This window comes from Paraliobacillus ryukyuensis (genome assembly GCF_003315295.1).
GTDB lineage: Bacteria > Bacillota > Bacilli > Bacillales > Amphibacillaceae > Paraliobacillus > Paraliobacillus ryukyuensis.
In genome coordinates this window covers 1-57,671 of sequence record NZ_QNRI01000011.1, presented here as the reverse complement: position 1 = coordinate 57,671, position 57,671 = coordinate 1, and the positions used below count along the sequence as shown (strand labels likewise).

Here is a 57,671-nt window from a genome sequence, read left to right as displayed (position 1 = left end):
TAGCTACGCAAAAGGGAATGAAACAATCAAAGTATTTGGTCGCCAAATCTCACAAGTAGATATTATGCGTTCCTACATCGTTATTACGACCGCGGCGATGCTATGTATTGCTTCTACCATTGTTTTAACAGTGACTGAAGATTTTTCTGCACTCGCTATTCTGTTTGAAGTGGCGTCTGCTTTTGGTACGACAGGTTTATCGCTAGGTATTACACCTGAGCTTAGTGTCGTAGGCAAATTTATTATTATGTTTTTAATGTTTGTTGGACGAATTGGTATCTTTTCATTCTTATTCATTATTCGTGGGAAAGAGAAAAAAGATGTATTTCGTTATCCAACAGAGAAAATTATCATTGGTTAAAACAGCAATCTATTATGCGATCTATAGGCTTTTTAGTACCTATAGGTCGCATTTTTATTTTTCTCTTTTAAACTACTATCGTTATATTAAGAATTAATGACATTCCTAAATTTTCTAATCGATGTACTTGCGTTATCCTTACCCTCTTGTAGTATAGTTAATATAATGATTTATTTTTGTAGCATCAATGAAATAGCTGGTTGGAAGGAGAACAAGGATTGCATGATAAATTTGACGAATTACCATCCCAAGATTGAGAAAGTACTTAACAATATTAATCGCGTCATCATAGGAAAAGAAGAAGTAACGACATTAAGTTTGGTGGCATTACTTTCACAAGGACATGTGTTATTAGAAGACGTTCCTGGCGTTGGGAAGACCATGCTTGTAAAAACACTAGCTAAATCACTAGATTGTTCGTTTAAACGTATCCAATTCACCCCAGATTTATTACCTTCAGATGTTACTGGTGTTTCCATTTATAATCCAAAAGAAATGAATTTTGAATTTCGAAATGGCCCTATTATGGGCGATATCGTGTTGGCAGATGAAGTCAATCGTACATCTCCTAAAACACAGTCCTCTTTACTAGAAGCGATGGAGGAACACAGTGTAACGGTAGATGGACAAACAATTCACTTAAAGCAGCCATTCTTTGTGATGGCAACACAGAACCCCATTGAATATGAGGGAACATACCCATTACCTGAAGCTCAATTAGACCGTTTTTTAATAAAATTGAAGATGGGATATCCTACGGAAGCACAAGAATTAGAAATGCTACACAACATTTCAGGACGACATCCGATTGAAATGACAGAAGCCGTTATGAATAAAGAAGAATTACTAGATTTACAACAACAAGTAGCAGAAGTTTTTGTTGATAAATTGGTCCAACAATATATAGTTGGGTTAATTACAGCTACACGAAATCATCCCTCAGTATACTTAGGTGTCAGCCCAAGGGGGTCGATTGCATTAATGCGCGCAGCAAAAGCTTATGCATTTATATGTGCACGGGATTATGTGTTACCAGATGATGTGAAATATCTTGCGCCGCATGTGTTAGGACATCGAATTATTCTATCAGCAGAAGCAAAGTTTGAGGGAGTAGAATCAGCAAAAGTTATCGAACAACTGCTTGAAGAAATCGCTGTACCGAATCGGAAGGGACAATTTAAATGAGTCCAGCGCGTTTCTTCTTGAAATTAATACAGCTGCTTGTTCTTTTTGGTGTTTTATTTTCTTATGCCATGTTTCAAGGTGGCTTTGTTAGTTGGTTTTTATTCTATTCCTTTGTTCCGATGTTTATCTACTTTTTACTTTTTCTTTTCTATCCATTATCCACATGGAAATTAAAACGTGTTATATCCAAGCGGGTGCAATATACAGGGGGAGAAATACAGGTAACCTTGAAACTAACCCAACGATTTCGTATTCCTATTCCATTCCTTATTATTGAAGATTGTTTTTCCGAATCTCTCACGGAAAACTATTACGATAAAAATATCTATCAATTGCTCGATGAACGAAATACAACACGTGCAAAGCGCCAGCAGAAAAACATTCGCTTTCCTTTGTTTGCAAAACAGTTAACCTACACGTATGAAATGCGTCACCTCCCTCGAGGTAAACATGCTTTTCAAGCGGTTCGGTTAAAAACAAGTGATTTTTTTGGATTTATTAAGAAAGAATATATTATTCCCTTAGAAGATCAATTAGTTGTCTACCCAAGAAGTCGAAAACTAGCGGTTAAACAAAAGCAACGCTACACCTTAGAGGAGGGAGCATCTCCAATTTACTCTGTTCATTCGTCGAATACACATGTGGTAACTGGTGTACGTGAATATATGCCGGGAGATAAATTTTCGTGGGTAGATTGGAAAACCACAGCACGAAAGCAAGAAGTGATGACAAAAGAATTCGAACAAGAAAAAAATGCGGATGAATTACTTATTATGGATTCGACTTACAGTCCAAATTCTAATTTGCTAGCATTTGAAGCATGTGTGGAACTAATTCAATCGTTTATCAATCATTATAGCAATACTTCCGTTAATGTTGGACTGCTTGGTGTCGGGGAGAAAAGCGTGTATTTTCCACCGGCGCAGCATGGAAAAAAAGATGCCATCCAGCATTATTTAACACAGGTGCAACCGAATGCTATGGTGGATTTTTCAAGACAACTTAGCAAACAGGTGAAACAACTACCAACAAACTTAGTCGCTCATGTTTTTGTGTATCAACTAACAAAAGAACGTATGCAAGCCTTTGAACAACTTCGAAAGCAAGTGAAACATGTTGTTGTTTATTTTGTTAAGGCGAGTAGTAAATGGACAGACAATGATCAATGGTTGATGCAGCAATGTAGTAATGTTGGGATAACCATAAATCCAATTACAAAAGAAGCATTACAACAAGAAACAATAGAGGTGGTCATCTAATGCCGAAACACCAACAAATAACACAATCGAAAGTATTTTCTGTATTGCTTTATGTAGGTGGATTTCTTTTGCTTTTAGAATGGCTATATCCTTTGGGAGATATCTCAGATACAGGCAATGTTATTGCTTTTGTTTTATTTGCAGGCTTTTGTTTTTTATTATCATTAATTAAACTTACGCGATGGATTGCCATCCCATTAAAAACAATAGCGGCAGTCGTCATTTTAGACGGTTTGTTTTTACAAGCAACAATCACAACTTCAGCGTGGTTTCAAGAATTTTATCTGCAACTACAGTATAATATTCAGTTAATCCAACAACCCGTCTTCACTGCATTTACGCCTTTTTTTCGGACAATGCTATTCTTAGTATTGCTATGGTTAATTAGCTATTTACTGTATTATTGGTTGGTTGTCATCAACCGTGTTTTTTTATTTGTACTGTTCACATTTATATATATTACTATATTAGACACCTTCACGACCTATCAAGCGAATGGAGCAATTATTCGTGCGTTGGTTATTTCGTTATTCGTTTTAGCGGTATCTAGTTATCTTAATCAAATGAAGCGAGAATCAATACGTCCAGTATTCGGGAAATGGTTTGTATCCAGTTTACTCCCCGTATTAGTGTTATTGCCCATTTTAACAGCGGTAGGTTTTGCTGCTCCTAAATTTGAGCCCAAGTGGCCAGATCCTGTTCCTTTTTTAACGAGTACGGCAAATTATGCTGGATTTGGTGAAGGAGGCAGTGATGTTACGAAAAAAGTAGGTTACGGCGAAGATGATTCACAACTTGGTGGTTCATTTATTCAAGATAACACTACTGTTTTTATTGCAGAATCACCACGGCAGCATTATTGGAGGATTGAGTCTAAAGATGAGTATACAGGAAAGGGCTGGGAGCGTTCGACGGAATTAGATTATCACTCACAAGCGAATGGAGAGATTGATTTAAATCTATTTACATCTGAGGTGGAAACCAATGAATTAGAAGCCACGATCTCTTATACCAGTGGAGCTAATTTCACTAGAGCGGTTTATCCATACGGAACGCGAACAATAACTAGTTCAGATCCCGTTGATTATTTGTTAGATCAAGAGACAGGTATTATTGAAACGGAACACGCAGATTTACAACAGATGAATGGTAATTACCAAATTCAATATGATTATCCTTCCTTTTCTATTACTCAATTAAAAGAAAACAATCACAATGACCCTACAGAGATAACCGATCGTTATTTACAACTACCAAATAGTTTACCAGATCGAGTGATTGAACTTGCTGAAAATATTACTGCAGAAGATAATAATCGTTACGATAAAACAAAATCGATTGAGCGCTATTTTGGTGCAAGTGGATTTGAATATAAAACAGAAGATGTTGCTGTCCCTGCTCGTGGTCAAGACTATGTTGATCAATTCTTATTTGAGACTCAAGTTGGCTATTGTGATAACTTTTCTACCTCAATGGTTGTTATGTTGCGAGCATTAGATATACCAACACGTTGGGTAAAAGGATTTACAGGTGGTCAATTAGATGATAGTGTCGTTCAACCAGGAGACATCAAAACGTATGAAGTAACCAATGGAAATGCGCACTCTTGGGTAGAAGTATATTTTCCAGAAGTAGGTTGGGTACCGTTTGAACCAACAGTTGGGTTCTCTAATAGTGTGAATTTCTATCAAGAAACAAGCGGGGAACAAACAGATACCTCTACGGAAGAAGACACAATGAATGGAGAAGAGCAACAACAAGAAGAACAGCAACCCGAAGAGCAGGAAAAACAAGAAGAGGCTGAGCAGAATGCATCAAGTGCACAAGAAAATAGTGAATTCATCATGCCACTATGGTTGATTCTTGGAATGTTCGTTGTTCTTGTTGGCGCTGCGGTCACATTGTATGTAACACGATATAAATGGATGACAAAATGGATGCTCCATCGTTATGATAACTTTGCTAGTATGCAAGACTTTGAACATGGGTATCACTATCTACTTGGTAAGTTACAGCACGATGGTATGAAAAAGGCTTCTTCACAGACCTTACGAGAATATGCAACCACAGTTGATAAACAGTTAGGAACAAATCAGATGACACAACTAACGGAAATATATGAGCAAATTTTATATCGCAAAGAAACAGCGCCAGTACAAGTTACCGAAGCACATCGATTGTGGAAAGATATGTTAAACAAGAGATTATCTTGACCAATAGAAATGGCGTTGATAGAATAAGAGAAATATGAAAGCTACCTCTATATAATCTCGATAATAGGGTTCGAGAGTTTCTAGCGAGTAACCGTAAATAGCTCGACTATGGAGGCAGATAAACGTACGTTTTTTATCTGTCTTCTTGTTACAAGAGGGCAGTTTTTTATAAAAATGGTAAGGTTAAGGAAAGAAGGAGCTGACAGGTTTGCAAGTAAACAATGAATTAGTACTTGTATTAGATTTTGGTAGTCAATATAACCAGTTAATCACACGACGGATTAGAGAATTTGGTGTCTATAGTGAGTTGCATTCCCATCGATTAACAGTTGAAGAGATTAAAGCAATGAATCCCAAAGGAATTATTTTATCTGGCGGTCCATATAGTGTGTATGATGAAGATAGTTTTCGTTGCGACGAAGGTATCTTTGACTTAGGTATTCCTGTGTTGGGCATTTGCTACGGCATGCAATTAATGACCCATCATTTTGATGGAAAAGTCGAACGAGCGAATGAACGTGAATATGGTAAGGCGGATATTCATGTCACCGACAATGCAAAGCTATTTACAGGCACGCCAAATGAACAAACCGTTTGGATGAGTCACAGCGATAAGATTATCGAAGCTCCGTCTGATTTCGTAGTGGAAGCAACAAGTACATCTACACCAGTTGCAGCTATGAGTAATGAACAAAAACAAATGTATGGTGTCCAATTCCATCCAGAAGTACGTAACACGATTTACGGAAATGATTTATTGAAGCAATTTGTTTTTGGTGTTTGTGATTGTACTGGAGATTGGACAATGGCTAATTTCGTAGAACAAGAAGTAGAAAAAATCCAAAACATAGTGGGCGATCGTAAAGTGTTATGTGCCTTAAGTGGCGGTGTGGATTCTTCTGTTGTAGCCGCATTAATCCATAAAGCAATTGGCGATCAATTAACGTGTATTTTTGTTGATCACGGCTTACTTCGTAAAAATGAAGGCGACATGGTGATGGAAACCTTTCGTGATGGCTTCCATATGAATATTATCAAAGTGGACGCGCAAGATCGCTTTTTAAGTAAGCTAAAAGGGGTCACAGATCCAGAGCAAAAACGTAAAATTATCGGAAACGAATTTATTTATGTGTTCGATGATGAAGCAGATAAATTAAAAGATATGGACTTCCTTGCACAAGGTACACTGTATACCGATATTGTCGAAAGTGGTACGGAAACAGCGCAAACAATTAAATCGCACCATAATGTTGGTGGCTTACCAGAAGACATGCAGTTTGAATTACTTGAGCCATTAAACACATTATTTAAAGATGAAGTACGCGCGCTTGGATTAGAGTTAGGCGTACCAGAAGCAATTGTTTGGCGTCAACCATTCCCAGGACCAGGTTTAGGTATTCGTGTACTAGGCGAAGTAACACCTGAAAAAGTGGAAATTGTTCGTGAATCAGATTGGATCTTGCGTGAAGAGATTGCTTTAGCGGGTTTAGATCGTGATATTTGGCAATACTTCACTGTCTTACCGGACATCAAAAGTGTCGGTGTCATGGGTGATGCCAGAACGTATGACCACACGATCGGTATCCGTGCTGTAACCTCTATTGATGGCATGACATCGGATTGGGCGAGAATCCCGTGGGAAGTATTAGAGAAAATATCGAATCGAATTGTGAACGAAGTCGACCATGTTAACCGTATTGTGTATGATGTGACGAGCAAGCCACCAGCTACGATTGAGTGGGAATAAATAACAAAAATAATTTGAAGTGAACAAGCCTATTTTACAATGTCCATTGTGATTGTGAACTGTAAAATAGGCTTGTTCTTATTTGGTTCCCCACCATTTCATCCCCCCAAAAAGAGAATATCTTTGGTGGGATATTTATAGTTTTGATGTTATTCAAATTGCATTTATATTAGATTTTGTAATGCAAACGAAATGTTGATTTGGTATTATATTACTATAATAAATATTTCATTTAAGAATTTATAAAAAAGGAGGAACCTGTAATGAAATATTTTAAAATTCTATTCCAGCCAAATGAAAAGAATCCTCCTTTTTATAAACAGGTTTTTTTGAAGGATTGTATTGTTAGTAAAAAGGGTTATTCATTCGCAATCCCATATTCTCCTCAAGATTTTAATGCTTTTTTGATGGATGACCAAATCTATAATATCTTTGTTTATAGTACAGTGAAGCAACTTATGTTGAGTAATCATAAATACCTGAACCTTATACTAATGCAAGATAGGTTCAATTTATCACTGGTAGACTGTAAATTTAAAAATTATGAAATTGAAGATTTGTTAGAAGGTGAAGAGTTTAATTTAGAATCAATAGAAGCTTTACTTCAAAATCAAGATTATGAGATTATGCAGTTATTTTTTAGATCCAAAGGTAACCATATGGTTACTTTAAAATCAAATGGTGTTTTAGGAATTGATAGTGGATTGTCTGAGGAAGAATATATAGATGTAAAGAAACTAATAGAGTTTATTAGCTTTGGGCCGAGGATGCTGGTATGAAAAATAAAGTGGTACAATTATTTAAAACTTTTGCAATTACACTTTTTGTTGCGTTCGTAGCTACTAATAAAGAAAATTTCGTATATAATTTCATAGAGAAATTAGGCTATGAAAGTGATTTGTTAAAAAAAACAGTATTGAGTGCTTTGATAGCACTTTTCATTGGGTTAATGTTGGAAATATCTTCATATTTAGTAGGTAAGATAAGAACTAATTTTAAAAGAATGGATGTAACAGTTAATACTAAACTTAATGGAAATAAAAGAACTACAATGAAATTTTCACCGACTAATTATGAATACTTCTCAAAAAATGTTGAAATTGAAATAATTTTAAAGCCACAGGGATGGATACCAACATTATTAATTAAAAAGCTTGGAATTTCATTTGATATTTATTTTAATCCCGAATTATTAGATATTTCTTTTCGTGATAAATGGGATAATAATTTAGATGGTATATATAAGTTGTATGAGCGCAGAATATCAATTAATCTGTTAGAAAAAGTGAATATTAAAGGAAATTCATTTAAAGAGAGACCGTATAAATTAACTGAACAGTTTAATGTTAAGCCTATTAGAGTTAAAAATGATGAGACTAGTTTGGATTTAGTTATAATGTCAAGTAAATTTGTTAAAATTGTAAGGTTAATTTCTAAATGTCTGATAAAGGTTAATTTTGAGCCTTTAATAGTAAGTTGTAAGGGGGAGGAGTAAGTTAATGAAATCCAAAGTAACTTGTAAATTATTTAAGTTAACGAAGATAAATAGTTTAATTGATGTCAAAAAAAATATTTTAAATAGAAAATATACTGACCCTCTTAAAATCGCATCACGTGACAGCAAAAAGGCAGAGCATTTATCGGAAGAAGAAAAAAACTTTTACTTTACTTGGGGAGAAGTATCTCAACAAAATGACATATCATTCTATGATATTAATGAACAAGAAGATAGTGTTGAATACTTTTTTGTTCCTGCGGATATTGAATTTACAAAAAGGAAAAAAAAGGATTCAAATGGAAATTTTCTTTCTAAAGCGAATAGAGTAAACTATGCGCAAATAATGGTATACTTTTTTAACATAAAAGACTCTGTACATTTAATCATTTGTTCATCTAATGAATTTCATGTAGATAGAGTGAAAAAATTAGTTGGAACCCAGTACATATCCAAAATTGATGATGATTATCAAATGCCACCAGATTTGTTTAATTGGCTATTTTTTAAATACACTCAAAATGCAGGATTACTAGATGATGGGATTACTTTAATGAATATAAGTGGTTTTATCGGTAATATAGGTGATGAGCATAATATTTTTAGTGGAACTTCTGACCAGACTTCAGAACTAATAATAACTAAAGCTTTTATAAGTAACGGAGAGACGTTAAAGACAATTACTGCAAGATTAAGAAATGCTGATATTGATATTGTTTTTACACTTGATGACATGTCTAACACTCAAATCTTTGTCAATCAATCATCAAAATTGAAAATGTTTGAGGCTGAAAATAATGAGCCGTTTTTTATTGTTTATTTATATAGCTATTTAATACCTAAATTAAAATCTCTATACAATAATTCAGCTAAACATTTTCTAAGTGAAGAAAAAAAGCAATTTAGAATACAAATAGGTTTGGAAGTAATAGAATCTATAATAAAGAAGAATTTACTGGATTTAAATGATGTTGCAGCATTATTTGAAACTTCTTCAACGTTCGACAAAAAAATTGAACACAAATAATTTTGAAAGCCCTCACTAAGGAGGGCTTTTTTAATTTAACTAGAGGAAAAATTAATGTTTCATCATCTACGAGATAAGCTAGTTTGTAAAATTAAGTGCAACAGTTCTTCTTGAAATGCTTCGTGTGTAATTTACCAATTTATATATTTTCTGGGTCTGTTATTGATTAGATTTAGTGCATGTTCTAGTCAAGCAAAAATGCAAAAGTATCTTTAACATGATCCGACATTGTATGCAAATAGTAATATGAAGTTTGGTTCAATTATTTCCTTTGTATCTAAATCGTGCCAAACACATCACCTAATCGTGACACACAAAGCACACCAGGCTCTTTAATATCTCTACACCTGGAGTGTACTTATGAAAAATATATATCATTTCTTTTTTTCATTTCTATCACAATTTTTCATTTTTATATAGTTATAAACCAAAGATAAAATAGTTATCAAAACCAATAAAGAAATCACTAACTTTGATTTCAAAGGAGAAACGTAATCTGAATTAGAAATTATGGTAATAAGTATAATTACAATGGGTACTTGAATTAAGTTCCATAAAAATTTCTTTTTAGAGTTCCATCTCCAATAGTTCATTTTCCCCCTCCTCGTATAATATGTTTAAGAGCCCATCTTAGAGGGATTTCCAATTGAATACCCCTCGGGGGGCCTTAAAGGTCATATTCGAAACGCAGAATGTGTATTGTTAATGAGAAAGTCATTGCTTTCTCTCCTCACAGCCATATCGGACTGCTTATTTAGCCTGCTATTCGTCGTTCATCACGAAAAAAGGTTTAACCACTGTTGTACAACCATTATTTCTGCTATATTTTGATTCCCATTATATAATAATCTATTAATGCCGATTGAACCATAACAGTGTCTAGGTAGCAAATGTCAAAAAACAATCTGGATACAGTGTAGCTATAAATGCTCTTTTTTTGAATCAAGTGCTAATAACGAGGCAGACATCAATGACTCCAGGTCAGAAAAGTTTTGATTATTAGATACCACCATAGGAGGTGATGGCTATGTTTCAAACAAGCATTTGTTCTTTCATGATTCGGCCAATGCGATGGCGTGAAACGATCCAGCCTTTCTTTTTTTGTTCTATTTTAATCTTTCGTTACCCGTAATTACTTCGACTTTGCTTGAAAATATCAATAATCAGATCGGTTAATTCTTCTTCTTGGTCATCACGGATTTTTGCTTCATAATAGTACGTACTTCTAGCGATTTGAGACATGAGCACATTGTACCTGCGATTACTCGGTACATAAAAACCGTTGCTGATACCGCGTATTTGTGACGGTTATTCCGGATCACATCTACTTTCGTCCCATGATCAGCGCGGCCTGCTTTTTAGAGTATCTAGCATGTTAAATGTGGAGATACTTTTATACCTTTAGGTGCAAATATCGTTTTCCATGGCTAGTTTTTGATTTTCTTTCCGAAGTTTGATTAACTCTTCTTGTTCCGGTCTGCGATTGTCTTTTTCCTGAAACGACCCATTATCATGATACTGTCGAACCCACTTATCAAAGGAAGAAGGTGTCAATTCGTATTCTCTTCTAATCTTCGCACGAGGTTTGCCAAAGACGTATGCAACTGTCCCATTTGTTCTTTGAACGCTTTGGAAAAACTTCTTCTCGTTCTTCTGGTCATTTTTAACGCCACTTGGTTTGTAATTGAACCAAATCTAACAACTGACCTTAACTAATTTGTCCAACTAAGTGTAACCGCTCCATATCATATATTTCTATTTTATAATAAAAAAACTAAACTGTGTAAGTAAGAGTGGTACGCTCTCTTAACTTACACAGTTTAGTTTACACTCCCTATTTAGAGGAAATAACATTCGTATTTTGAGTAATTAAATTTTGTTTTGCCCCAGCCTACTCCTTAGCATCGCTATAAACACTCCCCATTTGTTTCAATAACTTCCTTATACCAATAAAATGATTTCTTTTTGTATCGTTCACTTGTTCCATTACCTTCATTATCACGGTCAACATATATGAAACCATATCGTTTTTTCATTTCGCCGGTTCCAGCACTTACCAAGTCAATACAGCCCCAAGAGGTATACCCTATTAAATCAACCCCATCATCTACTGCTTCAATCATTTGTTTTAAATGCTCACGCATGTATTCAATCCGGTAATCATCTTCAACTGTACCATCTGCTGTTAATTCATCAACAGCACCAAGCCCATTTTCAACAATAAAGAGTGGTTTTTGATAACGATCATATAGTTGATTCATTGTTACCCTCAACCCAATTGGGTCAATTTGCCATCCCCAATCAGATGCCTGTAAATATGGATTTTTTAGTGATTTAAAAGCGTTGCCTGATGTAGATTTCTTGTTAACCTCTGGATCTGCACTTGTTAATCGCGAGGAATAGTAGGAAAATGAAATAAAGTCAACAGGGTAAGCCTTTAATAATGCTTCATCACTAGGTTCCATCTCAATCTTTACATTCAATTCCCGAAACAGCCGATTCGTATAAGATGGATATTCCCCCCTTGATTGAACATCAATAAAGAAATATTGCTTCTGATTTTCCTTTACTGATTTTAACATATCATCTGGATGACAGGTATATGGATAAATTTCTGCTGCCGCTAACATGCACCCTATCATAAAATTCTCTCCATTAATCTCCTTGGCAGCCTTTGTCGCTAAACTGCTTGCAACTAATTGATGATGCGCAGCTTGATACTTAACTTGATTCGCATTTTCATCATCTTTTATAATTAGTCCTCCTCCAAAAAACGGAATGTGCAAGAGCATATTAATTTCATTGAAGGTTAACCAATATTTAACCTTATCTTTGTAGCGATCAAGAACGACCTTTGCATAACGCTCATAAAAACCTACTAATTTACGATTGCGCCATCCGCCATATTCTTCAATAAGGTACAATGGTGTATCAAAGTGATTTAACGTCACTAATGGCTCGATGCCATACTTCCTACATTCATCAAATAGCTGATCGTAAAATTCCAGACCTTTTTCATTTGGTTCTGCTTCATCCCCTTTTGGGAAAATACGTGGCCAAGAAATTGACGTACGAAATACTTTAAACCCCATCTCTGCAAAGTGTTTAATATCCTCTTGGTAGGTATGATAAAAATCAATAGCTTCATGACTAGGATAATGACTATATTCCTTCGATAACGCCACTTCCGGATTAAATAAAGCTTCTCTTCGTTCTTCACCAGCTGGTAAAATGTCAACTAAAGATAACCCTTTTCCATCTTCCTTGTATGCCCCTTCTGCTTGGTTAGCGGCTATTGCACCGCCCCATAAGAAGTCTTTCTTTAATACCATAATTATTTCCCCCTTATTATTTTTTCATCAGCAGACATTTATCAAAAATAAGAAACTAATTTATATTTTGATGAGTTTTGATTAGGAAAAACTGGTATGCATTAGGAACCTACATACCAGTTATAAACTTTTTAACAAACTAACTTTCAATTTGATTATTCTAGTGATTCCTGTGCAGATTCTTCCTCCTTTACTGCTTGCTTGTCTATTATACGGAAGAATGGGTAGTAAATAATACCTGATAAAATAATCATTAAGATTTGTAGCACTAAAATTGAAAACCCACCTTGGATGATTGCATTAAAAAATGCTGGCGTTCCAAGCGGTAAGTGTGCCCCCGCCAATTTTGTAACTAAACCTGATGCCATTAAAAAATAAGGTATAATCGATACTACTAATGGCGCTAAAACGAATGGAATCGCTAGATATGGATTTAATACAATCGGCAATCCAAAGATTAATGGTTCATTGATACCAAAGATTGATCCCGGTAAGGATAATCTACCTAACGTTTTATATCGTTTACTTTTAGCCATGAACGTCATAATAATTGCAAGACCTAATGTTGCTCCCGAACCACCAAGCAGAATGAATAATTGAGCAAATCCTGTGTTAACAATATTCGGTAACTCTTCTCCAGCTGCCAGGGCATCTAGATTTTCTACTCCCAATGGCATCCAAATACTTAAATAGATTGGTAAAACAACTAGCATACCATGAATACCTAAAAGCCATAAAACATGAATAACAAGAATCATTGCAATAAGTGACCAGAACCCACCACCCAAGTTTTGAAGAGGTGTTTGAATAAATGAATAAACAACTTGATGCATGCTACCATACGTTGTAGCATCAAAAATGGCACTTATTATTGTAAACAACACAACGATTAGAATTCCTGGAACTAAGCCTGCAAATGTTTTGGAAACAGTTGGCGGTACACCATCTGGCATTTTTATCGTTATACCTTTGTCCACTATTAAGACATAAAGTCTTGCACTTATTAAACCAACGATAATTGCTACAAACAAGCCTTGAGCACCTAAGAACTGAAATGGTAAAACAGCCGATTCATCTAATAGCGCTGTTGGTGTTAATACAAAGAAAGACATAAGTGCGATTAACCCTGCCGGTGCACCATCTTTGTCAAATGCTGTTGCCAATCGATATGCTATAAAAAATACTGCATACAGAGCAATCATATCTATCGTGTACTGAGAAGGTAAATCTAAGATAGGTTTTAACCCTGTATTTGTAATAAAATCTTGATAGGGTTCAATTGCCATACCACTTAATAACGTTGAAAATGCACCAATGATTAAAGCTGGAAGCGCTGACATTAATCCGTCAGAAACTGATTTTAAATACTTATTGGAACTTATTTTCCCTGCACCTGATTGCAATTTTTGCTGAAAGTCTGCAATAGCCATAATATAACTCCTCCCTAATTATAATTTATTTTGAATCAATTAAATCAATTGCCCAGTTTAGTACTTTTTCTCCATTCATTGTGCCATAATCGATACTATTAATTACTTCCACCGGTATGCCTCGTTCATCACCATACTGCTTTTCATAATCTGCTTTTAAATAGGAGACTTGTGGTCCAAGTAATAAAACCTCAGCTTCGTCAATATATTTCTTGACATCCCCACCAGAAGTTGCAGTAATTTTAATTTCTTCATCCTTATTTACAGCTGCCTTTTCCATTTTGGTGACCAACATACTTGTTGACATACCTGCTGCACATACCAGTAAAATGTTTTTCATATTAATTACCTCCAGAAAGTTTTTTTATTTTTTTATTTAAATCAATAATTTCTAACGAAACGTCTCTAACACTCATAGCATTCATCAAATGATCTTGCGCATGAACCATTAACAATGATACCTCTGTTTTATCTCCTCTTGATTCCGCTTGAATAAGATCCGTTTGAATACGATGTGCTTTATTTAACTCTTCATTTGCGCTTTCCACGAGCTCGTCAGCTTCTTCAAAATCTAGATTTTTTGCAGCAGACATTGCACGCATGGCATAACTTCTTGCATTGCCTCCATGTACGATTATCCCCATGATTACTTCTTCATTATCCAATTTGAAACCCTCCTTTTTTCTTTATCTGTTGTTTATCTTTCTTAGATCTATCATAAATGTAAAACGCTTTCATCTAAAGCCAACTTTTTTCCTTATCCAACGGAATAAGAAAACCGGGAAGAGCACCTGGTCTTTAAAAAGATTAACTAAACGGTCGAATATCGTTACGGCAACAAATGAACACCCTTTCTGCAGGTACGGATTCAGCTAATTCGGGAAAAGATTACTTCCGAATGGATCTTCAGCTCGTACTGTTCTGCTAGAGTTTCGTCTATTTGTTGCCTTCACTTATGTAGCTCATAATGATTATATTTGCTACTGTTTTCCAATCTTTTGCGCATTATATAAAGATGTTGCTTCCAGGAACGCAGAGTGTATTTCCTTAGCTGAAGCAATGCTTTAAAATTTTATATTCCCTTATAAAAGCCCTTAAACCTTGATGTGTCAGCCAAAAACTTATGCTTACTTAGCCTACAAGATAATCACCATTTAAAAGTGTTACCTACTATTTTTATTCTTTTTCTTGCAAATAAAAAGAATGCAACATAATTGGTCACATTCTTCTTAAGATCTCATATACTTCTTCTTTGCTTGAGCAATTAATTAACTGTTTAATCACTTCTCGATTATCAACAAATTTTATTAGATTATTATACATCGGCTCAAGTTTTTCTTGATTAACATCGGCAACATGAAGAAGACAAACAAATTGTACTTTGTTTTCTCCCCAATCTATTGGCTTCTCTAATGTAGCAAGTGTCCAAAATGTCTTATCCGACTTCGGTACTAATGGATGAGGAATTGCTACCAAGTTACCATAACTTGTTGAAGCGGCTTTCTCTCGATCCATAATAGACTCAACTATACCCTCATCAACTCGCTCTTGTTCTATTAATTTATTTCCTAAGAATGTAATCACATCAACTGGTGTTGAAATGGATAAATTAAGATAAATTAAATCTGGATCTAAATATCTATTAATTAGTGACATACTTCTATTTTCAACAATTGCTGTAATTTCATTTAGTTCTCCATCACCTAGAAGTGTACTAACTACGACATGAGGAATTGTAATCCATTCTGGAAGAGATACCGTACTAATAATAAAATCAATGTCGTCTTCGCTATACTTAGGTAAATTATGCAATTCCGTTGCCGCTATAATGGTTAACTGATTACCATATTTAGCACGCAATTTATAAAATAACAGCTGTGAGCTTCCGAGCCCTGTTGTGCATACAATTAAACAACGCTTTGGCTTCGTCTGTAATTTAGTCCGCTCAATTGCAGCTCCAAAATGAAGCGCAATATAGCCGATTTCATTTTCATCAATTTTTATATTGTGTGTCTTTTCAATAACTTTACTTGCAATAACTCCAGCTTCAAATGCTACAGGATAATTTACTTTAATTGCTTCTAGCATTGGGTTACGAATATTCATGTGATGCTTATAGCGGTGGATAGCTGGTTTTAAATGAATTGCTATACCAGCATATAATTCTCTATCCCCTATAATATCTAATCGTAACTGCTCTTCTACTTGATGAACTAATTGGTCAACTGTTTGTAAGATTGATTTATCAAAAGTGTTTTCAATTTCAGACTGCTTCTTATTTAAAAATATTTTTGTTCCTAATAAATGCATGGCCACATAGTAAATCTCAACATCTGGAAACGTTAATTGTACCGTTGACTCAATATCCTTAATAATGAGTTCAGCAACTTGATACTCTTTTTTGTTTTGGGTATCTTTTTCATCGCGATTCACTAACGATATATATTGTTCATTTTTTATCCGGCGACAAGCAATTGCTATATGCACAACCAAGTTGTGTAGAGCAATATCCGATAAATTAAAATTAAACTCCTTTAATCGTTTTAAAACCGTTAATCGTATTTGATCCATTTGGTCATCTGGAAGAAGCCATGCTTTTTCATTATTATTTTCACTGATTGTGGCAGTTCGCCTAAATAATATTTCCGCAATACAGTAGCGTATATGCTTCTCTTCACCACTAACCTTCAACCCATAATTAGGTTGTTTGATTAAGTCCAATTTATACTTGTTGAGCACTACTTTGACATCTTTTATATCGTTTTTTAAAGTGGATCGACTGACAAACAAATCTTCAGCTAGATCTTCAATTTTCAGATAATCTGGGTACAATAGAAACCTCTTAACTAAATAGTGGACACGGTCTTCTGGTTCAACAGGAATCGATTCATCAGGGTCAATTAAACTCTGGATAAACTGCTTAAACTCATTCTCTTTAGCAATATCTAAATGGTAACCATGGCCACGAGCCGAAACAATCGTTGCTCCAGATCCTATCAATTCATCATTTAGCTGTTTAATGTCATTCCGAATTGTTCTAGAGGTTACTTGTATTAGTATTGCTAATTGTTCACTAGTAATTGGATTACTCTGACCTATAAGCTCTTTTAGAATTTGCTGTTGTCTTGTATTCATAATCAGCCCTCCTTACCAACCGTCTTCTTTTATTATAAAGCGTTTACAAGCGTTACTGGGACTGATTTTTTCCTTAATCTAAGGAAATATGTTGTTTTATACCTATCAAACTTAAAACCAATCTAGAAGTTATACGATTATTTCGACATTTTTTGACGTTTTATTTAATTTTAAGTATAACATGAATTTTTCAAGTCTGTTTAAATTTGTTTAGCAGCCTCCTTTCTATCACTTAAGAATGCTTTAGTTAAAATGATAATGATGGAAACTGACATACTAATAGTTTGCCGTTATGTTCAATCCATGCAGCGACACGAAATATTTAGTTTTCCTTCATTTAAATCTATCGATAGAAGATGGTGCACGATCACTTCCAGGTGGACGCATGCAATATGGGGAAACAAGTGAGGAAGCGATCAAGCGCGAGATTTTTGAAGAAACAGGCGTAGCGTTGATACATACGAAGTTATTTGCAGTGATAGAGAATTTTTTTCAATACAAACAAGGGTTTCATGAGCTTTTATTTATTTATAAGGGGGAAATTCCTTTTCAATCGGACTACCAAGGGAGAGATGCCGATGATCAAGTGATTGCTTGGACGAGTTTGGATAATGTGAGCGAGTTAAAACCTAGCGTGTTAGTTAATCTGAAGAACCAAATGGCCAAGGAAACCATCCTACATCTAGTTAGTGTAGATGATTCTATAGGGAAGTAAAGTAATACTAGTTTTACTATTGGAATGGACCTGGGTGTATATTATTTTTGAAGCTACAATTCTTTCGATTATGATTACCTAATATGTGTATAATAAGTATAAAGGTAGTATCCAAGAAAAAAGGAGTGAAGCGCATGTGTGAATCCATGAAGCAACGTATGGAATTTTGTAAACAAGTTGGTAATGGCTTACCTGGAGCGAAAGTCTATTATCGTGAGGATTGGGATGCATTTTATTTTGATTTATTAGGGAAATATTTTGGGTTAATGTCCTCGGAAGCAAACGAAAATGCGATTATTACATTGAAAGGATTACCAGATGAGAATGAAGCGCTTCGGCACATGTATGCGGATATTATTCCTGGTTATTACAGTAATAAGCGCCATTGGAATTCGATCATGCTAAAAACAGAAGTGCTTTCTAATGAAACGATTGCACAAATGATCAAGCAATCCTATCAACTAGTTTTGGACAAGTTCCCGAAGAAAGTAAGAGCTACCATTATTGATGAAACCGCTTAATTAGTTAGCTTAATGTCTATTTTTAGTGATAAACAAGCCTGTACACACGAACGATTAAGTTGAAATATTTGTTAACATTCGTTTTTATCTTGACTGAAACATGGTTCCTTAGTATCATATACATTGTACAAAAAATAAATAAAAGATCCGTCGTATATTCTTGAGAATATGGCTCTAGAGTTTCTACCGACCACCGTAAATGGTCTGACTACGAAGAAGAATGATTCCTATTTTTATAGAATAAGCAATCTTGCATTTTTATGATGCTTCATTATTCTTATCTTCTGACTAGTTATTAGAACACTCTTGCTATGAAAAGTAAGGGTGTTTTTTATTTTTTTGAAACACTTGATCAAGAATGCGAACGAAATGAGGGGGAAGAAACGTGAAGAATTTTTTTGAGTTTGACCGATTAGGTACAAACTTTCGTACCGAAACGATGGCTGGGATCACTACATTCTTAGCGATGGCTTATATTTTATTCGTAAACCCAGCGACACTTGCGGCAGAAGGAACGGGGATGGATAGTGGAGCGGTTTTCACTGCGACGGCATTGGCTGCTGCCCTAGGTTCATTAATTATGGGACTTGTAGCGAAATATCCAATCGCTTTGGCACCCGGGATGGGGGTTAATGCGTTCTTTGCTTATACGGTTGTTATGGGAATGGGGATTCCTTGGGAAACAGCTCTAAGTGGTGTTTTAGTATCTGGACTTATTTTTATTATATTAACGCTTTCCGGTATTCGTGAAAAAATTATTAATTCGATTCCATCGCAATTGAAAATGGCGGTAGGTGCTGGAATTGGTTTGTTTATTGCTTTTGTTGGGTTTCAAAACGCTGGTATTATTGTAGGGGATGAGAGTACAGTTGCTACATTAGGTGATATAACTAGCGGAAATACATTGCTTGCTGTGTTTGGTGTACTTGTTACGGTTGTGTTAATTACACTTAATGTTAGAGGCGGTGTGTTCTATGGTATGATCATTACGGCAATTGCAGGTATGATTGTTGGTTTAATTGATCTACCAAGTGGGGTTGTTAGTCAACCTCCAAGTTTAGCACCAACATTTGGTCAGGCATTTACACACTTAGGTGATGTGTTCACATTACCAATGATCGGTGTTATTTTAACGTTTTTATTTGTTGACTTTTTTGATACCGCAGGAACTTTAGTTGCAGTTGCATCTAAAGCAGGTCTGATGAAAGATAACAAACTTCCTAGAGCAGGTAAAGCATTATTTTCTGATTCTGCTGCTACCGTTGTTGGGGCAACTTTAGGTACATCTACTACTACTTCCTATGTCGAATCGGCAACAGGTGTTGCGGCAGGTGGACGTTCTGGTTTTACCGCAGTCGTGTCTGCTATGATGTTCTTGTTAGCATTATTTTTCTCACCACTCTTAGGTGTAGTAACAAGCGCAGTAACTGCACCAGCTCTAATTATTGTCGGGGTCATGATGGTGAGTTCATTAAAAGATATTGAATGGGACCAATTTGAAATTGCTGTACCTGCATTCCTAACCGTAATCATGATGCCACTTGCATATAGTATTGCAACTGGTATTGCTGTAGGATTTGTCTTTTATCCAATTACCATGATCGCTAAAGGTAAAGTAAAAGAAATCAATCCGATTATGTGGTTCTTATTTATTGTTTTTGTATTATACTTGACGTTCTTAAGTTAGTAGACAAAGCTCTAGTGTATAAAGGTGCACTGGAGTTTTTTGATAATTGTTTAGTTGATCATCGACAGCTTTGCTGGCGATGATCATCGGTGGAAAACAAGCAATCATCAGTCTTCGTCTAATTGCTTAATGCTAATCCGCTTTTGGCTCCCGTCTTGTTGCATGTATCGATGCAGTCGAATAACAAGTAACCCGTATCGATAGGTCGCATCTACTTTATCTTCACGGACGGCATAAGGTAAGTCCAGCTTGCGATCAAATGCGCCATGCAAAATTTCTTCTTTTATTACTTGTCCGCTTTGGTCTAATTTGATCGTTCCGGCTATTACTAGTGTAGTACCGCGAACGAAGACATCGATATCTTTTATTCGTTCCACTCCTGGTAAACTCACATAGCAAATAATTTCTTTTTCCGTTTGATACATATTTACTTGTGGGATTGGTGGTTTTAACACATCGTCAAAGCCATTCCAAAAGTTCTCGCCAAAGAAGTGATCCATATTTTGTTTCCAACCTTGCATTTGTTCAAATGGATTATTCATGGTCATGCCTCCCTTATTTATCAATATACTTGTCAGGCTACTTCTTTTTGGCTAAAATCGGCTATTATAAGTATTACACTATATGCAGCATTTAAGGTAGATGTTATACATGCGCTATCCATTATGATTTAGCATGAATGTAGTTGGAAAGACTGGAATAAGATTAGATACTGCGGAAGTGTGGAACTTTACATAGTAAGCTAAACAAGAGGAGGATGTAAGTTGTTGTTAGATAATGCAATTATTATGGTGGTCACCATTTTAGTTATCAATATTTTTTACGTTTCACTACTAACACTTAGAACGATTTTAACTTTAAAAGGAAGAAGATATATTGCTGCGGTGATGGGTATGATGGAAATCGCTATATATGTAGTTGGATTAGGATTAGTTCTCGACAACCTTGATCAAATAGAAAATCTAATTGCTTATGCGTTAGGTTTCGGAATTGGCGTTATTGTCGGTTCTAAAATTGAAGATAAGCTGGCATTAGGTTACATTACGGTTAATGTCATCTCGTCAGATCCGGATATTGAGTTTACTAAGAAACTTCGTGAAAAAGGTTACGGCGTTACGAGCTGGTATGCTTACGGGATGGACGGCGATCGTTTGTCTATGCAAATTTTAACGCCGAGAAAATATGAATTAAGTCTTTATGAAACGATTAAAGGGATTGACCCAAAAGCCTTTATTATCGCTTATGAACCAAAACAAATCCATGGCGGTTTCTGGGTGAAACAAGTTAGAAGGGGGCGTATCTCTAAAAATGCCAAAAAACAAGAACAAGCAGCAGAACAAAAGCCAACCGAATAAAAAACGTTTTTCCGTCGAAGAAGGTGAAACCATTAGTGCTTGTTTAGAACGAATGAAACAGGCGGGTTATCAGCCAATAAGACGGATTGAAAAACCGATTTTCCAAGAAAACCAAGCTGGTGTTGAACCAGTAAGTCAAGAAATTATCTTTGATGCAATAAGGATTAAATCCGAACATTGAAATATACATTGAACTAATTGTTCGATTTTCGTTGACGTAACCTGCGTTACTTGTTATGATAAATCCATAGTTAATTTATCTAACAAACAACTAATATACCTCATATAATTTCAGGGATATGGCCTGATTGTTTCTACCCGTCACCGTAAATGATGGACTATGAGGGAAGATGATACATTGGGAAATCGACTCTAGTAAGAAGTAGAAAGTAAGTGATCGTACTATTCAACTCAAGTTGAATAAGTATAGTATTCATTTATGTTTTAACAATGAGCTGTGAGTCAAGCCAATGTTGTTTTTCTTGTGCAATCAACCTATTCATCTTCTCTCTTAAACTGGAGAGGTGAGTAGGTTTTTTTATGTAAATAATAACGAAATGAGGGTCAACATGGCTGACGTAGGCGTGATTATGGGAAGTATTTCGGATTGGGAAACAATGCAACATACCTGTGAAACGTTAGAAGCACTCGAAATTAGTTATGAAAAAGAAATCATTTCTGCACATCGTACGCCAGAAGATATGTTTCAATATGCAGAACAGGCAAGAAGTAAAGGGTTAAAAGTTATTATTGCTGGTGCTGGTGGTGCTGCGCATTTACCAGGCATGGTTGCAGCAAAAACTACGCTCCCAGTTATCGGTATTCCTGTTCAAACAAAAGCTCTCGATGGCATAGACTCGTTACTTTCCATTGTGCAAATGCCTGGTGGAGTGCCGGTCGCTACTGTCGCGATTGGAACGGCTGGCGCAAAAAATGCAGGATTATTAGCTACGCAAATAATAGGAGCGTTTGATCCATCGGTTGCTGATCGGTTAGCAACCTACAAAGAGACATTGAAACAAAAGGTGACAGAAATGAGGGAAGATCTTGCCACAAAATAGATTTCTATTCGGTTCTACAATTGGTATTATTGGTGGTGGGCAATTAGGTAGGATGATGGCGACTGCAGCCAAACATATGGGTTATCGCATCGCTGTCTTGGACCCAACCCCTGATTGTCCCACTGCACAGGTCGCAGATCACCACATTGTAGCAGCATATAATGATCAAGCAGCAGTAGCGAAACTAGCAGAGCAAAGTGACGTGATTACGTATGAATTTGAAAATGTTGATCTAGCAGCAGCTCAATTTTTAGAAGCAAAAGGGTTACTTCCACAAGGGGCAAACTCGTTAGCAATCACACAAGACAGGGAAAAAGAAAAAGCAGCTATGGTAGCTAGCAATCAACCCGTTGCTCCATTCGTGATTGTACATAATGAGCCAGAATTATTCGAAGCTATAGCGAATATTGGCTATCCATGTGTCGTGAAAACTTGTCGAGGGGGTTATGATGGCAAAGGACAGGTCAAACTACAAACGAAAGAAGATCTCGAAGCAGCGGTGAAGCTAGTAGAAGACAATGAACGGGTAATTGTGGAAAGCTGGGTTCCATTTGATCGAGAGATTTCTGTTGTGTTCACGCGTTTTGCCGATGGGAGCATAAGTTTTTTTCCAATCGCCGAAAATACCCATCGAGACCACATTCTTTATATGACACAAGCACCTGCGACTATATCGGTGCATTTAGCTAATCAAGCAAAACAAGCAGCAAAAGCGATTGCGGAAACGATTGGTGTGATTGGTACGTTTGCGATTGAAATATTTGTGCAAGGCGATCAGTTGTACATTAACGAATTAGCACCTCGTCCGCACAACTCGGGGCATTACACCATTGAAGCATGTAATGTATCGCAATTTGAACAACATATTCGAGCGATATGTGGTTTGGCACCATTACCTGTTTATTTTCATGGTGCAGCTATCATGGTCAATTTACTTGGTCAAGATATTGAACCCTATTTAGCAGAGATGGATCGGTTGCCAGGACATTTTCATATGTACGGTAAAGCAGAAAATAAACCAAAGCGCAAGATGGGTCATGTAACGTATATCGGAGAAAACATCAAAGCATTAAATCAAACGTTGGAAGTAAATAATCAGATAAACATGTAGGAGGCAGCTTATGATTGAACGTTATACCAGAGAAGAAATGGGTACCATATGGACAGATGAAAACAAGTATCAAGCTTGGCTTGAGGTAGAGATTTTAGCATGCGAAGCGTGGAGTGAATTAGGTGTTATTCCGAAAGAAGATGTGGAAAAACTTCGCCAAAACGCTTCGTTTGATATTGGTCGTATTCTAGAGATTGAACAAGAAACACGTCACGACGTGGTGGCATTTACGCGTGCCGTGTCCGAAAGTTTAGGGGACGAGAAGAAGTGGGTGCACTACGGTTTAACATCTACAGATGTAGTAGATACAGCATTATCGTATGTCTTAAAACAAGCAAACAGTGTTATTCGTAATGATATTGTGCAATTTATTGATGTGTTAAAAGAAAAAGCTTTGGAACACAAACATACGGTTATGATGGGAAGAACGCATGGTGTCCATGCAGAACCGACGACATTTGGGTTGAAAATGGCGCTATGGTATGAAGAAATGAAACGAAATTTAGAGCGATTTGATGCGGCAGCGAAAGTGATTGAAACTGGTAAACTATCCGGTGCGGTAGGAACATATGCAAACATTGATCCATTTGTGGAATCGTTTGTTTGTGACAAACTTGGACTTTCAGCTGCGCCAGTTTCGACACAAACGTTGCAACGTGATCGTCATGCTCAATACCTATCAACACTAGCACTAATCGCAAGTTCCGTTGAAAAATTTGCAACAGAAATTCGTGGCTTACAAAAAACCGAAACGCGTGAAGTAGAAGAGTTTTTTGCTAAAGGACAAAAAGGGTCGTCTGCAATGCCACATAAACGTAATCCAATTGGTTCTGAAAATATGACAGGAATGGCGAGAGTCATCAGAGGTTATATGATGACGGCGTATGAGAATGTCACACTTTGGCATGAACGAGATATTTCACACTCTTCTGCAGAGCGCGTTATTCTGCCAGATGCAACTATCGCGCTTAATTACATGTTGAACCGTTTCCGTAACATCGTTAAAAATCTAACCGTATTCCCTGAGAATATGAAACGTAACATTGGTCGTACCTATGGCGTTATTTTTTCACAGCGTGTGTTACTTTCGTTAATTGATCAAGGGATGAGTCGTGAAGAAGCGTACGATATTGTCCAACCCAATGCAATGAAGGCTTGGGAAACGGCAACGCCTTTCCGTACGCTAATTGAACAAGAAGAGAAAATTATGGCAACTTTATCCAAAGAACAAGTAGACGATTGTTTTGATTATACGTATCATCTGAAAAATGTAGACGCGATTTTTGAAAAAATCGGCTTAGCATAATTATATAGTGGGGAGAGGTGACGGAACGTGAAGGGAAATCTGTTGTATGAAGGAAAAGCAAAGCAAGTATTTATGGTAACAGAAGATCCAGACGCGCTTATTTTATCATACAAAAATGATGCAACAGCTTTTAACGGGGAGAAACAGGCAGTCTTTCAAGGAAAAGGTCGCTACAACAACCTTATTTCCTCGGCAATATTTACGTATTTACAAACAAATGGTATAGCTAGTCATTTTAAACAACAATTAAATGATACGGAACAACTAGTAGAGAAAACGACAATCATCCCGTTAGAAGTAGTCGTACGAAATATCGCGGCTGGTAGTATTACGAGGAGATTAGGCATCCCAGAGAAAACAGCATTCACGTCACCTCTTCTTGAGTTATATTACAAAGATGATCAACTTGGCGATCCAATCATAAATGATGAACACGCACGATTACTGACAGATGCCACAGGTACGAATTTAGCAACGATTAAACAAATGGCATTGCAAGTGAATGAAAAATTACAGCCATTTTTTCAACAAGTCGGCTTAGCATTAGTAGATTTTAAGCTTGAGTTTGGGCGTAATGCGCAAGGAGAAATTGTACTAGCTGATGAGATATCACCAGATACCTGTCGATTGTGGGATCTGACCACTGGTGAAAAAATGGATAAAGATGTTTTTCGAGAAGATTTGGGCGACTTAATAGAAGTTTATGATGCAATTTTGCAACGACTGGAGGCTGTCAAATGAAAAAAGTATTGATTCATATTACATTAAAAGAAGGTGTACTAGATCCACAAGGAAAAGCGGTACAGCATTCATTGGAAACCTTAGGATACGACACTGTTAAAGAGGTCCGTGTTGGTAAGTACATGGAATTGGTAGTAGAAGATGATGCTTCCATTGAACAGCAAGTAGAAACGATGTGTGAGAAGCTTTTGGCAAATCCAGTGATTGAGAATTATAGTTATACCGTGGAGGAGGTCGTCCCACTGTGAAATTTGCTGTCATTGTGTTCCCAGGTTCCAACTGTGATCGAGATATGTATCATGCAGTGACGAATGCCTTAGAAGAAGAAGCGGAATTAGTCTGGTATCAAGGAGCAAATCTAGCAAACTATGATGCTATTCTATTACCCGGTGGTTTCTCTTATGGCGATTATTTGCGCTCCGGTGCGATTGCCTCTACATCTGATATTGTTACCCAAGTGAAAGAACAAGCTGCGCTTGGCAAACCTATTTTAGGCGTATGCAATGGTTTTCAGATATTGCTTGAATCCGGTCTGTTACCAGGTGCGATGTTACAGAATAAGAAATTAAAATTCATGTGCCATCAGGAAGGTTTACGTGTCGTCAATAATACCACCATGTTTACGAGTAACTATGTGCAAGATGCAATCGTTTCTATTCCGATTGCGCACCAAGAAGGAAACTACTATTGTGATGAAGCGACACTTGCTAGCTTGCAAGCAAATAATCAAATTGTTTTTACCTATCAAACAAACCCGAATGGTTCAGTTGCTGATATTGCAGGGATTGTCAATGAAGCGGGGAATGTACTAGGCATGATGCCACATCCCGAACGAGCTTCAGAAGCGATTCTAGGTTCAGCTGATGGTTTGAAATTATTTCAATCAATACTAGAAAATTGGAGGAAAGTATATGTTGCAGGCGCCTGAGATCACCCCAGAAGTAATTGAAGCAGATCGTGTGTATCAAGAAATGGGTATTACGGATGAAGAGTTTTCTACGATAAAAAAAATTCTAGGTAGATTGCCGAATTTTACAGAGGTAGGTATCTTTTCTGTGATGTGGTCAGAGCACTGTAGCTATAAAACTTCCAAACCGTTATTAAAGAAATTTCCTACTAAAGCACCGCATGTGTTACAAGGACCTGGAGAAGGTGCAGGTGTCGTAGATATTGGCGATGGGCAAGCGGTTGTGTTTAAAATTGAAAGCCACAACCACCCTTCTGCAGTAGAGCCTTATCAAGGAGCTGCTACTGGTGTCGGAGGCATTATTCGTGATGTGTTCTCAATGGGAGCAAGGCCAATTGCCTCGTTAAATTCCTTGCGTTTTGGCAACTTAACCAATGGACGCGTGAAGTATTTATTTGACGAGATTGTCCATGGTATTGCTGGTTATGGTAACTGTGTGGGCGTGCCAACGGTAGGTGGCGAAATTCAATTTGATGATAGCTATCAAGGCAATCCACTCGTTAATGCTATGTGTGTCGGGCTTATTGATCAAAAAGATATGCAAAAAGGGCTTGCAGCTGGTATCGGCAATACCGTTTTATATGTTGGTTCAAAAACAGGTCGTGACGGGATTCATGGCGCCACTTTTGCTTCGGAAGATTTAACGGAAGATTCGGAAAGCAAACGCTCCTCTGTGCAAGTTGGCGATCCTTTTATGGAAAAACTTTTAATTGAAGCTTGTCTGGAAGTAATCCATTCCGATGCGCTAGTTGGGATGCAGGATATGGGCGCGGCTGGTCTTACGTCTTCGGCAAGTGAAATGGCTAGTAAGGCAGGAACAGGCATGGAAATGAATCTAGACTTAATTCCGCAACGCGAGGAAAATATGACGGCTTACGAAATGATGTTGTCTGAATCGCAAGAACGAATGTTATTAGTTGTTCAAAAAGGTCGAGAAAAAGAAATCCAAGATGTATTTGCGAAGTATGATTTGGAAGCAGTTGCGGTAGGGCATGTCACGGATGATAAACAATTCCGATTATTACATAAAGGCGAGGTTGTGACAGATATTCCAGTGGATTCTTTAGCTGAAGATGCTCCTGTCTATTACAAACCATCCGCCGTACCAAGCTATTTTGAAGAATTCCAAGCAATGACGGAATATCTTCCAACCGTTATGGATCACGCAGACACATTAAAAAGCTTATTACAACAACCAACGATTGCAAGCAAAGAATATGTTTATGATCAATATGATTCCATGGTGCAAGCCAATACTGTGTTCGCGCCTGGCTCATCTGCAGCAGTTGTTCGTGTGAATGGTTATGATAAAGCACTTGCCATGACAACCGATTGTAATTCTCGCTACATTTATTTAGATCCAGAAACAGGTGGGAAAATTGCCGTGGCAGAGGCGGCCCGAAACATTATCTGCTCTGGTGCTAAGCCGCTTGCATTAACTGATGGACTTAATTTTGGTAATCCAGATAAACCAGAGAACTTCTGGCAAATGGAGAAAAGTGTAGAGGGCATGAGTGAAGCTAGTCTTGCGTTAAACACACCCGTAATTAGTGGAAATGTTTCACTATATAACGAATCAAACGGGCAATCAATTTTCCCTACACCAGTCGTTGGTATGGTTGGTTTGCACGCATCTTTAGCGGATATCACCCCATCCTTTTTCCAACATATAGGGGATATGATCTATGTCATCGGCGAAACGAAACCTGAATTCGGCGGAAGCGAACTGCAGAATTTGTTGGAAAAACGTTATTTTGGAAAAGCACCATCCATTGATTTAGCTGTTGAAGCAACCCGTCAAATGCAAATTTTAACGGCCATTCAATCCGATCTAGTCGCATCTGCGCATGATCTAGCAGAAGGCGGGTTGGGCGTTGCATTAGCGGAGAGTTTATTTACTGATCAACAGCTTGGTTGTGAGGTGAACGTAACTGAAGATGCAACAGCTGCTTTATTTAGTGAAACCCAATCACGTTTTCTCCTCTCCGTAAAACCAGAACATCAAGCCGCTTTTGAAGCAACAATCGCTGACGCTCATTTACTTGGATATGTAACTGACACTAGCAGACTTGTCGTTCATCATAATAACGAAGCGCTAATTGATGAATCGGTAACGCAGCTACAATCCTTGTGGAAAGGGGCTATTCCATGCTTACTGAAATCAAAGGCTTAAATGAAGAATGTGGTGTGTTTGCCATCTGGGGGCACGAAAAAGCCGCTGAGATGACTTATTACGGTTTACATGCCATGCAACATCGTGGACAAGAAGGGGCTGGAATTGTAACAAGCGATCGAGAGACACTTCATCTCCATAAAGGTAATGGGTTAATTAATGAAGTATTTCAAGAAGGGCAGTTTACCCGTTTGAAAGGCAGCGCCGCATTAGGGCATGTTCGTTACGCTACCCAAGGTGGTGGTGGTTACGAAAACGTCCAACCGTTGTTATTTCGATCACAGAAAAATAGCATGGCACTAGCGCATAACGGAAATCTCGTTAATGCACAAGCCTTAAAAAACCAATTAGAAGCACAAGGAAGTATCCTGCAAACGACATCTGATACTGAAGTAATTGCACACTTAATTAAACGAAGTTGCAATGTACAAATGGAAGAATCAATTAAACAAGCACTTGGTATGATCAAAGGCGCATATGCATTTTCCATTTTGACGGAAGATAAATTATTTGTTGCACTAGATCCAAGAGGATTGCGCCCACTGTCGATTGGGAGATTGGGAGAAGCGTATGTCGTTGCTTCAGAAACATGCGCATTTGATTTAATTGGTGCGACTTATATTCGTGAAGTGAAGCCAGGGGAATTAATCACTATTGATGACACCGGCTTACACAGTACCTCATTTGCATCACCAATGCAACGCACGCTTTGCTCGATGGAGTATGTCTATTTTTCACGACCAGATAGTAATTTAGATGGGCAAAATGTGCATGCCAGTAGAAAAACAATGGGAAAACAGCTTGCCAAAGAATCACCTGTCGAAGCAGATGTTGTGACTGGCGTACCAGATTCGAGTATATCAGCGGCAATTGGTTTTTCTGAAGCAAGTAGTATTCCGTACGAATTAGGATTGATTAAAAACCGTTATGTCGGTCGTACATTCATCCAACCATCGCAAGAATTGCGCGAACAAGGGGTAAAAATGAAACTATCTGCTGTACGTGGAATTGTCGAAGGGAAACGTGTCGTCATGGTAGATGATTCCATTGTACGTGGAACGACTAGCCGTCGAATCGTCGGGTTGTTGAAAGAAGCAGGTGCGACAGAAGTCCATGTACGCATTGCTTCACCACCAATTGAAAATCCATGTTATTACGGGATTGATACTTCTACCAAAGGGGAATTGATCGCTTCTAATTATTCCATTGATGAAATTTGTGAATTAATCGGTGCAGATAGTCTTTCTTATTTAACAACTGAAGGGTTAGAAAAATCGATTGTATCAGACACAAATTCAATGGATCACGGGATTTGCCAAGCGTGTTTCACTGGAAACTATCCAACAGAAATTTATCCAGATACCATCATTCCTGCGTATAAAGATTAATCTTGCAAAAGGGAGCTGATTACATGAGCGATCGGTACAAAGAAGCTGGTGTTGACGTGCATGCCGGCTACAAAGCAGTCGATTTAATGAAAAAGCATATTAAAACAACAAATCGTCCGGAAGTCATTGGGGGAGTAGGCGCTTTTGCAGGATTATTCGACATTAGTGGATTTACTTACAAAGAACCAGTGTTAGTGTCAGGAACCGATGGCGTCGGAACAAAGCTAAAACTCGCTTTTGAAATGGAACAACATAACACCGTAGGTATTGATTTAGTCGCCATGTGTGTGAATGACATTGTCGCTCAAGGAGCTGATCCGCTGTTCTTTTTGGATTACATTGCATGTGGTAAAAATAATCCTGAACAAATGGAGCAGATTGTTAAAGGGATTAGCGAAGGATGTGTTGAAAGTGGCTGTGCCTTAATAGGTGGCGAAACAGCGGAAATGCCAGGGATGTATCAAGCAGGCGAATACGACTTAGCTGGTTTTGTCGTGGGTATTGCTGACAAAAAAGCGATTATTACCGGTGAGACAATTCAACCTGGCGATCAAATCATTGGGATTGCTTCTAGCGGTGTTCACTCCAATGGTTTTTCATTAGTTCGAAAAATCATCAAAGATCAAGGTTTGCAACTGGATGAATATATAGAGGCATTAGATTCGACTTTGGGCGAAGCACTACTTACGCCAACACGTATTTATACCAAAGTAATCCAACAATTAAAGCAAGCGATAACGATTAAAGGGATTAGCCATCTGACTGGTGGCGGATTTTATGAGAATATCCCAAGAGCGTTACCTGAACAGCTAGGCGCTAGGTTCTATCAAGGAAGCTGGCAATTGCCTCCAATTTTCAGCTATTTACAAGCACAAGGAAATCTATCTGATCAAGATATGTTTGGTGTGTTTAATATGGGAATTGGAATGGCTGTGATTGTCGCTAATGATCAAGTTGAACAAGCACTTGAAGTCCTATCAGAAAAAGGTGAGAAAGCCACCGTTATCGGGGAAGTGACAGCAGAAGCTGGGGTGAGAATACGTGAGCGGTAAACCAAGATTGGCGGTTTTTGCTTCTGGAACTGGTAGTAATTATGATGCTATTTTTCATGCGATTGAACGAAATGAAGTAGCTGCGGAGCTTACGCTTGTGGTTTCGGATAAACCAACTGCAAAAGTAATCGACAAAGCTAGAAACAATGGTACACCAACTTTCACTTTCGAGCCCAAAGTGTACCCATCAAAAGCTGCATTTGAAACAGAAGTGATGGAACATTTGCACGCAGCCAACATTGACTGGATTATTTTAGCAGGTTATATGCGTTTAATTGGTCCGACATTACTTCATGCTTATGAAGGTAGGATTCTGAACATCCATCCATCCTTATTACCAGCTTTTCCAGGATTAGATGCGATCGGGCAAGCCTTTCAAGCTGGTGTCAAAGTTACCGGTGTAACGATTCATTATGTTGATGAAGGCATGGATACCGGTGAGATCATTGCCCAAGAAGCTGTCAACGTACAACCAGGCATCAATAAAGAAAACTTGCAAAAACAGATTCAGACAGTGGAACACAGACTTTATCCAGCTGTTATCGAGCGAGTGATTCATAATGAATACAGTAGAGGAGGAAACACAACGACATGAAAAAACGAGCGTTAATTAGTGTATCAGATAAAACCGGCGTTATTCCTTTTGCGCAAGGGTTAGAAAAAATCGGGTTTGACATCATCTCCACAGGGGGAACGTTGAAAGTTTTGCAAGAAGCAGGTGTGCAAGCACAATCCGTTGCTAGTGTGACGCAGTTTGATGAAATTTTAGGTGGACGAGTAAAAACATTACATCCGTATATTCATGCTGGATTATTAGCAAGACGTGATGATCCAACCCATCAAAACGAATTACAAGTACGCGAGATTGCACCAATTGATGTAGTAGCAGTGAATCTTTATCCATTCAAAGAAACCATTGCAAAACCAGATGTGACTGAAGCGGATGCCATTGAAAATATCGATATCGGTGGACCAACGATGTTACGTGCCGCAGCTAAGAATTTTCGTGATGTAACAGTCGTGGTAAATCCTCATGATTATGAAGAAGTCCTTGAACAGTTAGCAAAAGACAGCAAAGAAACAGTAGCTTACCGTAAGCAATTAGCTGCAAAAGTATTTCGTCACACGGCAAATTATGATGCATTAATTGCGAATTATTTTAATGAAATAACAGAAGAACAAGATCCAAATACATATACGAAGACATATGAAAAAGTCCAAAGCCTACGTTATGGGGAAAATCCGCACCAACATGCGGCCTTTTATAAAGACCCAAACGGAAAAGGAGCATCAATTGCAAATGCAACACAATTGCATGGAAAAGAACTGTCTTATAACAATATTCAAGATGCTAATGCAGCATTAGAAATTGTCCTAGAATTTGGCGATGCCCAACCCACAGCGGTAGCGGTGAAACATATGAATCCATGTGGCGTAGGTATGGGATCGACAATTTCTGAAGCATTCACCAAAGCGTATGCCGCTGATTCTACATCAATCTTTGGCGGAATTGTTGCACTCAATCGAGAAGTGGATGTGGCAACAGCCAAGCAATTGAAAGAGATCTTCTTAGAGATTGTCATCGCTCCAAGTTTTACAGAAGAAGCGTTAGCGATATTAACGGTTAAACCAAATATTCGGTTACTTCAAACACCAATCGAGATGAACCAATCGGATAAAGAAAAAGTTGTTAGCGTAGTTGGCGGATTGTTGGTACAGGACCGTGATTTTGGTGAGGTGACTGCAAAAGATGTGACTGTTGCTACCGAAAGAAAGCCAACTGAACAAGAATTAGCTTCTTTATTGTTTGCCTGGAAAGTCGTAAAACACGTGAAATCCAATGCAATTGTCGTAGCCAACGAGCAACAAACACTTGGCGTCGGCGCAGGTCAGATGAATCGAGTCGGTGCAGCAGCAATCGCTTTAGAACAAGCAGGTGGGAAAGCGAATGGAGCTGTGCTAGCTTCTGACGCATTTTTTCCAATGCCTGATACGGTGGAAACAGCAGCAAAAGCAGGCGTGAAAGCAATTATACAACCAGGTGGATCCAAACGTGATCAAGATTCCATCGACGTCTGCAATCAATACGGTATGGCGATGGTATTCACAGGAATGCGTCACTTCAAGCATTAAGCTGGAGTTGTATGAGTCTGGCCGGATGGAAGTTGCAACAACATCAGAGTGCATGGAACATTTTTAGATTAATAAAATGATCAAGTGCCAAAAATAATCAACTAATGGGGGATTGTAGGTGAAGGTTCTAGTTGTTGGAAGTGGCGGAAGAGAGCATAGTATCATAAAAAAGTTAGCACAAAGTGAGCTGGTGAACTCGATATATGCTGCACCTGGGAATGGCGGAATTGCTGAAGATGCGACATGTGTGCCAATGAAAGATGATGCAATTGATGAGTTAGTTGCCTTTGCTCAAGAAGCAGCAATCGACTGGACGATTGTTGGGCCTGAAGTACCGCTAACCAAAGGAATTGTCGATGCATTCCAAGAAGCAGAACTTAACATTTTCGGTCCTAACCAGAAAGCGGCAATCATTGAAGGAAGTAAAGACTTTGCTAAAGCCTTTATGCATCGTCACCAGATTCCAACAGCTACCTACGTAACGTTTACCGATGTCACACAAGCAAAAGCATATATTTACGAAAAAGGCGCACCAATTGTGATAAAAGCAGATGGTCTCGCAGCTGGAAAAGGTGTTGTTGTCGCGGAAACAACGGAACAAGCGATTGAAGCTGTTGAACATATGCTAATTGATAACAAATTTGGTGCAGCAGGCGCGCAAGTGGTGATTGAATCCTTTTTAGCTGGTAAAGAATTTTCTCTAATGGCATTTGTTAACGGAGAAAATGTCTATCCATTGGTACCTGCTAGAGATCATAAACGAGCATTTGATCAAGATGAAGGGCCAAATACTGGTGGCATGGGCGCGTTTGCTCCGGTTCCTGATCTTCCTCAGCATGTGATTGATACTGCGATTGAAACCATTTTGAAACCTGCTGCAAAAGGAATGGTAGCGGAGGGGCGACCGTTTACTGGAATTTTATACGGCGGATTAATTGAAACCGCAAATGGTCCACAAGTGATTGAATTTAATGCAAGATTAGGTGACCCGGAAACACAAGTTATTCTACCGCTATTAAAGAATGATTTATTACAAGTAATCATCGATGTGATGAATGACGAAGATCCACAATTATCCTGGCACAAAGGTTTTGCAGTTGGGACAGTTGTCGCTTCTCAAGGCTATCCAGGTAGCTATCAAAAGCAAATCGCTTTGCCTAGATTAAACGCATCTTCCTCGTGCTACATAGTCCATGCTGGAACTGCGAAAAATAAAGAGGATACATTCGTTTCCACTGGAGGAAGGGTATTACTAGTTGGTGCCGTGCAAGCTACGATATCCCAAGCTAGAACTGAAGTGTATACGTATTTAAATCGTGTATTTAAACATAATGAAGAGTTCTTCTATCGAAAAGATATTGGAGAAAAGTAATCAAAAAAGATGTGGAACTTATCCGCATCTTTTTTCGTATGTTTAAGGAGTCAAGATAAATCTTACTAAAATGTACTTTCTTCATGAGGTTAAGCTATGGGTAGGTAAAATATGTTAAGGTGTAAAGAGAAACTTATAAAAAGGATGGTGAAGAGCGATTACTACTGAACAAGAAAGCGTACTAAAAATAGAAAACTTAACAAAAACTTTTAGTGGTAAGCCGGTATTAGTTGGTGTCGATTTTGAAGTATTTCGTGGACAAATCATTGGTTACATTGGTCCAAATGGTGCAGGCAAAAGTACGACCGTAAAAATCATGCTTGGTTTAATTGATAAATATAATGGCAAGGTAGAAATTTTTGGTCAAGATATTGCGAAGAGTGATGTATCCTATAAACGCAAAATCGGTTATGTTCCTGAAAATGGGGAAATCTATGATAATTTGACTGCGGCAGAATATTTACAATTTATCGGTCAAATGTATGGAATGGATACAGAGGTACTAGAATCAAAGATTACTCGTTTGATGGATAAGTTTGGAATGTCTGAGGTAATGAATAGTCGAATCTCTTCTTATTCAAAAGGGATGAAGCAAAAGTTATTAATCATATCTAGTATTTTGCATGATCCCGAACTTTTATTTTTTGATGAACCGCTAAGCGGTCTGGATGCCAACAGTGTGATGATTGTGAAAGAAATGATGGATCAACTTGCAGCAGAGGGCAAAACGATTTTTTATTCTTCTCATATCATGGATGTCGTTGAGAAAATCAGTAATCGTATTATCTTACTAAAGGACGGAAAAGTTATCGCTGATGGCACATTTGACCAATTAAAAGCGGAAAATGAGGGATCGTTGGAGCAAATTTTCAACGAATTAACCGGATTTAATGAACATGAGCAAATAGCTTCCGATATTGTTTCGATTGTACATGAGGGGCGAGAGCATGAATAATCATTTTGCATTAAAAATTTTAGATCGATTGGCTAGCCTATTCCGTCTTTTTAAAGTTGATTATGCGACCATGCGTGCTATTTTGGCGAGTAAACTAACAATGGATCAACGACGTGTGCCTACCATTTTTCAAGATACTAAACAAAAGGACGGTAACCATGCGTTTTATAAATCATTATTACTCTATGCCTTCTATGGTTTAATTTTAATCCCTTTTTTAATTATAGGTGACAATTATTTGTATCAAATGAGTATTGTGTTTGGGATAACCATGTTTATTCTAATGACTTCAATGGTTGCCGATTTCTCGAGTGTATTATTAGATGTGCGTGATAAAGCGATCTTACATACCAAACCGATCGAACAAAAGACCATTTCAGCGGCAAAGATGATGCATGTCATTATTTACATGACCCATCTGACCGTGGCATTTATTCTTATTCCTTTTATTGTTGCGATTGCGGTAAAAGGCATTGTATTTAGTTTGCTGTTTATGCTTGAGATCGTGTTTATTACGTTGTTTATTATTGTACTAACAGCGTTAATCTATATAGCCATCTTGCGCTTCTTTGATGGCGAACGGTTAAAAGACATTATAAATTATGTGCAGATATTCCTTTCCGTTGCGATTTTAGTAGGCTATCAAATCGTTGTAAGATCGTTTGAATTTGTAGACTTAGAGATTTCATTTGGATGGCATTGGTGGCACTTATTCATTCCGCCGATGTGGTTTGCTGCTCCGTTTGAATTATTACTACAGGGGAATCAAGCAAGCTATATTATTTTATTTTCTGTCATTGCAGTTCTCGTGCCAACGTTATCGTTTATTCTGTATCTAAAATTAATTCCATCATTTGAACAAAACCTTCAAAAAATGATGCAATCAAGTGGCCCAATGAAAGTTCGTAAACATCGCTTACAACAATGGATAGGTAAAATAATATGTAGAAGTGCCGAAGAGCGCGCAATATTTCATTTTTCTTCTAAATTGATTAGTAACGAACGCGAATTTAAACTAAAAGTGTATCCGTCGCTAGGTTTCTCTATCGTGATGCCGTTTATTATATTGTTTAATATTATCCAAACCGATCTTAATGCACCTTATGCTTTCTTAACTATTTATTTTGCAAGTTTGATGACACCAAATGTGGTGCACATGCTAAAGTTTTCCGATAAATATCGAGGTAGTTGGATCTATAAAGCTCTACCGTTGGCTGATCCAAGTCTGCTATACAAAGCGACATTAAAAGCTTTTATTACGAAACTATATTTACCAATTATTTTAGTCTTGAGTGTCATTTTCTTGATTCTATTTGGTGATTTTTCAATACTTCCTGATATTATCGCTATGATATTGGTAGGATTGATGTATGTTGTGATTAGCTACCGAATGATAAATAATGAAGTTTATCCATTTTCACAATCATTTTCATTTTCGCAGAATACCAATACCGCAATAACATTTCTCACCATGTTTATTATTGGAGCTTTTGCCGGCATCCATTTTCTAATAAGTAAAATACCGTTCGGAATCTATGGCTATCTACTCGTTTTATTAATTGTGAATTGGTTGACGTGGAGAACGGTGTTCAAAAATAGGAGTCAAGGAAAGGAAAGAATCGATGAAAATTAGTCAAAGTAACACACAAGCAGATAGTAAGTATATTCGTGAGCAACTAATTGCGTATAATAGGGGAAAACTACCTAAGGAATTATTGACAGATAAAGAAACCATTAATTTCAACGTCTATAATGATATGAATAAAATGGTTGCTGGACTGACAAGCACCATGTTCTGGGGCCGCGTGCATGTAGATTTTCTTTGGGTCGATGAAAAAGTGAGGCACCAAGGTTACGGAAGTGAATTATTACAAAAGATTGAAGCTTATGCAAGGGACAAAAACTGTACAATGATTCATCTCGATACATTCAGTTTTCAAGCGCCTAATTTTTATTTGAAAAATGGATATGAGATTTTTGGGAAGATTGAAGATAGTCCAAAAGGGTATGATCAATATTTTCTTAGTAAAAAATTAAAATAGCGGTAAAGGACTTAATAACGCTTAGATTTTATTCAAATTATCTAAGCGTTATTTTGTACTATGAAGCTTCTGTTGGTTTTTCTTCGATCTTTATCTTCAATAACATGACGAAGCTATCTTGTTGAATCATTTTATTGACAGACTCCGTATCTTGTAAATCCCATGTACGCGCTGAATGATCCGCCCCGTGATACGCAGCCAAAATTTTTGTTTCACCTACTTCTAATGTTACTTCATCTTCACTAATGCCGTATTGCCAAGTAGTCATGGTTTCTTTGGTTTTATTCTCGATGATAACCGGTTTATTAACTATATTTGGTGCATAAAGAAAAACGGAAGTGTCTTTTTGATTAGGGTTAATTATTCCAAATCCTATATTTCCTTCTTCCATCTCATTTGGACTCTCGCCATAGGATAGTTGCGTTAATGGTTCGAGGTCTTTTTTTCCATCTTGGTATCTCTCAACCCATAGTTTCACCCAACGATCATCAGCATGAGGGAGTCTGAAATTAAAATCAAAAAGTAATCCTAAATGTAAGTCGTTAAACGTATTCACATATTCAGAATCAGCATTAACGGAAATGGTCGCCCCATCACCATGGGTGTTTGAACAACCAGCACTCGTCACTAAAAAACAACATAAGATTGCTGATAGGGTGATTACTTTTTTCATTTTATTTCCTCCTCTGCAATTAACTTATGAATTCCCGCATTTTTCAATTATATCTTAACACAGATAAAAAAGTAGTGAATCCATAAGAACAAAATAAAAGAGGCTAACTATATAAATAAGTTAATACGCACCACTAGGGAAGATGTTGTAAGAAGTATTAAAGCTAAAGAATATAGCTTGATGATTAATTTTAAAAAATTCACAAATCATCAAGCTTATTTTCCATGCCTAAATGTATAAGTAAAAAAACAATAATTCTTTTCAGTTATACTATTGACTTTATATAGTTAGGCTCTTTTCCTAACCTTAAGCCGCCTGGTCTAATTTATTTTTTGAAAAGATTCATTTAAAGCATTCAACTCAGTATTTACATCTTTCATATCCTCTAAGGCAGCTGTAACGGTGTTATTTAGCTCTACCATGCGTTCTGTGGTTTGCTCTGTTTTACTAGTTACATGATCCATTGTTGTAGAAATTTCATCACTAGATTTAGTGAATGTCTGTGTATGTTCGTTCATCTTCTCGACTAAATCAATGTTAGAAACAATATTTGAAGTAATCTCTTCAAAACTTTCATTAATAGCTAAAATTTTATTCGATTCTTCGTTAATATTATTAGCACGGTCTTCCGATTGTTTAGCAATTTGATCAACATCATGGAGGATATGCTCCACTGTTTGTCTGATTTGTTCCGTTGCACTTACTGAGCGTTCCGCTAGTTTTCTTACCTCTTCAGCCACGATTGAGAAGCCTTTTCCGTGTTCCCCAGCGCGTGCTGCTTCAATGGATGCATTTAGTGCTAGTAGATTGGTTTGCTCGGAAATATCATTTATTAATGTAACGACCTCATTAATTTTACCCACTTCTTCTGCTAATTCGACAATATTATTCTTAGTCTCTTCTGAACGTTTCGCGATATCAAGCATCATCTTAGATGAATCATTTATCCTAGACACACCATCTTCCGTTTTCGAACGCATATGATGAAAAGAAGTAGTGATCTCATCGAAATCAGAGGCAATGGATTGAAATTGTCCATTCATGTTATCGACGACAGCACTAGTCTCTTCGAATGCACTTAATTGTTCTTGAGAAGAAGCGGTAATTGTTTCGAAGTGTTGCTGAAGAGAAGCGATGTCATTGGTCATTTGGTTAATTCGATCAGATATTGAACTAGACTTATCTTCCACAAGCTGAATTTGTTGTTGTTGATTATGGTGAAAGCTGACAATGTTTTCAAACAAATGGTTTAGTCTCTCTCCAAGTACACCAAGTTCATTGTTCGCTGTGGTGTTAATATGTACATCAGATTCACCATTTTCAAAGGCTTGAATGGTTTGCTCCATTTTTTTTATAGGCCGAATCACATAATAATGTAAGAAAAGTCCTATAATGATGGTAGTGATAATGACATTTAAGAAATTGTTTAGCCAAATACCAATTGCACCTAAATTAAGCCCAGTCATGTTAATTAAGTTTAATATGAGGCTAGTAATCGTTGAATTGAATAATAATACAATAATAAGGGTGATAATGATCCGAAACTGTATTTTGTTCCAAAAAGGTATAGTACTTGATTTTTTCATGATAGTTCCTCCTGTATGTGATAAAAGTAATAGTTATGTACCCCACTAATAGAGGTCTTTAAACCTATTATTTTTTGCCTAGTTTTATAGTAACAAAAGTATCATACCAAAACTCTTATCCAAAAGACAATCATGTGCTTTTAATATTTATTATGAAAAAACAGATGAATATGGCAAGTGGAATGTTTTATCAAAAAAAAAGCGCGCCGTTATCAACAAGGCGCGCGTTCGTTTATGCTTCTACTTTTTGAAAAAATTGTGGTAAATGCTCTTTATGGGCTTCCATCATTTCATCAACAATTTGTTTTGCTACTGTATCAGAGGGTGTTAATGGATTAATCGTTAATGCAAGCACAGCTGTATCATAATTTCCGGTAACTGCTGCTTCCGCTGAGATACGTTCAAATGACTTGATTTGTTGTACTAAACCACGGACAGCAACTGGTAAATCACCAACGGTAATTGGTTTTGGACCATCCTTTGTAATTACACAACTTACTTCAACAGCAGAATCATTTGGAAGACTGGCAATTGCCCCATTGTTTCTCGTATTAACTGGTTGAATATCACGTTTATCGTTGTAAATCGAATTGATTAGTCTTACCGCTGCATCGGAGTAATATGCCCCACCGCGTTCTTCTAATTGAGGTGGTTTAATCGTTAATTCGGGATCTTTGTATAGTTCAAATAACTCTTTTTCTAATCGCAATACAACCTCTGCTCGGGTTCCTTTTTCTGCTGCTTCTTTTTTGGTTTTTTCCACCATGTCGCGTGATTTGTAATAATAATTATGATATGGACAGGTTAGGACACCAAGACTACGGATAAATGCCGGTTCCCATCCTTGCCCTTCTATATTTTTAACAAAACTAGTATTTTCAGGATCTGTTAATAAATTGATAACCTTATTTCTGACGCTAACACCATCTACATATACATCTAATCCGAATACCATATGATTTAATCCAGCAAAATCAATGTGGATACGGGAATGATCGACATCGAGTAGTTTGGCAATACCCATTTCAAGGCCAATCGGTACGTTACATAAGCCAACTACTTTTTTAATATTCGAATAGCGGAGGACTGCTTCGGTTACCATGCCAGCAGGATTAGTAAAGTTAATTAACCAAGCATTCGGGCAAAGCCGCTCCATATCTTTACAAATGTCTAAAATAACAGGGATCGTTCGTAGCCCTTTGAATAATCCCCCAGGCCCGTTTGTTTCTTGTCCAAGTACATCATATTTTAAAGGAATGCGTTCATCTTTTGCGCGTGCTTCTAACAAGCCTACACGAAATTGTGTGGTGACAAAATCTGCGTCACGTAATGCTTCTTCACGATCTAATGTCAGGTGCACATCAATTGGAAGGTCAGCTTTTTTAATCATGCGTTTAGCTAAATTCCCAACAATTTCTAGCTTTTCTTTTCCTGCTTCAATATCCACTAACCATAGCTCGCGGATTGGTAGTTCATCATAACGGTTAATAAACCCTTCTACTAGTTCAGGTGTATAGCTAGAGCCGCCACCAATGGTAGCAATTTTAATTCCTTTTGCCATGATCTATCCCTCCATAGTTAAAGTATAAGAAAAGGTTTTCATTTTCTTTGATTTCATCTTAACGGAAGGAACAGGCGTTGTATACAGCTAACAACTAACTTGTTTTAAATCACACGAGAAGAAATTTGTTACATTCGTGTAACGTTCTGTTTTTTGGGTAGCGTAGCAAAAGAAATAAAAATAGTTTACACAGATAAGCAGATAATATAGATAAAGCGATGATAGTTTTGGATAAGTCTGATATAATCGAAACAAGTAAAATACTCGTAAACAAAACAAGTAAAGGTGTGTTATACCTAATGCGAAAATCAATAATTCCAATGCTATCCATGTTGTTCTTATTCTTATTACTATTAATGGGCGCTTGTTCAAATGATGAGCAGGTCGAACAAGAAGCAACGCAAGAACCAGAACAAACACAATCCGAACCAGTAGAGCAAGAAGAACCAGAACTACCTAATGTATATCCTTTAACAGGAGAACGAACCGAACAATCGGTAGATAATCGCATAGTGGCGGTCATGGTAAATAATCATCCAAAAGCAAGACCCCAGACTGGCTTATCTCAGGCAGATATTGTCTTTGAAATTTTAGCTGAAGGAAATATTACCCGGTTTATGGCACTCTATCAAAGTGAACAACCAGAACAAGTAGGTCCTGTCCGAAGTGCCCGCCCTTATTACTTTAATACAGCAGATGATTATGGGGCGCTCTATATTCATCATGGAGCAGCAACTTTCATTGAAAATATGTTGAAAGATGGAGCAGCCGATTACATTAATGGCTCTTATTATGATGATGATGGTCATTTATTTGAGCGTGCTGATTTTCGACGCGCGCCTCATAACTCTTATCTACAATTTGGTGCGGTGTATGAAGTAGCTGAAGAAAAAGGCTATGAGACGACAGCGGAATATGAGCCACTGCCATTTTTAGATGAACAAGATACCAAAGATATTACTGGTTCAACGGCGACGGAAGTATCTTTTAATTATACGTCGACCCCTGTACGGTATGTTTATGATTCGGAAGCAGAAAAGTATCACCGTTACAATGGACAAGAGCAAACAGCGGAATTAGACACTGAAGAACCGATAGAATTAGATAATGTATTTATAATAGCAACACATCATGAAGTGGTAGACAGTGCAGGTAGAAGAGAGGTTGATCTTTCCTCAGGCGGAAATGCATACTTGTTACAGAAAGGAAAAGTGCAAAAAATTCAATGGGAAAATAGGGATGGAAGACTCCTTCCTGTACGTGATGGGGAAGTTGTGAAATTTGTTCCCGGTAAAACATGGATTAATGTGATCCCTGAGAGTCCAGGATTAGATGACGTACAAATTACTGAATAATAGCCACATACTTAGGAAGGAGATACACGCATGCAAATTGATAAATTACGGGGAACACAATTAGATCAATTATTTGATGCCATCTTATCATTGAAAGATCGAGAAGAGTGCTATCGATTTTTTGATGATATTGCGACCATGAGTGAAGTTCAATCGTTTGTTCAGCGACTTCAAGTGGCGAAAATGTTGCAAGAAGGACAAACGTATCACTCGATTGTAGAGGAATCAAGCGCTTCAACAACAACGATTTCACGTGTGAAGCGTTGTTTGAATTATGGAAATGATGGTTATCAAATGGTTTTAAGTCGTTTGAATGAAGAAAAAGAAAATTAAAGCACAGTAACTAGGAGGTTATTTAATGGTGCGATTCGGAATAATAGGAACAAATTGGATAACGGAAAGTTTTATTGATGCAGCATCACAAGTAGAAGATTTTCAACTGGCAACCGTATATTCTCGAACACAAGAAAAAGCAGAAGCATTTGCAAGCAAGTTTCAAGAGGATATTACTACGTATACTGATTTGAACGCATTTTTTAGCAGTGATCAAATCGATGCTATTTATATCGCAAGCCCGAATGCTTTGCATGCAGAACAAGCAATTGAGGCAATGAAAAACGGGAAGCACGTGATCGTTGAGAAACCGATGGCATCAAATGCTAAGGAAGTACAAGCAATGACTGATACTGCAAAAGAAAACAATGTGCTATTATTAGAAGCTTTAAAAACTACTTTCTTACCAAATTTTCAAACGATAAAAGACAATCTACATAAGATCGGCCCAGTTCGTCGATACTTTTCTAGTTATTGTCAGTATTCTTCAAGATATGATGCATATAAAGAAGGAAAAGTATTAAATGCCTTTAAACCAGAATTATCGAATGGCTCTATGATGGACATTGGTGTTTATACCATCTATCCGATGGTTGCACTCTTTGGTAAACCAAATAACTTGTCCGCAAACGCTTATATGCTTGATTCAGGAGTAGATGGACAAGGAAGTATTACATTCGATTATGACGAAATGAACGGCGCAGTGATGTACTCTAAGATTACCCATTCTTTCCTTCCATCGGAAATTCAAGGAGAGGATGGCTCGATTGTAATTGATTATATTAGCCGTCCAAACAAAGTAGAGATATGTTATAAAGATGGAAGTGTAGAAGACATCACGAGAGAGCAAAACGAAAACGCGATGTATTACGAAGCAAAAGCATTTATCGAAGCTATTAAAGAAGGTAAAACACAATCAGAAGTAAATACGTTTGAGCTTTCCTATGATGTTGCTTCAGTCCTAGATGAAGCAAGAAAACAAATTGGTTTAGTATTCCCTGCTGATAATAAATAAGTTGAGTTAAAGATTGCATCAACGATTGTATCCTACATTCGTTGATGCAGTTTTTTTGTTGTGTCTTCGTTCGAGTCTTATGAAAAAAAGATTTTCTTACATGATAAAAGTATTAAAAATAACATCTTTCTAACGAAAACAATGCCGTTTTTTGCTATAATGAAAAAATGGACTAGTAGCGGATGGAGGCTAGAATTTTGTATAATCGGAAAGAATGGAAACATGTATTCAAATTAGATCCAAACAAAGAAATAACAGATGAAAAGCTTACCACCATCTGTGAATCTGGAACAGACGCAATCATGGTTGGCGGAACAGACGATGTCACGTTAGATGGGGTTTTACAATTACTTAGTCGTATTCGAAGACATAGTGTCCCATGTATATTAGAAGTGTCAACCATGGATGCTGTTACACCTGGATTTGACCTATATTACATTCCGATGGTTTTAAATAGCAAAGATAAAAAGTGGATGATGGATATACAACATCAAGCGGTAAAGGATTTTGGAGATATGTTGCCTTGGGAAGATGTAACAGCTGAAGGATATTGCATTATGAACCCAGAAGCAAAAGCATTTTCCTACGCGGATTGCGAGTTGTCTTCAGCTGAAGATGCGATCGCTTATGCGCAAATGGCTGAACATTTATTTCATTTCCCTATTTTTTATTTAGAATATAGTGGTACTTATGGAGACCCCGTTTTAGTTAAACAATTGAAAGAACAACTCAACGAGACCCAGTTATTTTACGGAGGCGGTATCACAAATTTTGCGCAAGCAAAAGAAATGGCACAATATGCGGATGTCATTGTCGTCGGCAATGCGTTATATGATTATTTTGAACAGGCGATAAAGACCGTAGCAGCGGTTAAAGAAATAAATTGAGGCGGTGACGAAATGAGTCAAGCAATGCAAGCTCTATTAAAAGGGTTAAACAATAAACAACAAGAAGCAGTTCGAAAAACAGAAGGACCATTGTTAATTATGGCAGGAGCAGGGAGTGGGAAAACACGAGTCTTGACCCATCGAATAGCCTACTTATTAGACGAGAAAGATGTATCTCCACGTAACGTATTAGCGATTACGTTTACTAATAAAGCAGCGAGAGAAATGAAAGAACGTGTAGCAGCCCTTGTTGGACCAGAAGCAGATCAGATTTGGGTATCCACGTTTCACTCGATGTGTGTACGCATTTTAAGACGTGATATTGATCGAATTGGCTACAGTCGCAATTTTTCCATCTTGGACAGCGGCGATCAATTAACGGTTATAAAAAATGTCTTAAAAGAAAAAAATATTGATCCAAAGAAATTCGAACCACGTGCGATGTTGGGAGCAATTAGCTCTGCGAAAAATAGTCTAATTACCCCGGAAGAGTACCAAAAAGAAGTGAGTAACTTCTATGACCAACAGATTGCCAACGTTTATGAAGGATATCAACGTACATTAACAAAAAATCAATCCCTAGATTTTGATGATTTAATTATGCAGACGATTCGTTTGTTTCAGCGTGTACCAGAAGTATTGGAATATTATCAACGACGTTTTCAATATATTCATGTCGATGAGTATCAAGATACCAACCATGCGCAATACTCATTAGTAAAACAACTAGCGGCTCGGTTTCAAAATCTTTGTGTTGTGGGCGACTCTGACCAGTCGATTTATCGTTGGCGAGGAGCAGATATTCAAAACATTTTATCCTTTGAACAAGATTATCCAAATGCTAGTGTTGTTATGTTGGAGCAAAATTACCGTTCCACACAATCGATTTTACAAGCGGCAAATAAAGTTATTGGCAATAACAGTGGTCGTAAACCAAAAAAATTATGGACGGATAACACAGAAGGCTCAAAAATTTATTATTATCAAGCAGCTACAGAACAATATGAAGGGATTTATGTAGCAGACAAAATCGAAGAATATGTGAATTCAACTGACTTCAATTATCGTGATATTGCAATTCTTTATCGTACCAATGCACAGTCTCGTTCAGTTGAGGAAACGTTTGTAAAGGCTAATATCCCTTATCAAATTGTTGGTGGTACTAAGTTCTACGATCGCAAAGAAATCAAAGATATGCTTGCCTATTTACGATTAATCTCAAACCCGGATGACGATATTAGTTTTGCCCGAGTTGTCAATGAACCGAAACGTGGGGTTGGACGAACATCACTAGATAAATTACAAGCGTATGCTAGAGATCATGATATCTCACTTTATACAGCGGTACAAGAAGTAGATTTCGCTGGGGTAAGTGGAAAAGCAGCAAAATCATTAGCTGATTTTGGCGCCATGATTAAACAGTGGGTACAACAACAGGAGTTTTTAACAGCTACTGATATGGTAGAAGAAGTACTAAAACGCACGGGCTACGAAGATATGCTGAACAAAGAGCGCAGTATCGAAGCGCAAAGTCGATTAGAAAACTTAGAAGAATTTAAGTCAGTTACGCAGAATTTTGAAAAGAACAGTGAAGACAAAACGTTAGTAGCTTTCTTAACTGATTTAGCACTCGTTTCTGATATTGATCGCGTTGATGATGATCCCTTTGCAGATAATAGGGTAACTTTGATGACATTACATGCTGCCAAGGGACTAGAATTCCCAATTGTCTTTTTAGTAGGTATGGAAGAAAACGTATTTCCACATAGTCGGTCTATTATGGATGAAGAAGAAATGGAAGAAGAACGTCGGTTAGCATATGTAGGGATTACACGTGCGGAAAAGGTATTACACCTTTCTCATGCGAAGATGCGTACATTATTTGGACGTACCAACTTAAATCCTGTAAGCCGCTTTATCCATGAGATACCTGATGAATTACTGGAAGGTATTGAAGAAGCAAAAGATAAAATGTTCGGCTTCAATCAGCCACGTACCGATCGACCAGATCCTTTTGCAGCAGCGCCTAAAGAAAAAGTTAAAAAAGCGGCTAAACGTAAGACAACTGGTGGAGAGCAAGTGGGTTGGCAAGTTGGTGATAAAGCAAACCATAAAAAATGGGGACAAGGAACGGTGGTTAAAGTGACAGGGGAAGGCGAGTCAATGGAATTAGATATTGCATTCCCCGCACCGACTGGAATCAAGCGTTTATTAGCAAAATTCGCACCGATTACGAAAGAATAGATAAGAGGTGGATGAATCGATGAAGCAACAACAAGCACAACAAGAAATTAATGCGTTACGCAAGGATTTGACGCAATACAATTATGAATATCATGTATTAGATAAACCAAGTGTTTCGGATGCTGTTTATGATCAAAAAATGCAGCGATTGCGATCATTAGAAGAACAGTTTCCGTCGCTTATCACATCAGATTCACCTACTCAACGCGTAGGTGGTGAACCATTAGATGCGTTTGTAAAAGTACAACATCAAGTACCAATGCTTAGTTTAGCCAATGCTTTCAATGAACAAGATTTAAGAGATTTTGATCGCCGGGTTAGAGAAGGACTCGGTGTGGATCAAGTAAGTTATGTCTGTGAATTGAAAATTGATGGTTTAGCTGTTTCCCTTCGATATGAAAATGGAACATTCGAACAAGGGGCAACGCGTGGAGATGGTACAACGGGTGAAGACATTACCAAAAATTTAAAAACGATTCGGAGTATTCCTCTTCGAATTAATGAAACAAGCACAATTGAAGTGCGAGGGGAGGCATTTATGCCACAAAAATCATTCCTCGCGCTAAATGAAGCAAAAGATGCAAATGGGGAAGAGCCATTTGCTAATCCCCGTAATGCAGCTGCGGGATCGTTACGCCAGCTAGATCCAAAAATCGCAGCAAGCCGAAACCTGGATATCTTCTTATATGCAGTCGGTCAATGGGAAACAGGCACATTAACTGCCCATAGCGAGCGGTTAGCATACTTATCTTCTTTAGGATTTAAAATTAATCCGGAATGGCAGAAATCAAGTAATATTGATCAAGTCATCGAATATGTGAATAGTTGGGTGACCAAGCGTGCTGACTTGCAGTATGATATTGATGGGATTGTTATTAAAGTCGATCGTCTTTCTTATCAAGACCAGTTAGGTACAACCGCTAAAAGTCCACGTTGGGCGATTGCTTATAAGTTTCCAGCGGAAGAAGCGGTTACCAAATTACATGACATCGAATTGAGTGTTGGGCGTACAGGTGCCATTACGCCAACAGCTGTACTAGATCCTGTGAAAGTGGCTGGTACAACCGTGCAGCGTGCATCGTTGCATAATGAGGATTTAATTCGAGAGAAAGATATTCGACTAAAAGACACTGTTATCATCAAAAAAGCAGGCGATATTATTCCTGAAGTAGTCCGAGTGGTAATGGAAGCGCGCGACGAATCACAAATTCCGTTTCAAATGCCGACCCACTGCCCTGCATGCAGCAGTGAACTTGTGCGATTAGACGGAGAAGTTGCCTTGCGTTGTATTAATCCGAGCTGTCCAGCGCAAATCAAGGAAGGATTAATTCACTTTGTTTCGCGTAATGCTATGAATATTGACGGTTTAGGTGAGAAAGTAATTGAGCAATTGTTTGAAGCACAGTTAGTTCATACTATTGCGGATATTTACAAGTTAACCCAAGATAATTTGTTGCCATTGGAACGCATGGGACAAAAGTCAGTTAATAATTTATTAGAAGCAATTGAAGTATCCAAACAAAATTCACTCGAACGCTTATTGTTCGGCTTAGGAATTCGATTTGTTGGTTCAAAAGCAGCAAAAACATTAGCGATGCATTTTGAAACAATGGACAACATGATGCAGGCTAGTTACGAGGAGCTTACCGATGTGAATGAAATTGGTGAAAAAATGGCTGATTCGATTGTGCGCTATTTTGCTGAAGAAGAAGTAACAGAACTAATTGACCAATTGAAAGACCTTGGCTTAAATATGACGTACTTAGGTGCAAAACCGAATACAGCTGAGGTTCAAGATTCCGTTTTTCAAGGTAAAACCATTGTTTTAACTGGTAAGATGGAACAATTAACACGTCAAGAAGCAAAAGAGAAGATAGAAGCACTTGGTGGAAATGTAACCGGCAGTGTCAGTAAAAAAACGAATATGCTAATTGCTGGGGAAGATGCTGGATCTAAACTTAAAAAAGCAAATGACTTAGGCATCACAGTCTGGAATGAAAGTCAGCTAATCGAAGCCTTGAATTTATCCGAAAACGGTTAGAAAGAACAGGAAGCAGGGAGGGGAGCGTGAAAAATGTTTAAAAGAGTAGCAATACTATGCACCATTATAATTGGTTTAACACTATTGGCGAGTTGTGCGCCTTCTTATGATAATGAGGGAGAAATGGTAGAAGACAATACGACAGACCAAGATAATCAAGAAACTGCGATTATACCAAGCTACAGTGTAACGGAAGAAGAGTATCAAATATTACTCCCTTACAAAGTCAGTCAAACACGAGGTGTCATCACGAATCAAATTGCGAATCGTCTTGATATTGATGCCATCGAAGAAGGATTGCGCAGACATTCAAAAGAAGTATTTGATCCCGATGAATATTACTTTCAAGAAGGGCAAAAGATTACATCTGATGTGGTATACAGTTGGTTAGAAAGACAAGGGGAAGAAGAAACGAGTAGTTCTAATCCTCAAGGTTTAAATCCGACTCTTCCAGATGTTGAAAAAGGCAATGAAGAGGCGCTGATTGAAGCTGAACGTAACAATCCAAAATATCTTTCACACATTTTAGAGCAAGATTACCTAGTAAAGACAAGCGACAATGCAGTTGAATTAGGTGGTATCTCTATCGCCATCGCAATGAAATCTGTCTATAAATTTGAAACAGAACCTGGTAGATCTTACAATGAAACCATTCCCAAAGATGAGATGATGGATGAGGCAAATCGCATTGCCCAAGAAGTAGTCAATCGCTTACGACAAATGGATGGTTTAGCAGAGACGCCGATTATGTTGTCGATTTATCGTGAAGCTGCACAAGATTCATTAGTACCAGGTAACTTTGTTGCTAAAACTAACATTAAAGGTGGTAGTACATCCATCGGAGAATGGGATTCCATTAATGAAGATTATGTGTTATATCCATCAAACGACATGGCAGAGATTGATCCAGATGTTAATGCTAATCTAGAAGACTTTGAATCCGATGTTCAAGAATTTTTCCCTAATTATGTGGGTGTAGTAGGAGAAGGGTTCTATATAAAAGATCAATTGCAAAAGTTAACATTAGAAATACCCATTCAATTTAAAGGGAAGGCGGAAGTCTTAGGGTTTACCCAATATGTGTACGGTTTAATTGTGGATAATTTTGATAATTATTACGATATAGAAGTAAATATTATGTCAGGCAAACAGCAAGAAAGTCTTATTTATCGTAAAGCAGAGGAAGAAGATCCAGAAGTCCATATTTATGATTAAGGAGTAAAAGAAAAATTTAACATAGGAAGCTAGGAGAGCTAGCTTCTCTCCTTTACTTTATATGAAAATGATGAAAGCAAAAGGAACCTTAAGTTGCTAAAATAGTCCTTTTTTTGCTATTATCTTAAGTATTATGAGTTAACGAAGAGAAAAATGGAGGTGGCGTCATGTCAGATATATCAAAAGAACAAGTGAAACACGTGGCACATTTAGCACGTTTAGCTATTACAGATGAAGAAGTCGAAAAAATGACGAAACAACTTGGTGATATTATTAACTATGCAGAGCTATTAAATGAACTAGATACAGATAATGTTGAGCCAACCACGCACGTATTAGATCTAAAGAATGTGATGCGTAAAGATGAGCCGAAAAAATGGATTGAAAAAGAAGATGCATTGAAGAATGCTCCAGACCAACAAGACGGTCAATTCCGTGTCCCATCCATACTAGAATAAGGAGGTTATTGTAAATGGCGTTATTTGATTATACATTAAAAGAACTACAAGAAAAGCTACATAACAAAGAAATTACGGTTACAGATTTAGTCGATGCATCATTTGCTCGTATCCATGAAGTAGATGAAGAAGTGCAAGCATTTCTAACACTAAATGAAGAAGCTGCCCGAGCGAAAGCAAAGAAATTGGATGAGCAAGTAGATACCTCTGTTAATCTATTATTTGGTATCCCTGCCGGTATTAAAGATAATATGGTAACGAAAGGCTTGCGCACTACTTGTGCAAGTAAGTTGTTAGATAACTTTGAGGATCCACTTTACAATGCAACGGTCGTAGACAGACTAGATAAAGAAAATACCGTAACCATTGGTAAACTAAATATGGATGAGTTCGCTATGGGTTCTTCAAATGAGAATTCTGGTTATACACCAACACGTAATCCTTGGAATACTGATTATGTTCCAGGTGGTTCTAGTGGTGGATCAGCAGCAGCTGTAGCAGCGAATGAAGTCTTCTTCTCCCTTGGGTCAGACACTGGTGGTTCGATTCGTCAACCAGCCGCATTTTGTGGAGTAGTTGGACTAAAACCTACGTATGGTCTTGTATCTCGTTTTGGATTAGTTGCCTTTGCTTCTTCCTTAGATCAAATCGGACCAATCACACGAACAGTAGCAGACAATGCTCATCTATTACAAGCAATTGCTGGTTACGATCAAATGGATTCAACATCTGCAAATATCGATGTTCCTAATTATAGCGAGGCAATGAAAGAAAATGTGAAGGGCCTTAAAATTGCAGTACCAAAAGAATATCTGCAAGAAGGTGTCAATTCTGAAGTGAAAGAAGCGGTTCTTCAAGCTTTAAAAGTGTACGAAGATCTTGGGGCAACATGGGAAGAAGTATCCTTGCCTCACTCGAAATATGCTGTTGCAGCTTACTATCTGTTGTCATCGTCAGAGGCCTCCGCTAACTTGGCCCGTTTTGATGGTGTCCGTTATGGTGTCCGCTCGGAAAATGCAACCAATATGTTAGATATGTTTAAGTTATCTCGAAGTGAAGGATTTGGTGACGAAGTAAAACGTCGTATCATGCTTGGAACATTTGCACTAAGCTCAGGCTATTATGACGCGTATTATAAAAAAGCACAAAAGGTCCGTACTTTAATCAAAAATGATTTTGAAAAAGTATTCGAAGACTATGATGTTATCATTGGACCAACTACACCGACACCAGCATTTAAAGTTGGGGAGAAAATCGATGATCCATTAACGATGTATGCGAATGATATTTTAACCATACCAGTTAACCTAGCAGGTGTACCAGGTATGTCCATTCCATGTGGATTCTCTAGTGAAGGTTTACCAATTGGCTTGCAAATCATTGCAAAACATTTTGATGAATCAACCATCTATCGTACGGCTTATGCATTTGAACAAGCAACCGACCATCATAAAAAACGCCCAACATTGGGAGGTGCAAAATAATGAACTTTGAAACAATCATCGGTTTAGAAGTACACGTCGAATTAAAAACAGACTCGAAAATATTTAGCCCTAGCTTTAATCATTTTGGCGCAACACCGAATGAAAATGTCAATCCAATTGATTTAGGCTACCCAGGAGTCCTACCTGTATTGAACGAAGAAGCAGTTAACTTTGCGATGAAAGCAGCAATGGCATTAAATTGTGATATCGCAACACATACAAAGTTTGATCGTAAAAACTATTTCTATCCGGATAATCCAAAGGCTTATCAAATCTCACAATTCGACCAACCAATTGGTGAGAACGGTTGGATTGAAATTGAAGTAGAAGGTAAAACCAAGCGTATCGGAATCACCCGTTTGCATATGGAAGAAGATGCAGGGAAATTAACACACAATGATGATGGCTATTCTTTAGTAGACTATAACCGTCAAGGTACGCCATTAGTAGAGATCGTTTCAGAACCAGATCTTCGTTCACCTGCAGAAGCTTATGCGTACTTAGAAAAACTAAAAAACATCATTCAATATACTGGTGTGTCAGACTGTAAAATGGAAGAAGGATCACTACGTTGTGACGCTAATATCTCCATTCGTCCCATCGGACAAGAAGAATTTGGAGTGAAAACCGAATTGAAGAATTTGAACTCATTCTCTTTTGTTCAAAAAGGATTAGAGTTTGAAGAAAAACGTCAACAAAAAGAATTACTAGTTGGCGGAGAAATCTTGCAAGAAACGCGTCGCTATGACGAACAAACAAAAGAAACGATTTTAATGCGTATCAAAGAAGGTTCGGATGATTACCGTTACTTCCCAGAACCAGATCTAGTACCACTCTATATAGACGATGCATGGAAAGAACGTATCCGTGCCGAAATTCCAGAGCTTCCAGATGCACGAAAGGCACGTTATATTGAAACATTAGAATTGCCTGCATATGATGCAATGGTGCTAACGAACACAAAAGAAATGGCTGATTTCTTTGAAGAAACAATCGCTGCGGGAGCAGAAGTGAAACAAGCATCTAACTGGTTAATGGGTGAAGTGTCTGCTTATATGAACAAAAACCAAAAAGAACTACATGATTTAGCGTTAACACCAGCATCATTAGCTAAAATGATTCAACTCATTGAAAATGGTACAATTTCTTCTAAAATTGCCAAAAAAGTATTTGCTGAACTTGTTGAAAAAGGCGGCGATCCAGAGCAGATCGTTAAAGATAAAGGCCTTGTGCAAATTTCTGATGAAAGCCAACTAACAGAAATTATTTCTGGAATCTTAGATAAGAATGAACAATCTATTATTGATTATAAAAACGGAAAAGACAAAGCGCTTGGTTTCTTAGTTGGACAAGTGATGAAGGAAACAAAAGGACAAGCAAACCCACCAATGGTAAATAAAATTATTTTAGCAGAAATCGAAAAACGATAAGATGCTTTAAGAAGGCTACTGCTCGTAGCCTTCTTTTAAACTTTTAAATAAGCACTATACTTATAACTATAACTTTGCTTTTCCTACTAAATAGACTAAGATAATAAAGTAGAAAAGCGTGAGTAAGGAGGGGCTTTTAATGCAACGTGCACGAATTATTTATAACCCCACTTCTGGACGAGAAGCATTTAAAAAAGAATTGCCCAATGTATTACAGCGTTTTGAACAAGCTGGTTATGAAACATCCGTTTATGCCACCACTTGTGCTGGAGATGCGATAAATGCAGCAAAACACGCAGTAGAAAGAGAATTTAATATTGTGGTTGCAGCAGGTGGAGATGGAACAATTAATGAAGTCATTAACGGGCTTGCTGAACAGCCATATCGACCGAAGTTGGGTATCATCCCAGTAGGGACAACCAATGACTTTGCGCGTGCGTTACATATACCACGCCAGATTCAACAAGCAGTTGATATAATTTTGGAAAACAAATCAATTCTTTTAGATATAGGGAAAGTAAACGGTCACTACTTCATGAATATTGCTGGGGGAGGTAAACTTACTGAGCTATCCTATGAAGTGCCAAGTAAATTAAAAACAATGCTTGGACAACTTGCCTATTATTTAAAAGGTATCGAAATGTTACCATCACTTCGACCAATTAATGTACAGATCGAATATGATGGAAAACTTTTCGAAGAAGAGATCATGCTATTTTTAGTTGCTAACACGAATTCGGTAGGTGGTTTTGAACGGTTGGCTCCTGCAGCGAAAATGGATGATGGTTTATTTGATTTGTTAATTATCAAAAAAACCAATCTTGCTGAGTTTATCCGCATCGCTTCTTTAGCTTCAAAAGGTAACCATTTGGATGACGATCGTATTTTTCATACACGAGCCAATCGAATTAAAGTAAATGCTGACGAAAAAATGCAGTTAAACATTGATGGGGAATTCGGTGGCTTATTACCTGGTGAATTTGTTAACTTACACAAGCATATTGAATATTTTGTACCAGCCTCATTTATTGAAAAAGAAGAAAGCTAACGTGCATTTCTTCTTTTTCTTTTTGGTTGATCCACTTTCGACAAATAAATGAATATTTCCCGGGAAATGTCGATCGTAAATGTGATTTATTTCTTATCCTTACTATTTATGATAAACTTTGTTCAGTAACAGATTATGAAGGACGTTGATAATGAATGGAAAAACAAAAAGCTCCAGTGCAGAAAAATGAAATGCTAACATTAACATTCGAAGATTTGACCCATGAAGGCGATGGTGTTGGCAAATTAAATGGATATCCAATCTTTGTACCTTATGCTTTACCTGATGAGCAAGCAAAGGTGAAAATAATTAAAGTGAAGAAAAACTTTGCAATAGGCAAATTAATCGAAGTTGAACATGCTAGTCCAAATCGAGTAGAACCACCGTGTAATGTCTATTATCAATGTGGTGGATGCCAGCTACAGCATATGAGTTATACAATGCAAATAGACATGAAACGCACGCAAGTAACGAACTCGTTGAAAAAAATTGGGCATATCGATAACGTCCCTGTACATCCAACGATCGGTATGGATGATCCTTGGCGCTACCGAAATAAAGTACAAATCCCAGTAGCAGCAAAAAATGGTGAATTAATTACTGGTTTCTATCGTAAACGAAGCCATGACATCATTGAAGATATGGATCGATGCATTATTAACTCTGAAGTTAACGACCGAATGGTTGAAGCTGTGCGTAGTATTGCCGATCGATTAGGCATCCCGGCCTATGATGAGAAATCCCATCGCGGTGTTTTACGCCATATTATGTTGCGAACAGGTGAAATGACAAATGAAACAATGATTGTCATTGTAACTAGAACCAATGAATTGCCAAATAAAAAGGCATTAATTCAGGAACTAAAAGATACCTATCCAAACGTGAAATCGATCATGCAGAATATCAATAGCCAGCGTACCAATGTCATTCTTGGTAAAGAAACCAAGCTATTATGGGGCGATGCCTATATTCATGATAAAATTGGTGATCTAACCTTTGCGATTTCCGCAAAATCATTTTATCAAGTAAATCCACCCCAAACGAAAAAACTGTATGATAAAGCATTAGAATATGCGCAATTAACCGGTAAAGAAACCGTCATTGACGCGTATTGTGGAATTGGAACGATCTCACTTTCTCTTGCGCAACAAGCCAAGAAAGTCTACGGTGTCGAAATTGTTCCAGAGGCAATTGCAGATGCAAAAGAAAATGCCAAGCGTAATCATATCGATAATGCAGAATTCTTTGTCGGACAAGCAGAAAAAGTCATGCCATGGTGGACAGCACAAGGTTTACAACCAGATGTTATCGTTGTCGATCCACCACGAAAAGGCTGTGACGAAGCGTTGTTAGAAGCTATGCTTGCGATGAAACCAGAACGAATTGTCTATGTATCCTGTAACCCATCGACATTAGCACGTGACCTGCGTATCTTAGAAGATGGTGGATATGAAACGAAACAGGTGCAGCCGGTCGATATGTTTCCACAGACGAATCATGTGGAGTGCGTCGTAGAGTTAGTTCGTAAATTGTCTAATTAAAATATAAACTACCGAGCCAAAATAAACATTTCTGATTAAGACCCCGATTTCGTGAAAACAAACATTTCCGATTTCAGGGTCTTTTTCATGCTCATCCCTTGTCTTTTCTCGGTTTTCTCGTGTTTCCATTACGCAACATTCTCGGAAAACTTTATTTTAAAAAAAATTGAAAAAGGGGGGGAGAAATGTAGTGTCTTTAAATCAAAAATCCTTCAAAATAGGGATTCGGTCGGAAAACTTTATTTTAATTCGAATGGTGGAATACGGGATGGATGGGGAAAATTTGAGGGACGTTTATGTTTACGGTACATATTAGAGAAAGAAATTAAGTTAAATTCGTCATATTACATCCATAATACTATTCCACAGTCACTCGTTTCTGTTTCACTGAATATTTTGGCCAGTGAGTAATATTCTTTTTAACATCGCTATGCGCTAGGGATATCCCAATTTCCCAATTCGTTCAATGTTACAGTATATGATTTGTATTTAAAATATTTGTCCACATACCAACTGTCTAACCTAGTTTAGCAGTCACAAAAGTGTATCTATTAATAGAATAAAAGCTTACAGAGTGATTAATAGACTTCTAGAATTTAAACAGAGCTCTTTACTTCATTGTTAATTTTATATAATCTTAATCAGATATGGCGTAGATTTCAATGAAAAATTTGGAAATATTAATTTACTGAAGATGTTCTACTAGATTAATAAAAGATAATTTAGAAAGAAAAATCATGTCGGTATCATACCGCTCCCTCTATATCTATCATATAGAGGGAGCGGTATGATTATCACAATAATTTAAAATACGTTTTTCAATAATTGAAGAAACATTCAAGCAGACTTACAATTATTAAAATAACGTATGTCCATGTGCTTTTTTAGTTTACTAAAAAAGGTGCGTATTTATAATCTATATATAACTATGATTTTTAATGAGGCCTTGCTAGATAAACAGCAAACAGAATGAGAATGATTCCTAGCACTATGAAAGACTTGTATAAAAAATTACGTTTCCTACGAGAAACACCAAG

At 37.4% G+C, this 57,671-nt stretch carries 49 protein-coding genes, 1 pseudogene and 3 riboswitches (1 of these 53 running past the window's edge); of the genes and pseudogenes, 40 read left to right on the top strand and 10 right to left on the bottom strand.

From position 1 onward, the window contains the following. The 8 genes from DES48_RS13460 to DES48_RS13425 form a co-directional block, all read left to right on the top strand. Nucleotides 1–361, top strand: partial view of a TrkH family potassium uptake protein gene (locus DES48_RS13460; RefSeq protein WP_113869903.1) — the 3' end only. 1,007 nt of this gene lie to the left of the window's left edge; 361 of the gene's 1,368 nt are visible here — the last part of the coding sequence; the start codon falls outside the window, past its left edge; it ends in the stop codon at nucleotides 359–361. A 222-nt stretch (nucleotides 362–583) separates the two neighbouring features. Next, complete coding sequence (locus DES48_RS13455) at nucleotides 584–1,546, top strand: AAA family ATPase (RefSeq protein ID WP_113869902.1); 963 nt, start codon at nucleotides 584–586, stop codon at nucleotides 1,544–1,546. Then, a complete protein-coding gene (locus DES48_RS13450; RefSeq protein ID WP_113869901.1) occupies nucleotides 1,543–2,805 on the top strand; it encodes a DUF58 domain-containing protein in 1,263 nt (420 codons plus the stop codon). Before DES48_RS13455 ends, DES48_RS13450 begins: the two co-directional genes overlap by 4 nt. Further along, a complete protein-coding gene (locus DES48_RS13445) occupies nucleotides 2,805–5,018 on the top strand; it encodes a DUF4129 domain-containing transglutaminase family protein (protein WP_113869900.1) in 2,214 nt (737 codons plus the stop codon). The genes DES48_RS13450 and DES48_RS13445 overlap by 1 nt, the downstream gene beginning before the upstream one ends. Nucleotides 5,019–5,045: 27 nt before the next feature. Beyond that, nucleotides 5,046–5,147, top strand: a riboswitch (purine riboswitch). Nucleotides 5,148–5,226: 79 nt separating this feature from the next. Next, nucleotides 5,227–6,765, top strand: a complete 1,539-nt coding sequence (gene guaA / locus DES48_RS13440; RefSeq protein ID WP_113869899.1) for a glutamine-hydrolyzing GMP synthase — start codon at nucleotides 5,227–5,229, stop codon at nucleotides 6,763–6,765. A 263-nt stretch (nucleotides 6,766–7,028) separates the two neighbouring features. Then, nucleotides 7,029–7,544, top strand: a complete 516-nt coding sequence (locus DES48_RS13435; protein WP_113869898.1) for a TetR family transcriptional regulator — start codon at nucleotides 7,029–7,031, stop codon at nucleotides 7,542–7,544. Then, a complete protein-coding gene (locus tag DES48_RS13430) occupies nucleotides 7,541–8,260 on the top strand; it encodes a hypothetical protein (protein ID WP_113869897.1) in 720 nt (239 codons plus the stop codon). Before DES48_RS13435 ends, DES48_RS13430 begins: the two co-directional genes overlap by 4 nt. 4 nt (nucleotides 8,261–8,264) lie before the next feature. Next, the gene (locus DES48_RS13425; protein WP_113869896.1) at nucleotides 8,265–9,287 is read left to right on the top strand and encodes a hypothetical protein; all 1,023 of its coding nucleotides are present in this window, start codon (nucleotides 8,265–8,267) and stop codon (nucleotides 9,285–9,287) included. Between the two features lie 1,035 nt (nucleotides 9,288–10,322). Here the strand turns inward: DES48_RS13425 and DES48_RS13415 are convergent. The 6 genes and pseudogenes from DES48_RS13415 to DES48_RS13390 form a co-directional block, all read right to left on the bottom strand. After that, nucleotides 10,323–10,948: pseudogene (locus DES48_RS13415) on the bottom strand (IS3 family transposase); the annotation flags it as partial. 246 nt (nucleotides 10,949–11,194) lie between these two features. Continuing rightward, nucleotides 11,195–12,619 (bottom strand): 6-phospho-beta-glucosidase, encoded by a 1,425-nt coding sequence (locus tag DES48_RS13410; RefSeq protein ID WP_113869894.1) that lies wholly within the window; start codon nucleotides 12,617–12,619, stop codon nucleotides 11,195–11,197. A gap of 155 nt (nucleotides 12,620–12,774) precedes the next feature. Then, nucleotides 12,775–14,049, bottom strand: coding sequence for a PTS sugar transporter subunit IIC (locus DES48_RS13405; protein ID WP_113869893.1), 1,275 nt, complete (start codon nucleotides 14,047–14,049; stop codon nucleotides 12,775–12,777). Between the two features lie 25 nt (nucleotides 14,050–14,074). Beyond that, nucleotides 14,075–14,389: a PTS sugar transporter subunit IIB gene (locus tag DES48_RS13400; RefSeq protein WP_113869892.1), complete on the bottom strand. Its 315-nt coding sequence runs from the start codon at nucleotides 14,387–14,389 to the stop codon at nucleotides 14,075–14,077. A 1-nt stretch (nucleotide 14,390) separates the two neighbouring features. Next, the gene (locus tag DES48_RS13395; protein WP_281269248.1) at nucleotides 14,391–14,714 is read right to left on the bottom strand and encodes a PTS lactose/cellobiose transporter subunit IIA; all 324 of its coding nucleotides are present in this window, start codon (nucleotides 14,712–14,714) and stop codon (nucleotides 14,391–14,393) included. Between the two features lie 553 nt (nucleotides 14,715–15,267). Then, on the bottom strand, nucleotides 15,268–17,184 hold the full coding sequence (locus tag DES48_RS13390; RefSeq protein ID WP_113869891.1) for a BglG family transcription antiterminator: 1,917 nt from the start codon (nucleotides 17,182–17,184) through the stop codon (nucleotides 15,268–15,270). A 292-nt stretch (nucleotides 17,185–17,476) separates the two neighbouring features. Here DES48_RS13390 and DES48_RS13385 point away from each other — a divergent pair, with 292 nt between their 5' ends. The 3 genes from DES48_RS13385 (at nucleotide 17,477) to DES48_RS13375 (ending at nucleotide 20,107) form a co-directional block, all read left to right on the top strand. Beyond that, the gene (locus DES48_RS13385) at nucleotides 17,477–17,899 is read left to right on the top strand and encodes an NUDIX domain-containing protein (protein WP_113869890.1); all 423 of its coding nucleotides are present in this window, start codon (nucleotides 17,477–17,479) and stop codon (nucleotides 17,897–17,899) included. 134 nt (nucleotides 17,900–18,033) lie between these two features. Beyond that, nucleotides 18,034–18,420 carry an MmcQ/YjbR family DNA-binding protein gene (locus DES48_RS13380; protein ID WP_113869889.1) on the top strand — a complete coding sequence of 129 codons (387 nt, stop codon included), beginning with the start codon at nucleotides 18,034–18,036 and terminating at the stop codon, nucleotides 18,418–18,420. 130 nt (nucleotides 18,421–18,550) lie between these two features. After that, nucleotides 18,551–18,651, top strand: a riboswitch (purine riboswitch). 154 nt (nucleotides 18,652–18,805) lie between these two features. Beyond that, on the top strand, nucleotides 18,806–20,107 hold the full coding sequence (locus DES48_RS13375; RefSeq protein ID WP_113869888.1) for an NCS2 family permease: 1,302 nt from the start codon (nucleotides 18,806–18,808) through the stop codon (nucleotides 20,105–20,107). 107 nt (nucleotides 20,108–20,214) lie between these two features. On the opposite strand, the gene DES48_RS13370 is transcribed toward DES48_RS13375, so the two are convergent. Next, nucleotides 20,215–20,649: an Hsp20/alpha crystallin family protein gene (locus DES48_RS13370; RefSeq protein ID WP_079708680.1), complete on the bottom strand. Its 435-nt coding sequence runs from the start codon at nucleotides 20,647–20,649 to the stop codon at nucleotides 20,215–20,217. Nucleotides 20,650–20,874: 225 nt separating this feature from the next. Between DES48_RS13370 and DES48_RS13365 the strand changes: the two genes are divergently transcribed. The 17 genes from DES48_RS13365 (at nucleotide 20,875) to DES48_RS13285 (ending at nucleotide 37,763) form a co-directional block, all read left to right on the top strand. Continuing rightward, on the top strand, nucleotides 20,875–21,462 hold the full coding sequence (locus DES48_RS13365; protein WP_079708901.1) for a DUF2179 domain-containing protein: 588 nt from the start codon (nucleotides 20,875–20,877) through the stop codon (nucleotides 21,460–21,462). Further along, nucleotides 21,416–21,643, top strand: a complete 228-nt coding sequence (locus tag DES48_RS13360) for an NETI motif-containing protein (RefSeq protein WP_113869887.1) — start codon at nucleotides 21,416–21,418, stop codon at nucleotides 21,641–21,643. Before DES48_RS13365 ends, DES48_RS13360 begins: the two co-directional genes overlap by 47 nt. A gap of 80 nt (nucleotides 21,644–21,723) precedes the next feature. Then, a riboswitch (purine riboswitch) is annotated at nucleotides 21,724–21,823 on the top strand. Nucleotides 21,824–22,031: 208 nt separating this feature from the next. After that, a complete protein-coding gene (gene purE / locus DES48_RS13355) occupies nucleotides 22,032–22,523 on the top strand; it encodes a 5-(carboxyamino)imidazole ribonucleotide mutase (protein ID WP_113869886.1) in 492 nt (163 codons plus the stop codon). Continuing rightward, nucleotides 22,510–23,634 (top strand): 5-(carboxyamino)imidazole ribonucleotide synthase, encoded by a 1,125-nt coding sequence (gene purK / locus DES48_RS13350; RefSeq protein ID WP_113869885.1) that lies wholly within the window; start codon nucleotides 22,510–22,512, stop codon nucleotides 23,632–23,634. The genes purE and purK overlap by 14 nt, the downstream gene beginning before the upstream one ends. Before the next feature lie 10 nt (nucleotides 23,635–23,644). Further along, nucleotides 23,645–24,940 carry an adenylosuccinate lyase gene (gene purB, locus DES48_RS13345; protein WP_113869884.1) on the top strand — a complete coding sequence of 432 codons (1,296 nt, stop codon included), beginning with the start codon at nucleotides 23,645–23,647 and terminating at the stop codon, nucleotides 24,938–24,940. 27 nt (nucleotides 24,941–24,967) lie between these two features. After that, a complete protein-coding gene (gene purC / locus DES48_RS13340) occupies nucleotides 24,968–25,681 on the top strand; it encodes a phosphoribosylaminoimidazolesuccinocarboxamide synthase (protein ID WP_113869883.1) in 714 nt (237 codons plus the stop codon). Beyond that, nucleotides 25,678–25,929 carry a phosphoribosylformylglycinamidine synthase subunit PurS gene (purS, locus tag DES48_RS13335; RefSeq protein WP_079708686.1) on the top strand — a complete coding sequence of 84 codons (252 nt, stop codon included), beginning with the start codon at nucleotides 25,678–25,680 and terminating at the stop codon, nucleotides 25,927–25,929. Before purC ends, purS begins: the two co-directional genes overlap by 4 nt. After that, nucleotides 25,926–26,609, top strand: coding sequence for a phosphoribosylformylglycinamidine synthase subunit PurQ (gene purQ, locus DES48_RS13330; RefSeq protein ID WP_113869882.1), 684 nt, complete (start codon nucleotides 25,926–25,928; stop codon nucleotides 26,607–26,609). The genes purS and purQ overlap by 4 nt, the downstream gene beginning before the upstream one ends. Beyond that, nucleotides 26,593–28,821, top strand: coding sequence for a phosphoribosylformylglycinamidine synthase subunit PurL (gene purL, locus DES48_RS13325; protein WP_113869881.1), 2,229 nt, complete (start codon nucleotides 26,593–26,595; stop codon nucleotides 28,819–28,821). The genes purQ and purL overlap by 17 nt, the downstream gene beginning before the upstream one ends. Then, a complete protein-coding gene (purF, locus tag DES48_RS13320) occupies nucleotides 28,797–30,209 on the top strand; it encodes an amidophosphoribosyltransferase (RefSeq protein ID WP_113869880.1) in 1,413 nt (470 codons plus the stop codon). The genes purL and purF overlap by 25 nt, the downstream gene beginning before the upstream one ends. A gap of 23 nt (nucleotides 30,210–30,232) precedes the next feature. Further along, entirely contained in the window at nucleotides 30,233–31,261 is a 1,029-nt protein-coding gene (gene purM, locus DES48_RS13315; protein WP_113869879.1) for a phosphoribosylformylglycinamidine cyclo-ligase, read from the top strand. Then, nucleotides 31,251–31,856 carry a phosphoribosylglycinamide formyltransferase gene (purN, locus tag DES48_RS13310; RefSeq protein WP_113869878.1) on the top strand — a complete coding sequence of 202 codons (606 nt, stop codon included), beginning with the start codon at nucleotides 31,251–31,253 and terminating at the stop codon, nucleotides 31,854–31,856. The genes purM and purN overlap by 11 nt, the downstream gene beginning before the upstream one ends. Then, nucleotides 31,853–33,394, top strand: coding sequence for a bifunctional phosphoribosylaminoimidazolecarboxamide formyltransferase/IMP cyclohydrolase (purH, locus tag DES48_RS13305; protein ID WP_113869877.1), 1,542 nt, complete (start codon nucleotides 31,853–31,855; stop codon nucleotides 33,392–33,394). Before purN ends, purH begins: the two co-directional genes overlap by 4 nt. A 118-nt stretch (nucleotides 33,395–33,512) precedes the next feature. Further along, nucleotides 33,513–34,766 carry a phosphoribosylamine--glycine ligase gene (purD, locus tag DES48_RS13300; protein WP_113869876.1) on the top strand — a complete coding sequence of 418 codons (1,254 nt, stop codon included), beginning with the start codon at nucleotides 33,513–33,515 and terminating at the stop codon, nucleotides 34,764–34,766. 157 nt (nucleotides 34,767–34,923) lie between these two features. Continuing rightward, the gene (locus DES48_RS13295) at nucleotides 34,924–35,721 is read left to right on the top strand and encodes an ABC transporter ATP-binding protein (RefSeq protein ID WP_079708694.1); all 798 of its coding nucleotides are present in this window, start codon (nucleotides 34,924–34,926) and stop codon (nucleotides 35,719–35,721) included. Further along, nucleotides 35,714–37,354, top strand: coding sequence for a hypothetical protein (locus tag DES48_RS13290; RefSeq protein ID WP_113869875.1), 1,641 nt, complete (start codon nucleotides 35,714–35,716; stop codon nucleotides 37,352–37,354). The genes DES48_RS13295 and DES48_RS13290 overlap by 8 nt, the downstream gene beginning before the upstream one ends. Further along, complete coding sequence (locus DES48_RS13285) at nucleotides 37,344–37,763, top strand: GNAT family N-acetyltransferase (protein WP_113869874.1); 420 nt, start codon at nucleotides 37,344–37,346, stop codon at nucleotides 37,761–37,763. The genes DES48_RS13290 and DES48_RS13285 overlap by 11 nt, the downstream gene beginning before the upstream one ends. A 58-nt stretch (nucleotides 37,764–37,821) precedes the next feature. On the opposite strand, the gene DES48_RS13280 is transcribed toward DES48_RS13285, so the two are convergent. The 3 genes from DES48_RS13280 to DES48_RS13270 all read right to left on the bottom strand — a co-directional run bounded on the left by DES48_RS13280 (nucleotide 37,822) and on the right by DES48_RS13270 (nucleotide 41,583). Continuing rightward, nucleotides 37,822–38,436, bottom strand: a complete 615-nt coding sequence (locus DES48_RS13280; RefSeq protein WP_113869873.1) for a hypothetical protein — start codon at nucleotides 38,434–38,436, stop codon at nucleotides 37,822–37,824. Nucleotides 38,437–38,756: 320 nt separating this feature from the next. After that, on the bottom strand, nucleotides 38,757–40,022 hold the full coding sequence (locus DES48_RS13275; RefSeq protein ID WP_113869872.1) for a methyl-accepting chemotaxis protein: 1,266 nt from the start codon (nucleotides 40,020–40,022) through the stop codon (nucleotides 38,757–38,759). Between the two features lie 232 nt (nucleotides 40,023–40,254). Next, on the bottom strand, nucleotides 40,255–41,583 hold the full coding sequence (locus tag DES48_RS13270; protein ID WP_113869871.1) for a 6-phospho-beta-glucosidase: 1,329 nt from the start codon (nucleotides 41,581–41,583) through the stop codon (nucleotides 40,255–40,257). 299 nt (nucleotides 41,584–41,882) lie between these two features. Here DES48_RS13270 and DES48_RS13265 point away from each other — a divergent pair, with 299 nt between their 5' ends. From DES48_RS13265 to rlmD, 12 genes are all read left to right on the top strand, one after another. Beyond that, the gene (locus tag DES48_RS13265; RefSeq protein WP_113869870.1) at nucleotides 41,883–42,938 is read left to right on the top strand and encodes a DUF3048 domain-containing protein; all 1,056 of its coding nucleotides are present in this window, start codon (nucleotides 41,883–41,885) and stop codon (nucleotides 42,936–42,938) included. 30 nt (nucleotides 42,939–42,968) lie between these two features. Beyond that, nucleotides 42,969–43,271 (top strand): YerC/YecD family TrpR-related protein, encoded by a 303-nt coding sequence (locus tag DES48_RS13260; protein WP_113869869.1) that lies wholly within the window; start codon nucleotides 42,969–42,971, stop codon nucleotides 43,269–43,271. Between the two features lie 25 nt (nucleotides 43,272–43,296). Continuing rightward, nucleotides 43,297–44,286 (top strand): Gfo/Idh/MocA family protein, encoded by a 990-nt coding sequence (locus DES48_RS13255; protein WP_113869868.1) that lies wholly within the window; start codon nucleotides 43,297–43,299, stop codon nucleotides 44,284–44,286. Between the two features lie 197 nt (nucleotides 44,287–44,483). Next, nucleotides 44,484–45,173, top strand: coding sequence for a heptaprenylglyceryl phosphate synthase (gene pcrB / locus DES48_RS13250; RefSeq protein WP_113869867.1), 690 nt, complete (start codon nucleotides 44,484–44,486; stop codon nucleotides 45,171–45,173). Nucleotides 45,174–45,185: 12 nt separating this feature from the next. Then, a complete protein-coding gene (gene pcrA, locus DES48_RS13245) occupies nucleotides 45,186–47,417 on the top strand; it encodes a DNA helicase PcrA (RefSeq protein ID WP_113869866.1) in 2,232 nt (743 codons plus the stop codon). Between the two features lie 19 nt (nucleotides 47,418–47,436). Further along, a complete protein-coding gene (gene ligA / locus DES48_RS13240; protein ID WP_113869865.1) occupies nucleotides 47,437–49,458 on the top strand; it encodes an NAD-dependent DNA ligase LigA in 2,022 nt (673 codons plus the stop codon). 33 nt (nucleotides 49,459–49,491) lie between these two features. After that, nucleotides 49,492–50,673 (top strand): CamS family sex pheromone protein, encoded by a 1,182-nt coding sequence (locus DES48_RS13235; RefSeq protein ID WP_113869864.1) that lies wholly within the window; start codon nucleotides 49,492–49,494, stop codon nucleotides 50,671–50,673. A 167-nt stretch (nucleotides 50,674–50,840) separates the two neighbouring features. After that, nucleotides 50,841–51,131: an Asp-tRNA(Asn)/Glu-tRNA(Gln) amidotransferase subunit GatC gene (gatC, locus tag DES48_RS13230; protein ID WP_079708708.1), complete on the top strand. Its 291-nt coding sequence runs from the start codon at nucleotides 50,841–50,843 to the stop codon at nucleotides 51,129–51,131. Between the two features lie 14 nt (nucleotides 51,132–51,145). After that, nucleotides 51,146–52,615 (top strand): Asp-tRNA(Asn)/Glu-tRNA(Gln) amidotransferase subunit GatA, encoded by a 1,470-nt coding sequence (gene gatA, locus DES48_RS13225; protein ID WP_113869863.1) that lies wholly within the window; start codon nucleotides 51,146–51,148, stop codon nucleotides 52,613–52,615. After that, complete coding sequence (gene gatB, locus DES48_RS13220; protein ID WP_113869862.1) at nucleotides 52,615–54,045, top strand: Asp-tRNA(Asn)/Glu-tRNA(Gln) amidotransferase subunit GatB; 1,431 nt, start codon at nucleotides 52,615–52,617, stop codon at nucleotides 54,043–54,045. The genes gatA and gatB overlap by 1 nt, the downstream gene beginning before the upstream one ends. 139 nt (nucleotides 54,046–54,184) lie before the next feature. Beyond that, a complete protein-coding gene (locus DES48_RS13215; RefSeq protein ID WP_079708711.1) occupies nucleotides 54,185–55,093 on the top strand; it encodes a diacylglycerol kinase in 909 nt (302 codons plus the stop codon). Nucleotides 55,094–55,248: 155 nt separating this feature from the next. Further along, entirely contained in the window at nucleotides 55,249–56,634 is a 1,386-nt protein-coding gene (gene rlmD, locus DES48_RS13210; RefSeq protein WP_113869861.1) for a 23S rRNA (uracil(1939)-C(5))-methyltransferase RlmD, read from the top strand. The last annotated feature ends 1,037 nt before the right edge of the window (nucleotides 56,635–57,671 follow it).

What these genes read in the sequence shown, in the direction of transcription:
- DES48_RS13455 (WP_113869902.1), top strand. Translation starts at nt 584, where the DNA reads ATGATAAATTTGACGAATTACCATCCCAAGATTGAGAAAGTACTTAAC.
- DES48_RS13450 (WP_113869901.1), top strand. Translation starts at nt 1,543, where the DNA reads ATGAGTCCAGCGCGTTTCTTCTTGAAATTAATACAGCTGCTTGTTCTT.
- DES48_RS13445 (WP_113869900.1), top strand. Translation starts at nt 2,805, where the DNA reads ATGCCGAAACACCAACAAATAACACAATCGAAAGTATTTTCTGTATTG.
- DES48_RS13435 (WP_113869898.1), top strand. Translation starts at nt 7,029, where the DNA reads ATGAAATATTTTAAAATTCTATTCCAGCCAAATGAAAAGAATCCTCCT.
- DES48_RS13430 (WP_113869897.1), top strand. Translation starts at nt 7,541, where the DNA reads ATGAAAAATAAAGTGGTACAATTATTTAAAACTTTTGCAATTACACTT.
- DES48_RS13425 (WP_113869896.1), top strand. Translation starts at nt 8,265, where the DNA reads ATGAAATCCAAAGTAACTTGTAAATTATTTAAGTTAACGAAGATAAAT.
- DES48_RS13410 (WP_113869894.1), bottom strand. Translation starts at nt 12,619, where the DNA reads ATGGTATTAAAGAAAGACTTCTTATGGGGCGGTGCAATAGCCGCTAAC.
- DES48_RS13405 (WP_113869893.1), bottom strand. Translation starts at nt 14,049, where the DNA reads ATGGCTATTGCAGACTTTCAGCAAAAATTGCAATCAGGTGCAGGGAAA.
- DES48_RS13400 (WP_113869892.1), bottom strand. Translation starts at nt 14,389, where the DNA reads ATGAAAAACATTTTACTGGTATGTGCAGCAGGTATGTCAACAAGTATG.
- DES48_RS13390 (WP_113869891.1), bottom strand. Translation starts at nt 17,184, where the DNA reads ATGAATACAAGACAACAGCAAATTCTAAAAGAGCTTATAGGTCAGAGT.
- DES48_RS13385 (WP_113869890.1), top strand. Translation starts at nt 17,477, where the DNA reads ATGTTCAATCCATGCAGCGACACGAAATATTTAGTTTTCCTTCATTTA.
- DES48_RS13380 (WP_113869889.1), top strand. Translation starts at nt 18,034, where the DNA reads ATGTGTGAATCCATGAAGCAACGTATGGAATTTTGTAAACAAGTTGGT.
- DES48_RS13370 (WP_079708680.1), bottom strand. Translation starts at nt 20,649, where the DNA reads ATGAATAATCCATTTGAACAAATGCAAGGTTGGAAACAAAATATGGAT.
- DES48_RS13360 (WP_113869887.1), top strand. Translation starts at nt 21,416, where the DNA reads ATGCCAAAAAACAAGAACAAGCAGCAGAACAAAAGCCAACCGAATAAA.
- purE (WP_113869886.1), top strand. Translation starts at nt 22,032, where the DNA reads ATGGCTGACGTAGGCGTGATTATGGGAAGTATTTCGGATTGGGAAACA.
- purB (WP_113869884.1), top strand. Translation starts at nt 23,645, where the DNA reads ATGATTGAACGTTATACCAGAGAAGAAATGGGTACCATATGGACAGAT.
- purS (WP_079708686.1), top strand. Translation starts at nt 25,678, where the DNA reads ATGAAAAAAGTATTGATTCATATTACATTAAAAGAAGGTGTACTAGAT.
- purL (WP_113869881.1), top strand. Translation starts at nt 26,593, where the DNA reads ATGTTGCAGGCGCCTGAGATCACCCCAGAAGTAATTGAAGCAGATCGT.
- purF (WP_113869880.1), top strand. Translation starts at nt 28,797, where the DNA reads ATGCTTACTGAAATCAAAGGCTTAAATGAAGAATGTGGTGTGTTTGCC.
- purM (WP_113869879.1), top strand. Translation starts at nt 30,233, where the DNA reads ATGAGCGATCGGTACAAAGAAGCTGGTGTTGACGTGCATGCCGGCTAC.
- purH (WP_113869877.1), top strand. Translation starts at nt 31,853, where the DNA reads ATGAAAAAACGAGCGTTAATTAGTGTATCAGATAAAACCGGCGTTATT.
- DES48_RS13290 (WP_113869875.1), top strand. Translation starts at nt 35,714, where the DNA reads ATGAATAATCATTTTGCATTAAAAATTTTAGATCGATTGGCTAGCCTA.
- DES48_RS13285 (WP_113869874.1), top strand. Translation starts at nt 37,344, where the DNA reads ATGAAAATTAGTCAAAGTAACACACAAGCAGATAGTAAGTATATTCGT.
- DES48_RS13280 (WP_113869873.1), bottom strand. Translation starts at nt 38,436, where the DNA reads ATGAAAAAAGTAATCACCCTATCAGCAATCTTATGTTGTTTTTTAGTG.
- DES48_RS13275 (WP_113869872.1), bottom strand. Translation starts at nt 40,022, where the DNA reads ATGAAAAAATCAAGTACTATACCTTTTTGGAACAAAATACAGTTTCGG.
- DES48_RS13270 (WP_113869871.1), bottom strand. Translation starts at nt 41,583, where the DNA reads ATGGCAAAAGGAATTAAAATTGCTACCATTGGTGGCGGCTCTAGCTAT.
- DES48_RS13265 (WP_113869870.1), top strand. Translation starts at nt 41,883, where the DNA reads ATGCGAAAATCAATAATTCCAATGCTATCCATGTTGTTCTTATTCTTA.
- DES48_RS13260 (WP_113869869.1), top strand. Translation starts at nt 42,969, where the DNA reads ATGCAAATTGATAAATTACGGGGAACACAATTAGATCAATTATTTGAT.
- DES48_RS13255 (WP_113869868.1), top strand. Translation starts at nt 43,297, where the DNA reads ATGGTGCGATTCGGAATAATAGGAACAAATTGGATAACGGAAAGTTTT.
- pcrA (WP_113869866.1), top strand. Translation starts at nt 45,186, where the DNA reads ATGAGTCAAGCAATGCAAGCTCTATTAAAAGGGTTAAACAATAAACAA.
- ligA (WP_113869865.1), top strand. Translation starts at nt 47,437, where the DNA reads ATGAAGCAACAACAAGCACAACAAGAAATTAATGCGTTACGCAAGGAT.
- DES48_RS13235 (WP_113869864.1), top strand. Translation starts at nt 49,492, where the DNA reads ATGTTTAAAAGAGTAGCAATACTATGCACCATTATAATTGGTTTAACA.
- gatC (WP_079708708.1), top strand. Translation starts at nt 50,841, where the DNA reads ATGTCAGATATATCAAAAGAACAAGTGAAACACGTGGCACATTTAGCA.
- gatA (WP_113869863.1), top strand. Translation starts at nt 51,146, where the DNA reads ATGGCGTTATTTGATTATACATTAAAAGAACTACAAGAAAAGCTACAT.
- gatB (WP_113869862.1), top strand. Translation starts at nt 52,615, where the DNA reads ATGAACTTTGAAACAATCATCGGTTTAGAAGTACACGTCGAATTAAAA.
- DES48_RS13215 (WP_079708711.1), top strand. Translation starts at nt 54,185, where the DNA reads ATGCAACGTGCACGAATTATTTATAACCCCACTTCTGGACGAGAAGCA.
- rlmD (WP_113869861.1), top strand. Translation starts at nt 55,249, where the DNA reads ATGGAAAAACAAAAAGCTCCAGTGCAGAAAAATGAAATGCTAACATTA.